General features: G+C 56.7%; 51 protein-coding genes (2 of these 51 cut by a window edge). 36 read left to right on the top strand and 15 right to left on the bottom strand.

What is annotated here, in order from left to right; all coding sequences use genetic code 11:
* From xni to queF, 5 genes are all read right to left on the bottom strand, one after another.
* Positions 1-265 carry the beginning of a flap endonuclease Xni gene (xni, locus tag FOY93_RS17860; protein WP_143345469.1) on the bottom strand. The gene continues 491 nt to the left of window position 1, outside the view, so the window shows 265 of its 756 coding nt (coding positions 1-265); its start codon is at positions 263-265; its stop codon lies off the left edge, out of view.
* 112 nt (positions 266-377) lie between these two features.
* Positions 378-1745, bottom strand: coding sequence for an L-serine ammonia-lyase (locus FOY93_RS17855; protein WP_111965429.1), 1368 nt, complete (start codon positions 1743-1745; stop codon positions 378-380).
* A 65-nt stretch (positions 1746-1810) separates the two neighbouring features.
* Positions 1811-3106, bottom strand: coding sequence for an HAAAP family serine/threonine permease (locus FOY93_RS17850; protein WP_111965430.1), 1296 nt, complete (start codon positions 3104-3106; stop codon positions 1811-1813).
* A 515-nt stretch (positions 3107-3621) separates the two neighbouring features.
* Positions 3622-4986 (bottom strand): nucleotide 5'-monophosphate nucleosidase PpnN, encoded by a 1365-nt coding sequence (gene ppnN, locus FOY93_RS17845; RefSeq protein ID WP_023309027.1) that lies wholly within the window; start codon positions 4984-4986, stop codon positions 3622-3624.
* A 116-nt stretch (positions 4987-5102) separates the two neighbouring features.
* On the bottom strand, positions 5103-5945 hold the full coding sequence (gene queF, locus FOY93_RS17840) for an NADPH-dependent 7-cyano-7-deazaguanine reductase QueF (RefSeq protein WP_021241894.1): 843 nt from the start codon (positions 5943-5945) through the stop codon (positions 5103-5105).
* 69 nt (positions 5946-6014) lie between these two features.
* Between queF and syd the strand changes: the two genes are divergently transcribed.
* From syd to FOY93_RS17795, 8 genes are all read left to right on the top strand, one after another.
* Complete coding sequence (syd, locus tag FOY93_RS17835; protein ID WP_143345468.1) at positions 6015-6560, top strand: SecY-interacting protein; 546 nt, start codon at positions 6015-6017, stop codon at positions 6558-6560.
* A gap of 631 nt (positions 6561-7191) precedes the next feature.
* Positions 7192-7521, top strand: a complete 330-nt coding sequence (locus tag FOY93_RS17830) for a YqcC family protein (RefSeq protein WP_047173524.1) — start codon at positions 7192-7194, stop codon at positions 7519-7521.
* Positions 7518-8294 carry a tRNA pseudouridine(65) synthase TruC gene (gene truC / locus FOY93_RS17825; RefSeq protein WP_047173523.1) on the top strand — a complete coding sequence of 259 codons (777 nt, stop codon included), beginning with the start codon at positions 7518-7520 and terminating at the stop codon, positions 8292-8294. Before FOY93_RS17830 ends, truC begins: the two co-directional genes overlap by 4 nt.
* Positions 8295-8318: 24 nt before the next feature.
* Positions 8319-8768 (top strand): flavodoxin, encoded by a 450-nt coding sequence (locus FOY93_RS17820; protein ID WP_029741558.1) that lies wholly within the window; start codon positions 8319-8321, stop codon positions 8766-8768.
* A 294-nt stretch (positions 8769-9062) separates the two neighbouring features.
* Entirely contained in the window at positions 9063-10421 is a 1359-nt protein-coding gene (gene gudP / locus FOY93_RS17810) for a galactarate/glucarate/glycerate transporter GudP (RefSeq protein ID WP_143345467.1), read from the top strand.
* Entirely contained in the window at positions 10418-11758 is a 1341-nt protein-coding gene (locus tag FOY93_RS17805) for an enolase C-terminal domain-like protein (RefSeq protein WP_143345466.1), read from the top strand. The genes gudP and FOY93_RS17805 overlap by 4 nt, the downstream gene beginning before the upstream one ends.
* A gap of 15 nt (positions 11759-11773) precedes the next feature.
* Positions 11774-13111: a glucarate dehydratase gene (gene gudD, locus FOY93_RS17800; RefSeq protein ID WP_143345465.1), complete on the top strand. Its 1338-nt coding sequence runs from the start codon at positions 11774-11776 to the stop codon at positions 13109-13111.
* A gap of 77 nt (positions 13112-13188) precedes the next feature.
* Positions 13189-14328 carry a glycerate kinase gene (locus tag FOY93_RS17795; RefSeq protein ID WP_133295067.1) on the top strand — a complete coding sequence of 380 codons (1140 nt, stop codon included), beginning with the start codon at positions 13189-13191 and terminating at the stop codon, positions 14326-14328.
* An 89-nt stretch (positions 14329-14417) separates the two neighbouring features.
* Here FOY93_RS17795 and barA read toward each other — a convergent pair whose 3' ends face one another.
* Positions 14418-17177, bottom strand: a complete 2760-nt coding sequence (barA, locus tag FOY93_RS17790; protein ID WP_143345464.1) for a two-component sensor histidine kinase BarA — start codon at positions 17175-17177, stop codon at positions 14418-14420.
* 57 nt (positions 17178-17234) lie between these two features.
* Here barA and rlmD point away from each other — a divergent pair, with 57 nt between their 5' ends.
* The 5 genes from rlmD (at position 17235) to eno (ending at position 24916) form a co-directional block, all read left to right on the top strand.
* Positions 17235-18533: a 23S rRNA (uracil(1939)-C(5))-methyltransferase RlmD gene (gene rlmD, locus FOY93_RS17785; RefSeq protein WP_143345463.1), complete on the top strand. Its 1299-nt coding sequence runs from the start codon at positions 17235-17237 to the stop codon at positions 18531-18533.
* Positions 18534-18584: 51 nt separating this feature from the next.
* The gene (relA, locus tag FOY93_RS17780) at positions 18585-20816 is read left to right on the top strand and encodes a GTP diphosphokinase (protein ID WP_008499628.1); all 2232 of its coding nucleotides are present in this window, start codon (positions 18585-18587) and stop codon (positions 20814-20816) included.
* Positions 20817-20882: 66 nt separating this feature from the next.
* A complete protein-coding gene (gene mazG, locus FOY93_RS17775; RefSeq protein ID WP_143345462.1) occupies positions 20883-21674 on the top strand; it encodes a nucleoside triphosphate pyrophosphohydrolase in 792 nt (263 codons plus the stop codon).
* A gap of 223 nt (positions 21675-21897) precedes the next feature.
* Positions 21898-23535 carry a glutamine hydrolyzing CTP synthase gene (pyrG, locus tag FOY93_RS17770; RefSeq protein ID WP_032648095.1) on the top strand — a complete coding sequence of 546 codons (1638 nt, stop codon included), beginning with the start codon at positions 21898-21900 and terminating at the stop codon, positions 23533-23535.
* An 82-nt stretch (positions 23536-23617) separates the two neighbouring features.
* Positions 23618-24916, top strand: coding sequence for a phosphopyruvate hydratase (gene eno, locus FOY93_RS17765; RefSeq protein WP_024909267.1), 1299 nt, complete (start codon positions 23618-23620; stop codon positions 24914-24916).
* Between the two features lie 53 nt (positions 24917-24969).
* On the opposite strand, the gene FOY93_RS17760 is transcribed toward eno, so the two are convergent.
* Both FOY93_RS17760 and FOY93_RS17755 read right to left on the bottom strand, forming a co-directional pair.
* Complete coding sequence (locus tag FOY93_RS17760; protein WP_115876180.1) at positions 24970-26079, bottom strand: SDR family oxidoreductase; 1110 nt, start codon at positions 26077-26079, stop codon at positions 24970-24972.
* A 358-nt stretch (positions 26080-26437) separates the two neighbouring features.
* A complete protein-coding gene (locus tag FOY93_RS17755) occupies positions 26438-27262 on the bottom strand; it encodes a MurR/RpiR family transcriptional regulator (protein WP_024909265.1) in 825 nt (274 codons plus the stop codon).
* Positions 27263-27427: 165 nt separating this feature from the next.
* Between FOY93_RS17755 and FOY93_RS17750 the strand changes: the two genes are divergently transcribed.
* The 3 genes from FOY93_RS17750 to queE are packed head-to-tail and all read left to right on the top strand — an operon-like array spanning position 27428 to position 30420.
* Positions 27428-28987 (top strand): PTS transporter subunit EIIC, encoded by a 1560-nt coding sequence (locus FOY93_RS17750; RefSeq protein WP_143345461.1) that lies wholly within the window; start codon positions 27428-27430, stop codon positions 28985-28987.
* A complete protein-coding gene (locus FOY93_RS17745; protein ID WP_115876178.1) occupies positions 28987-29694 on the top strand; it encodes an N-acetylmannosamine-6-phosphate 2-epimerase in 708 nt (235 codons plus the stop codon). The genes FOY93_RS17750 and FOY93_RS17745 overlap by 1 nt, the downstream gene beginning before the upstream one ends.
* Positions 29695-29748: 54 nt before the next feature.
* Positions 29749-30420: a 7-carboxy-7-deazaguanine synthase QueE gene (gene queE / locus FOY93_RS17740; RefSeq protein WP_023333236.1), complete on the top strand. Its 672-nt coding sequence runs from the start codon at positions 29749-29751 to the stop codon at positions 30418-30420.
* Positions 30421-30437: 17 nt separating this feature from the next.
* Here queE and FOY93_RS17735 read toward each other — a convergent pair whose 3' ends face one another.
* Both FOY93_RS17735 and FOY93_RS17730 read right to left on the bottom strand, forming a co-directional pair.
* Complete coding sequence (locus FOY93_RS17735) at positions 30438-31835, bottom strand: MFS transporter (RefSeq protein ID WP_136195128.1); 1398 nt, start codon at positions 31833-31835, stop codon at positions 30438-30440.
* Positions 31836-31862: 27 nt separating this feature from the next.
* On the bottom strand, positions 31863-33032 hold the full coding sequence (locus FOY93_RS17730) for a M20 aminoacylase family protein (protein ID WP_143345460.1): 1170 nt from the start codon (positions 33030-33032) through the stop codon (positions 31863-31865).
* A 171-nt stretch (positions 33033-33203) separates the two neighbouring features.
* Here FOY93_RS17730 and FOY93_RS17725 point away from each other — a divergent pair, with 171 nt between their 5' ends.
* Positions 33204-35552 carry a helix-turn-helix domain-containing protein gene (locus FOY93_RS17725; protein ID WP_143345459.1) on the top strand — a complete coding sequence of 783 codons (2349 nt, stop codon included), beginning with the start codon at positions 33204-33206 and terminating at the stop codon, positions 35550-35552.
* Here the strand turns inward: FOY93_RS17725 and queD are convergent.
* Entirely contained in the window at positions 35537-35899 is a 363-nt protein-coding gene (gene queD / locus FOY93_RS17720; protein ID WP_111965448.1) for a 6-carboxytetrahydropterin synthase QueD, read from the bottom strand. The two genes, FOY93_RS17725 and queD, sit on opposite strands and share 16 nt — an antisense overlap.
* Positions 35900-36205: 306 nt before the next feature.
* On the opposite strand from queD, the gene cysJ reads away from it, so the two are divergent.
* From cysJ to cysH, 3 genes are read left to right on the top strand one after another with little or no spacing between them, the layout of a single operon-like run.
* Complete coding sequence (cysJ, locus tag FOY93_RS17715) at positions 36206-38011, top strand: NADPH-dependent assimilatory sulfite reductase flavoprotein subunit (RefSeq protein ID WP_143345458.1); 1806 nt, start codon at positions 36206-36208, stop codon at positions 38009-38011.
* Positions 38011-39723 (top strand): assimilatory sulfite reductase (NADPH) hemoprotein subunit, encoded by a 1713-nt coding sequence (gene cysI / locus FOY93_RS17710; protein ID WP_008499617.1) that lies wholly within the window; start codon positions 38011-38013, stop codon positions 39721-39723. The genes cysJ and cysI overlap by 1 nt, the downstream gene beginning before the upstream one ends.
* A gap of 15 nt (positions 39724-39738) precedes the next feature.
* Positions 39739-40473, top strand: a complete 735-nt coding sequence (gene cysH / locus FOY93_RS17705; protein ID WP_111965450.1) for a phosphoadenosine phosphosulfate reductase — start codon at positions 39739-39741, stop codon at positions 40471-40473.
* A 47-nt stretch (positions 40474-40520) separates the two neighbouring features.
* On the opposite strand, the gene FOY93_RS17700 is transcribed toward cysH, so the two are convergent.
* Positions 40521-41564, bottom strand: coding sequence for an aminopeptidase (locus FOY93_RS17700; protein ID WP_133295059.1), 1044 nt, complete (start codon positions 41562-41564; stop codon positions 40521-40523).
* 246 nt (positions 41565-41810) lie between these two features.
* Here FOY93_RS17700 and cysG point away from each other — a divergent pair, with 246 nt between their 5' ends.
* From cysG to rpoS, 13 genes are all read left to right on the top strand, one after another.
* A complete protein-coding gene (gene cysG, locus FOY93_RS17695; protein WP_172621938.1) occupies positions 41811-43160 on the top strand; it encodes a siroheme synthase CysG in 1350 nt (449 codons plus the stop codon).
* A 9-nt stretch (positions 43161-43169) separates the two neighbouring features.
* On the top strand, positions 43170-44078 hold the full coding sequence (cysD, locus tag FOY93_RS17690) for a sulfate adenylyltransferase subunit CysD (protein WP_006811770.1): 909 nt from the start codon (positions 43170-43172) through the stop codon (positions 44076-44078).
* Between the two features lie 9 nt (positions 44079-44087).
* Entirely contained in the window at positions 44088-45512 is a 1425-nt protein-coding gene (gene cysN, locus FOY93_RS17685; protein WP_143345456.1) for a sulfate adenylyltransferase subunit CysN, read from the top strand.
* On the top strand, positions 45512-46117 hold the full coding sequence (gene cysC / locus FOY93_RS17680) for an adenylyl-sulfate kinase (protein ID WP_021241908.1): 606 nt from the start codon (positions 45512-45514) through the stop codon (positions 46115-46117). The genes cysN and cysC overlap by 1 nt, the downstream gene beginning before the upstream one ends.
* Positions 46118-46175: 58 nt before the next feature.
* A complete protein-coding gene (locus FOY93_RS17675; RefSeq protein ID WP_008499610.1) occupies positions 46176-46502 on the top strand; it encodes a DUF3561 family protein in 327 nt (108 codons plus the stop codon).
* Between the two features lie 166 nt (positions 46503-46668).
* The gene (ftsB, locus tag FOY93_RS17670) at positions 46669-46980 is read left to right on the top strand and encodes a cell division protein FtsB (RefSeq protein WP_008499609.1); all 312 of its coding nucleotides are present in this window, start codon (positions 46669-46671) and stop codon (positions 46978-46980) included.
* A gap of 19 nt (positions 46981-46999) precedes the next feature.
* Entirely contained in the window at positions 47000-47710 is a 711-nt protein-coding gene (ispD, locus tag FOY93_RS17665; RefSeq protein ID WP_045404179.1) for a 2-C-methyl-D-erythritol 4-phosphate cytidylyltransferase, read from the top strand.
* On the top strand, positions 47710-48189 hold the full coding sequence (ispF, locus tag FOY93_RS17660) for a 2-C-methyl-D-erythritol 2,4-cyclodiphosphate synthase (protein ID WP_008499607.1): 480 nt from the start codon (positions 47710-47712) through the stop codon (positions 48187-48189). Before ispD ends, ispF begins: the two co-directional genes overlap by 1 nt.
* The gene (gene truD, locus FOY93_RS17655) at positions 48186-49235 is read left to right on the top strand and encodes a tRNA pseudouridine(13) synthase TruD (RefSeq protein ID WP_133295057.1); all 1050 of its coding nucleotides are present in this window, start codon (positions 48186-48188) and stop codon (positions 49233-49235) included. Before ispF ends, truD begins: the two co-directional genes overlap by 4 nt.
* Positions 49216-49977 carry a 5'/3'-nucleotidase SurE gene (gene surE, locus FOY93_RS17650; RefSeq protein ID WP_115876168.1) on the top strand — a complete coding sequence of 254 codons (762 nt, stop codon included), beginning with the start codon at positions 49216-49218 and terminating at the stop codon, positions 49975-49977. Before truD ends, surE begins: the two co-directional genes overlap by 20 nt.
* Positions 49971-50597 (top strand): protein-L-isoaspartate(D-aspartate) O-methyltransferase, encoded by a 627-nt coding sequence (locus FOY93_RS17645; protein WP_008499604.1) that lies wholly within the window; start codon positions 49971-49973, stop codon positions 50595-50597. Before surE ends, FOY93_RS17645 begins: the two co-directional genes overlap by 7 nt.
* 116 nt (positions 50598-50713) lie before the next feature.
* The gene (gene nlpD, locus FOY93_RS17640; protein ID WP_039024138.1) at positions 50714-51838 is read left to right on the top strand and encodes a murein hydrolase activator NlpD; all 1125 of its coding nucleotides are present in this window, start codon (positions 50714-50716) and stop codon (positions 51836-51838) included.
* Positions 51839-51897: 59 nt separating this feature from the next.
* Positions 51898-52890, top strand: coding sequence for an RNA polymerase sigma factor RpoS (gene rpoS, locus FOY93_RS17635; protein ID WP_008499600.1), 993 nt, complete (start codon positions 51898-51900; stop codon positions 52888-52890).
* Between the two features lie 52 nt (positions 52891-52942).
* Here rpoS and FOY93_RS17630 read toward each other — a convergent pair whose 3' ends face one another.
* Both FOY93_RS17630 and FOY93_RS17625 read right to left on the bottom strand, forming a co-directional pair.
* Entirely contained in the window at positions 52943-53320 is a 378-nt protein-coding gene (locus FOY93_RS17630) for a DUF4440 domain-containing protein (RefSeq protein ID WP_133295056.1), read from the bottom strand.
* On the bottom strand, positions 53317-54519 hold the full coding sequence (locus FOY93_RS17625) for an MFS transporter (protein WP_143345455.1): 1203 nt from the start codon (positions 54517-54519) through the stop codon (positions 53317-53319). Before FOY93_RS17625 ends, FOY93_RS17630 begins: the two co-directional genes overlap by 4 nt.
* A 108-nt stretch (positions 54520-54627) precedes the next feature.
* Between FOY93_RS17625 and FOY93_RS17620 the strand changes: the two genes are divergently transcribed.
* Positions 54628-55515, top strand: coding sequence for a LysR family transcriptional regulator (locus FOY93_RS17620; RefSeq protein WP_143345454.1), 888 nt, complete (start codon positions 54628-54630; stop codon positions 55513-55515).
* Here the strand turns inward: FOY93_RS17620 and FOY93_RS17615 are convergent.
* A complete protein-coding gene (locus tag FOY93_RS17615; protein ID WP_133295053.1) occupies positions 55512-55919 on the bottom strand; it encodes a MarR family winged helix-turn-helix transcriptional regulator in 408 nt (135 codons plus the stop codon). The genes FOY93_RS17620 and FOY93_RS17615 overlap by 4 nt on opposite strands.
* 172 nt (positions 55920-56091) lie before the next feature.
* Here FOY93_RS17615 and FOY93_RS17610 point away from each other — a divergent pair, with 172 nt between their 5' ends.
* Both FOY93_RS17610 and FOY93_RS17605 read left to right on the top strand, forming a co-directional pair.
* Positions 56092-56694: a non-oxidative hydroxyarylic acid decarboxylases subunit B gene (locus FOY93_RS17610; RefSeq protein ID WP_008499595.1), complete on the top strand. Its 603-nt coding sequence runs from the start codon at positions 56092-56094 to the stop codon at positions 56692-56694.
* Positions 56684-57671, top strand: partial view of a non-oxidative hydroxyarylic acid decarboxylases subunit C gene (locus FOY93_RS17605; protein WP_111965466.1) — the 5' portion only. It continues 440 nt past the right edge of the window; the window shows 988 of its 1428 coding nt (coding positions 1-988); the start codon lies at positions 56684-56686; its stop codon lies off the right edge, out of view. The genes FOY93_RS17610 and FOY93_RS17605 overlap by 11 nt, the downstream gene beginning before the upstream one ends.

Genomic DNA, 57671 nt, shown 5'->3' with positions numbered 1-57671 from the left:
CAAATGCAGCGCGCAGCATGGGCAATTCAGCGTGAAGATCGTCCGGCATCGGTGCGCGTCCGGCTTTGTAGTCGGGCAAACGCTGGTGTCGCCAGCCCGTGTTGCGGTCTTCGTCATCAAAAACCGCGACCGCATGGGTGGGCTCGCTGTGGCGGATAAGCTGTTCCAGCGCGTGCAGGCAGGTGTCTTTACAAGGCGTCCCCTGTACCGCATGGATACGGCGAATCAGGTTTAGTGCATCGACGATAAGTAAATGAACGGCCACAGATAATCTCCCTTCTATCTCATATGTGAAGGGTAACACTGTCAGCAGCGTGAAACTATGAATGGTGGGGAAAACAGGAAGAAGCCTCGCAAAACGAGGCTTCCTGAGAGGCTTAATCGCAGGTTACGATCTTCATCGCCAGGCCGCCGCGAGAGGTTTCGCGGTATTTGGCGTTCATATCTTTACCGGTTTCGTACATGGTTTCGATAACCTTATCGAGACAGACGCGCGGCTCGCTGGTGCGGCGCAGCGCCATACGTGCCGCGTTAACCGCCTTCACGGAGGCAATCGCGTTACGCTCGATGCACGGAACCTGTACCTGGCCGGCAACCGGGTCGCAGGTCAGCCCCAGGTTGTGTTCCATGCCGATTTCCGCTGCGATGCACACCTGCGCCGGGCTTGCGCCCAAGAGTTCCGCCAGACCCGCCGCCGCCATAGAGCACGCCACGCCGACTTCACCCTGACAGCCCACTTCCGCACCGGAAATAGACGCGTTCATCTTATACAGAGAACCAATCGCACTGGCCACCAGCAGGTAGCGCGCCAGCGAGTTCGCGTTCACTTCACGGATAAACTTGTCGTAGTACGCCAGCACCGCCGGAACGATACCGCAGGCGCCGTTAGTCGGCGCGGTGACCACGCGGCCTCCTGCGGCGTTCTCTTCGTTTACCGCCAGGGCGAACATGTTGATCCAGTCCACCACGGCCATCGGGTCCGTTGTCGTTTTGTCGGTGCTCACCAGCATACGGCGCAGCGCAGCAGCACGACGCGGCACGCGAAGCTTGCCCGGCAGAACGCCTTCGGTGGTGATCCCGCGCTCAATACCGCCGCGCATCACTTCCCAAACGTTTGTGAAGTGCTGTTCGAGCTCCTCTTTGCTGTGAAGTGCCAGCTCGTTTTTCATCATCAGGCCGGAGAGGGAAAGGCCCGTCTCCTGGCAGTGGCGCTGGAGGTCTGCCGCCGTTTTGTACGGATACGGCACCTCGACAGAGGAAGTACTGGTTTGACCAAAGTGGTCTTCGTCGACGATAAAGCCGCCGCCGATAGAGTAATAAGTCTGGCTGTATACCGCTTTTTCGCCGGCCAGCGCGGTAATGCGCATGCCGTTTTCGTGCAGCGACAGGTTGTCCGCATGGAAATTCATGCAATGGTCAACCGGGAATTCAACCTCGTGCTCGCCGTTCGCCAGCAGCAGGCGACCGTGGGTATTAACGTCCTGGATGAAACCAGGGATCGCATCAATATCAACGGTATCCGGCAGGTTTCCCGCCAGGCCCATGATAATCGCGATATCGGTATGGTGGCCTTTCCCGGTCAGGGAAAGCGAGCCGTACACATCTACAACCACGCGCGTAATGTCGTGCAAGATGCCGCGTGCAATCAAGTCATCCGTGAACTGCTTACCGGCTTTCATCGGTCCGACGGTATGAGAGCTGGAAGGACCAATACCGATTTTGAAGATATCGAATACGCTAATCATGATGCGTCCATTGCTTTCAGTCAGAGAGGGAGGAGTGCGCCGTCCGAAAACGGCGCGGGTGGTAATCAGAACATGGTGTACAGGGAGTAGAAGATCGCAGAGATTGCGATAAGACCCATGATAACCACAAACACGTTGCTCACATGACCGCTGTACTTACGCATAGCAGGGACTTTCTGAATCGCGTACATCGGCATCAGGAATAGAATCATCGCGATGACCGGGCCGCCCAGGGTTTCAATCATGCCCAGGATGCTTGGGTTCAGGGTCGCTACTGCCCAGGTGGTGAGCAGCATGAACAGCGCGGTGATTTTGTTCAGCTTGTTGATTTCAATGCTCTTGCCTTTACCGCGCAGAGATTTAATCACCATACCGTTGAAGCCTTCACGTGCGCCGAGGTAGTGGCCCAGGAAGGATTTGGTGATGGCGATAATCGCGATGATCGGTGCCATCCACGCAATCAGCGGTGCGTTAAAGTGGTTCGCCAGGTAAGACAGGATAGAGATGTTCTGCTCTTTCGCTGCAGCCAGATCCGCCGGGGAAAGGCTCAGTACGCAGCTGAAGACGAAGAACATAACGGTCAGAACCATCATGATGTGAGCGCGTGCCAGGATGCTGGAGCACTTCTTCTCTGCGCCGTTACCGTACTCTTCACGTTTCGCAACGGCGAAGGAAGAGATGATTGGAGAGTGGTTGAAGGAGAAGACCATTACCGGAATCGCCAGCCAGAGGGTCATCAGCAGGCCGTTACCGGTCGCCGATGCGCTGCTCAGGGACAGGGTTTCCAGCGCTGCACCGTTCCACTGTGGGATCAGGTAGCAGGCCAGCAACATCAGTGCAGCCACAAACGGGAACACCAGCACGCTCATCGCCTTCACAATCATCTGCTCACCGAAGCGCACGATGGTCATCATGCCGACAATCAGGATCAGAGACAGGATGGCACGCGGAGGCGGCGTCATGTGCAGCTGGTGCAGCATGAAGCTTTCAACGGTGTTGGTAATCGCCACGCTGTAAACCAGCAGGATAGGGTAAATCGCGAAGAAGTAGAGCAGGGTAATCAGCTTACCTGCGCCCACGCCGAAATGCTCTTCAACCACTTCAGTGATGTCTTCGCCCGGGTTTTTACCGGACAGCACGAAGCGGGTCAAACCGCGGTGTGCAAAGAAGGTCATCGGGAAAGCAATGATAGCCATAATGATCAGCGGAATCAGACCGCCGACGCCTGCGTTGATAGGAAGGAACAGTACACCAGCGCCGATTGCCGTGCCGTAAAGGCCAAGCATCCACATGGTATCCGTTTTGCGCCAACCACTTCGGGATTCAATCGAAGCAACGGTGCTGGTTTGAGTGGTTTCCATCTGTATCTCCTGGAGGAAGCGAATTGTCAGGTTTTTAGTCAAATCCGATGAAAAAGTGCCTGACGGTAATATGAAATTCGTTCAGTGACGGTTTTTTAATAATTTTTGCCCGTAACTATTGGCGGGCGGAAAGATACATTCTAGTTATGAATCTATCAGTGATCCTGATCCCAAATGCAATAATCCACTTATGATGTGGGCATCTTTAGACCATTTATCTGTTAAAAAAACACCAAAGAGAATTTACGGGCGCGAAGGCTACCACCAACGACACGTGAGCTGAAAGACTGGCCCGTGATATAGGTGTCTTTAGCTGTAAAGAAAGGGGTTTTTAGTATTTTCTGACGGGTAATTTAGATTAAGGCTGATAATTTACGGTTGAGAAAACAAGGTAATCGTTTGCGTTTGGGCATAGTTTGTTAAAGACATAAGTGATTCGTATGAATTACATCAGGAATAAAAAAAGCCGGGACGCGCAACAGGGCGACCCGGCTTTGATGAGATATCGCTAAGCGTTATGTGCAGATTTCGTAGCAAGGAATATAGGCTGAGCCTGGCAGCTTCATGCGGTGCTGGGCGACAAAGCCCTGCAGCATGTCGTCCATGCGGCGCATCATCTCCGGGTCGCCGTGGATCTTGTACGGACCGTATTGTTCAATGGCGCGGATGCCCATCTCTTTCACGTTGCCCGCGACAATACCGGAGAAGGCGCGACGCAGATCCGCAGCCAGCACTTCCACCGGCTGGTCCGGGTAGAGTTTCAGGTTCGCCATATTTTCGTGCGTTGGCTCGAACGGGATCTGCAGGTCTGGCGCAATACGGATTGACCAGTTAAAGCTGTACGCATCGCCGGTATCGCGACGGTTCTCCTTCACCAGCGGCATCGCTTTTTTCATCTGGCGCGCCACTTCCGCGGCATCGTCAATGATGATGCGATAGTGGCGACGGGCGGCTTCACCCAGCGTGTGCACGATAAACTCGTCCAGCACGCGGAAGTAGTCGGCGCTCTCTTTTGGCCCGGTCAGGATCAGCGGCAGAACCTGATCCTTGTTGGCCGGGTTCATCAGAATACCCAGCAGATAGAGCAGCTCTTCCGCTGTCCCCACGCCGCCCGGGAAGATGATAATGCCGTGGGCGATACGGACAAACGCTTCAAGACGCTTCTCAATATCCGGCATGATAATCAGCTCATTAACCAGCGGGTTAGGTGGCTCAGCGGCGATGATGGACGGTTCGGTCATGCCGATAAACCGTCCCTCTTTATAACGCTGTTGCGCATGCCCAACCGCCGCTCCTTTCATTGGTGCTTCCATCGCACCCGGACCGCAGCCGGTACAGATATTCAGCTCACGCAGGCCGAGTTGCGTTCCAACCCGACGGGCATAAAGGTATTCGGTTTCGTTAATGGAGTGGCCGCCCCAGCAGACAACCATGTTCGGCGCTTCGCCAACGTGCAGGGCACGGGCGTTACGCAATATGGAGAACACCAGGTTGGTGATATGGACCGAGCTTTCCAGATCGAGATGCTGGAAACGACCTGCGTTGTGGATCTGCCCGTTAACAAACAGGATGTCACGCAGCACGGCAAACAGGTTAGCCTGAAGTGAACGAATGATACGCCCGTCAACAAAGGCTTCTTCCGGCGGGTTGATGACTTCAAGCTTCACGCCACGCTCGCGGCGCAGCACGTTGATATCAAAGCTTTCGAAGCGGGACAGCAGTTCTTTACTGTTATCTGTCAGGCTTCCGGAGTTCAGTACGGCAAGTGAACAGTTACGAAACAGTTGATAAAGATCGCTGCTGGCCGTGCGCTTAAGCATGTCCACTTCCAGCTGCGACAACATATCCATTGAGCCAAGCGGGCTAATATGTGTAATCAAGTGAGCTCCTTACGGGACGATTATCGTCTTTCCCTGTTGATTACAATAGCCCTGGCGCGTGACGTTTCACAACCTAAAGCGCGGAAGATACCGCGCATATTGTGAAAATATTTATATTATTGACGCACCAGCCGTCCGGTCGCCGGCACAAAATCGGTGTTGGTGCGCCACGGGTTGATGTCCAGACCGCCGCGGCGGGTATAGCGCGCGTAAACGCTCAGTTTTTCTGGCTGGCAGAAGCGCTGAATATCGCTAAAGATGCGCTCCACGCACTGCTCGTGGAATTCGTTGTGATGTCGGAATGACACCAGGTAGCGCAGCAATTTTTCCCGGTCGATTTTCGGGCCGCGGTACTGGATCTGCACTGAGCCCCAGTCCGGCTGGTGGGTGATCAGGCAGTTGGATTTCAGCAGATGGCTGACCAGCGTCTCTTCGACCACCTTGCCACTCGCCGCGTTTTCGAGGTAATCGGCGCTGAATTCATAATTTTCCACCTCAATATCCTGATCGTCGATGCAGGTCCCGTTGAAGTGGGCGACTGGCTGCCCTTCCAGCTCGTGCAGGCGATACAGTGAAACGCTCACCTTTCCCTGCGCGCAGGCGCTTAAATCACGTTCCAGCGTGTGCTGAACGTCGTCCCAGCTGTTAAATTTTGTCTGGTTAAAGCTGTTGAGATAGAGCTTAAAGCTTTTAGACTCGACGAGATTCACGCTGGCATAGTCCAGCTCAACGTGGCCCACCGCCACCTGCGGCAGGCCGCGTGCGTTGAGCCACGAGAGTTCGTACAGCGTCCAGATATCGCCACCCACGAACGGCAGCGCGTCTGCGTGCAGACCCAGAGGATCGCGGTTCAGGCTGCGCGGCACGCCCTGCAGCAGGCTTGCATCGTAGGTATCGCGGTAATCGGTCGATTTACCCAGCGTTAAGCCGGTTAACGCCTGATGATTTTCGTAAGACATGTTTCATAGCCACTTTACAGGTACACTTATGGCCTGAGTTTATCCTGTCTGACAAGAAGAGAGAAATCGGTGGACATCGAAACTGCAAATGCCCTCACTACCTTTACGACCCGCTACTGCGACGCATGGCATGAAAAGCAGGGCACGTGGCCGCAAAGTTCTGATTTATACGGCGTACCTTCACCGTGTATTATCTCTTCGCTCGACGATTACGTTATCTGGCAACCAAAACCTTTTGACGGCGAGCAAAATGTAAATGCGGTTGAGCGGGCAATGGACATTGTGGTACAACCAGCGGTTCACGCATTTTATACCGCGCAGTTCGCAGGGGATATGCCCGCGCGCTTTGCCGATATCACGCTGACGCTGTTGCAGACCTGGAGCGAAGACGATCTGCAGCGTGTTCAGGAAAACCTGATTGGTCATCTTGTCACGCAAAAACGCCTTAAGCTTTCTCCGACGCTCTTTATTGCCACGCTGGACAGCGAACTGGATGTGTTATCCGTCTGTAACCTGTCAGGTGAAGTGATTAAAGAGACTATCGGTACCCGCAATCGCGAGACTCTCGCCCCCTCTCTTGCGGATTTCCTCACCCGCCTTGAGCCACTTCTGTAATCCCTGATGCTATAACGCGTGTGAGAGATCTCTTACAACGTTTGTGAGAGATCGCTGGAACATTCAGTATTACCTCATTAAATTCAGATTAATATCACTCTATTTTTCAATGAATTAGTTGTTCTGCCTATTATTTTTAGGGAGTCCTCGCGTCTTACAACGCTGGCTGAGTGGGTTGTAAGACGAAGCGGAATAGCGGATTCTATCTCCGTCGACAGGAAGCCGACACGAGAAACGAACATCAGGATGATGGCGTTTCACACTCAGGACTCGTCAGGATGGCGTTGCAGGAAGGCTTCAGGATGAAGCGAAGCGGATAACGCAAGATGCGTAAGGGACACCTCCAGGAAGGAGAACGAGAGCCGGTCAGGATGGTCGGTGGGTCAGGAAGGCCAGGACGTTTCAGGATGAAACAAACACGTCAGGAAGATGTGTGAAGGATGCAAAAGGTAGACGGATGACCAAGCCTTCGGGCTTCAGGAAAAGTTGTCACGGATGAGCAGGGAGCACGAATTGTAGCTGGATTGCTGCGGAACGAACCGGGAGCACTGTTTTTACAGTGCTCCCTTTTTTATTTCTGCCTTCCGCAATGCTATGCTGCGCGCCGTTCACTTTTTCAGTTGAGGTTACTATGACGCAACACGATAGCGTTCGTGCTCAGTTGCACGCCATCGAAGCCCTTTTGCGCCAACATCAGCTGTGGCAGGAGACCGCGCCGCAGCCAGAAGCGTTCGCGAGCACCCAGCCTTTCTGCCTGGATACGCTGGCCCCGTTTGAGTGGCTGCAGTGGGTGTTAATTCCGCGCATGCACGCCCTGCTTGAGGGCGGTCATCCGCTGCCGCAGGCGTTTGCTGTCTCTCCCTATTATGAAATGGCGCTCGAAGCGACGCATCCTGCGCGCGACGTCATGCTGGTCGAACTGGAAAAACTGGATTCCCTGTTTGCCGGTGAAGATGCATGACGCTTGAGATCCTCTATCAGGACGAGTGGCTGGTGGCGGTGAATAAACCGTCCGGCTGGCTGGTACACCGCAGCTGGCTCGATCGTGATGAGAAAGTGGTGGTGATGCAGACCGTTCGCGATCAGATTGGTCAGCATGTTTTTACCGCCCATCGTCTCGACCGGCCGACCTCCGGCGTGCTGCTGATGGGGCTTTCCAGCGAGGCGGGGCGTCTGCTGGCGCAGCAGTTTGAACAACATCAGATCCAGAAGCGCTACCACGCGATCGTGCGGGGCTGGTTGACCGAGTCCGCCACGCTGGACTACCCGCTGGTGGAGGAGCTGGACAAAATCGCCGATAAATTTGCCCGCGATGACAAAGGCCCGCAGCCCGCCGTGACTGATTATCGCGGTATGGCGACGACGGAAATGCCGGTGGCAACCAGCAAATTTCCGACCACGCGCTACAGCCTGGTTGAGCTTCTGCCCAAAACCGGGCGTAAGCACCAGCTGCGACGCCACCTTGCGCATCTGCGCCACCCGATTATTGGCGACAGCAAACACGGTGATTTACGCCAGAACCGCAGCGCGGCCGAACACTTTGGCTGCCATCGTCTGATGCTGCACGCGAGCGAGCTCAGCCTGACGCACCCGTTTACCGGCGAGCCGCTGACTATCCGTGCGCGGCTGGACGACGTCTGGATGCAGGCGCTGTCACAGTTTGGCTGGCTGGGACAACTCCCCGAAAATGAAAGGGTTGAGTTTGTATCGGGCAACGTTCAGGATGAAGAGTAAGCGCATTCAATATGGGAAAATAGCATGGCTGAAGTAGGCATTTTTGTCGGCACAATGTACGGCAACTCGCTGCTGGTAGCGGAAGAGGCTGAGGCAATACTCGCCAGCCAGGGCCATAAAGCCACGGTCTATGAAGATCCGGAGCTGGCGGACTGGGAAAAGTATAAAGATAAATACATTCTGGTGGTGACCTCCACCACCGGGCAGGGCGACCTGCCGGACAGCATCGTGCCGCTGTTCCAGGGCATTAAAGACCAGCTTGGCTATCAGCCAGATGTTCACTACGGCATCATCGCCCTCGGCGACAGCTCTTACGCCAACTTCTGCGGCGGCGGCAAGCAGTTCGATGCGCTCCTGCAGGAACAGAGCGCACAGCGCGTCGGCGAGATGCTGCTGATTGACGCGGGCGAGCACCCGGAGCCAGAAAGCGAATCAAACCCGTGGGTCGAACACTGGGCAACGCTGCTTAAATAGTTCTCCAGGCCGGGTAAGGCTTAACCGCCACCCGGCAACGAAGCCACACAAAATCCTCGATTCCGTGAAGCATCTTCCACTGCTTTGGGCTTATGCCATAAACAACCTCTCATACATCCTTTAATACTGTGTTTCTGCACGGTGAGGTGATGAGGCACTCCTTCATATACTTTTCCGGTCACTATAAAACGGCGTCAGGCCGTACCAAAACGACAAAAACCAATCTCATTCTGATTACCCTACCGGTGCTGTACAGAATGAACCAGGCGAAAGCTATGTTTCAGGAGTGCAACAATGAGTACATTAAGCCACGCAGCGAGCAGCGCTGAAAAGCGCACCAATGCCCGCTACTGGATAGTGGTGATGCTGTTTATCGTCACGTCCTTTAACTATGGTGACCGCGCCACGCTGTCGATTGCCGGTTCGGAAATGGCAAAAGATATCGGCCTTGATCCGGTGGGGATGGGTTACGTTTTCTCCGCATTCTCATGGGCCTACGTCATCGGGCAAATTCCTGGCGGCTGGCTGCTGGACCGTTTTGGCTCGAAACGCGTCTATTTCTGGTCCATCTTCATCTGGTCTGCCTTTACCCTGCTGCAGGGCTTCGTCGATATCTTCAGCGGCTTCGGCATTATCGTGGCGCTCTTCACGCTGCGCTTCCTGGTGGGGCTAGCGGAAGCACCTTCCTTCCCGGGCAACAGCCGCATTGTGGCGGCCTGGTTCCCGGCGCAGGAGAGGGGAACGGCGGTGGCGATTTTCAACTCCGCACAGTACTTCGCGACGGTGATCTTTGCGCCCATTATGGGCTGGCTGACCCATGAGGTGGGCTGGTCACACGTTTTCTTCTTTATGGGCGGACTCGGGATCGTCATCAGCTTTATCTGGCTGAAAGTGATCCACGAACCCAACCAGCATCCTGGCGTAAACAAAAAAGAGCTGGAGTACATCGCGGAAGGCGGCGCGCTGATCAACATGGATCAGAAATCCTCGACGGCGAAAGTGCCGTTCAGCCAGAAATGGGCGCAGATCAGGCAGCTCGTCGGCTCGCGCATGATGATCGGCATCTATCTGGGCCAGTACTGTATTAACGCCTTAACCTACTTTTTCATTACGTGGTTCCCGGTTTACCTGGTGCAGGCACGCGGCATGTCGATTCTGAAAGCGGGGTTTGTCGCCTCGGTCCCGGCAATCTGCGGCTTCGTGGGGGGCGTGCTCGGCGGGGTGATTTCCGACTGGCTGATGCGCCGCACCGGTTCCCTGAACATCGCACGTAAAACGCCTATCGTGCTCGGCATGCTGCTCTCCATGACAATGGTGTTTTGTAACTACGTCAATGCCGAATGGATGATTATCGGCTTTATGGCGATGGCCTTCTTCGGCAAAGGCATTGGCGCGCTGGGCTGGGCGGTGATGGCGGATACGGCACCGAAAGAGATCAGCGGCCTGAGCGGTGGTCTGTTCAACATGTTCGGCAACATCTCCGGGATTGTTACGCCCATCGCTATCGGCTACATCGTCGGCACCACCGGCTCTTTCAACGGTGCGCTGATTTACGTGGGTGTGCATGCGCTGGTGGCGGTACTGAGTTACCTGGTGCTTGTGGGGGATATCAAACGCGTCGAACTTAAACCTGTTGCGGAGCGTGGATCATGACAACGCAATCGAGCCCAACCGTCACGGAGATGAAGGTCATCCCGGTGGCCGGGCAGGACAGCATGCTGCTCAATATAGGCGGTGCACATAACGCATGGTTTACCCGTAATATCGTCGTGCTGAAAGACAGCGCAGGGAACACCGGCGTGGGCGAGGCTCCTGGCGGAGAGGTGATTTACCAGACGCTGGTTGATGCCATTCCGCAGGTCGTGGGTCAGGAGGTCGCCCGTCTGAACAAGGTGGTTCAGCGGGTGCATAAGGGCAATCAGTCGGCAGATTTTGATACGTTCGGTAAAGGTGCCTGGACGTTCGAACTGCGCGTCAACGCGGTTGCTGCCCTGGAAGCGGCTCTGCTTGATTTACTGGGGAAGGCGCTCAATGTCCCGGTCTGCGAACTGCTGGGGCCCGGCAAACAGCGCGATGCGGTTACCGTGCTGGGCTATCTGTTTTACGTTGGCGATCGCAATAAAACCGATCTCCCCTATCTGGCCCGAACCGCGGGCGACCACGACTGGTATCAGCTGCGCCATCAGGAAGCGCTCTCCAGCGACGCGGTGGTGCGGCTGGCCGAGGCGGCGCAGGATCGCTACGGCTTTAAGGATTTCAAGCTGAAGGGCGGCGTGCTGCCCGGCGAGCGGGAGATTGAAACGGCCCGGGCGCTGAAAAAGCGCTTCCCTGATGCACGGATCACCGTCGATCCCAACGGCGCATGGCTGCTGGATGAAGCCATTAGCCTGTGCAAAGGGCTGGGCGATGTCCTGACCTATGCAGAAGACCCCTGTGGCGCGGAGCAAGGATTCTCGGGTCGTGAAGTCATGGCTGAGTTCCGTCGCGCAACCGGGCTACCTGTCGCGACCAATATGATCGCCACCAACTGGCGCGAAATGGGTCACGCGGTGATGCTTAACGCCGTCGACATACCGCTGGCGGACCCGCACTTCTGGACGCTATCAGGCGCAGTCCGCGTGGCCCAGCTGTGCGATGAGTGGGGGCTCACCTGGGGCTGTCACTCGAACAATCACTTTGATATTTCGCTGGCGATGTTTACCCACGTTGGCGCGGCGGCGCCGGGTAACCCGACCGCCATCGATACCCACTGGATTTGGCAGGAAGGTGAAGCCCGACTGACGAAAAATCCGCTGGAAATCATAGATGGCAAAATTGCCGTACCGGATGCGCCGGGTCTGGGCGTGGAGCTGGACTGGGATCGGATCCATAAAGCCCATGAGGCGTATAAAAAGCTACCGGGCGGCGCGCGTAACGACGCGGGCCCGATGCAGTACCTTATCCCCGGCTGGACATTTGACCGTAAGCGCCCTGTTTTTGGACGTCACTGATAAAAGGATTACACGATGAGTACCTTTACGACCCCTGTCGTCACTTCCATGCAAATCATTCCGGTTGCGGGCCATGACAGCATGCTGATGAACCTGAGCGGCGCGCATGCGCCATTCTTTACCCGCAATATTGTCATTATCAAAGACAATTCCGGCCATACGGGCGTGGGCGAAATTCCGGGCGGGGAGAAGATCCGCCAGACGCTGGAAGATGCCATTCCGCTGGTCGTGGGCAAAACGCTGGGTGAGTACAAAAATGTCCTGAACACCGTGCGCAACACCTTTGCCGATCGCGATGCCGGGGGACGTGGCCTGCAGACCTTCGATCTGCGTACCACCATTCACGTGGTGACCGGGATTGAATCCGCGATGCTGGATCTGTTGGGTCAGCATCTGGGCGTCAACGTCGCGTCGCTGTTGGGTGAAGGACAGCAGCGCAGCGAAGTGGAAATGCTGGGCTATCTGTTCTTTGTCGGCGACCGCAGGCTGACACCGCTGCCGTATCAGAGCCAGCCGGATGAACAATGCGACTGGTACCGACTCCGTCACGACGAGGCGATGACCCCGGATGCGGTGGTGCGCCTGGCGGAAGCCGCGTACGAAAAATATGGCTTTAATGATTTCAAACTGAAGGGCGGCGTGCTGGCCGGGGAACAAGAGGCGGAAGCCGTCACCGCACTGGCAAAACGTTTTCCACAGGCGCGCGTGACGCTGGATCCTAACGGAGCATGGTCGCTTGATGAAGCGATCAAAATCGGAAAGCAGCTGAAAGGCGTGCTGGCGTATGCGGAAGATCCGTGCGGGGCAGAACAAGGCTTCTCGGGCCGTGAGGTGATGGCGGAATTCCGCCGCGCAACGGGGCTGCCAACCGCGACCAATATGATTGCTACCGACTGGCGTCAGATGGGACACACGCTGTCATTGCAATCTGTCGACATTCCGCTGGCGGACCCGCACTTCTGGACGATGCAGGGCTCGGTGCGCGTGGCGCAGATGTGTCATGAGTTTGGCCTGACCTGGGGCTCGCACTCTAACAACCACTTCGACGTGTCGCTGGCAATGTTCACGCACGTTGCCGCTGCCGCTCCGGGGACGATTACCGCTATCGACACGCACTGGATCTGGCAGGAGGGTAATCAGCGTCTGACTAAGCAGCCGTTTGAAATCAAAGGTGGCATGGTTCAGGTGCCTTCCACTCCGGGGCTGGGGGTTGAGCTGGATATGGACCAGGTGATGAAGGCCCATGAGCTGTACCAGAAACACGGTTTGGGCGCGCGCGATGACGCGATGGCGATGCAGTATCTGATCCCCGACTGGACATTCGACAATAAACGCCCGTGCATGGTACGATAAACGCATTGGGACCGCTCCCATGGGCGGTCTTTTACGTGGTGTATGCTTAACGTAACGACTATGCGTAAGGATGGCTTATGAAAATTGTTATCGCACCGGACTCGTATAAGGAAAGTTTGAGTGCGCTTGAGGTTGCGACAGCGATAGAACGTGGTTTTCGCGAGATCTTTCCCGAGGCGGTTTACGTCAAACTGCCGGTTGCGGACGGCGGCGAAGGGACGGTTGAGGCGATGATCGCGGCAACGCAGGGACGCATTGTGCATGTTCCGGTGACCGGCCCGCTGGGTGAGCGCGTGGACGGGTTTTATGGCTTATCCGGTGACGAGCAGAGCGCCTTTATTGAAATGGCGGCGGCAAGCGGCCTGGAGCTGGTCGTCCCTTCACTGCGTAATCCTCTGAAAACCACCTCCTGGGGCACGGGCGAACTGATTCGGCATGCGCTGGATGCGGGCGTTAAGCATATCATCATTGGCATTGGCGGCAGCGCCACCAATGACGGCGGAGCAGGGATGGTGCAGGCGCTGGGCGCTAAATTGCTCGACGCGAGCGAACAACCTCTTGGGCAGGGCGGAGGCGAACTGGGAAAACTCGCGCGTATCGACCTGAGCGGGCTGGACAGACGTCTGGCGGAGTGTCGGATAGAAGTCGCCTGTGATGTCACGAATCCACTCACCGGAAAGGACGGTGCGTCAGCCGTATTTGGACCGCAAAAGGGTGCCACACCCGAGATGATCGTCACCCTGGACAACGCGCTGGCGCAGTATGCGAGAGTCATTGCCCGGGATCTGGATATCGACGTGCTAAACCTTGCTGGCGGCGGAGCGGCAGGTGGCATGGGGGCGGCGCTGTACGCCTTTTGCGGCGCGCAGCTGCGCCAGGGCATTGAGATCGTGACCGATGCGCTACACCTGGCCGACCAGGTGGCCGATGCGGATTTGGTGATCACCGGGGAAGGCCGCATTGACAGCCAGACGATCCACGGCAAAGTCCCGGTGGGGGTGGCGAAGGTGGCGAAACGCTTTAACAAACCCGTTATTGGCATTGCTGGCAGCCTGACGGCGGACGTTGGCGTAGTACACGATCACGGCATTGATGCAGTGTTTAGCGTGATCTACACCATCTGCTCCCTGGAAGACGCGCTGGAAAATGCCAGCGAGAACGTCAGGATGACCGCAAGGAATATCGCTGCGGTGCTGAAAGTGGGGCAGGCATTTTAGCTGTGGTTGCCGGGTGGCGGCTTCGCTTTACCCGGCCTACGTTAGTGCACCTGTAGGCCCGGTAAGCGTAGCGCCACCGGGCATTTACCTCAGCTTCCCAACACCTTCATCGCTTCCCGCGTCACATTATCCATTTCATCCAGCAGCTCCAGGAACTCCGGTTCAAGCTCCGATTCCGGCGTACCGGCACGCAGCTGCTGCTCCAGCAGCTGGCAGAGGTTTTTCAGCCGCGGCACGCCGCTGTACCCGCAGCTGCCGTGTAGCTTGTGGATCGCGTCCAGCAGATCTTCCGGATTTTCACCCACCAGCTGCTCTTCCACCTTATTGCGGATCTCCGGCAGAAACGCGACCAGCATTTGCAGCATGTCGCGGGCGAGATCGGGTTTACCTGCCGCCTGGCGCAGCGCAAGCTGCCAGTCAAAGGTAGCGTTCTGATTAACGCTTACCTCAGCCTGCTCGCTGGAAACCGTGTACGTCCCGACGATATGACCCGGCTTGTAGCGCAGCAGCAGGCTATGAAGTTTCTCTTCATCGATGGGCTTTGCCAGGTAATCGTTCATCCCGGCGCTCAGCAGCTTCTCCTTCTGGCCCGCCATCGCATGGGCGGTGACCGCAATGACCGGCGTTTGCTGCTGATGCGGCAGCTGGTGGATCAGCTCGCAGGCCCGGATGCCGTCCATGCCCGGCATCTGAATATCCATCAGGATTAAATCGAACTGCATCTGCTTAGCCTGTTCAACCGCCTGCGCGCCGCTGGTGCACAGCTCAACATGCTGAACCTGGTCCTCAAGCAATGCGCCTATCAGCTTCAGGTTGGCCGGATTATCATCCACCGCCATCACGCTCATCGGCAATTTTTGCTCATCGTAAATCAGCGGAAGGGCATGCTGGCTAAGACGGCAATACTCCGTGAGCGCGGGCAGGAGACGGGTCGCGGTGAGCGGTTTTAGCAGACACGCGGCGGCTCCGTCATTTTTTAACTCTTCTGCATTCAGCTGAGCGTGGCAAGGCAGCGCCAGCAGCAGATAGTCGGTCATCGACGCGGCTTTCGCCAGCCGCTCCTGCTGCATGGTCAGCTCGCCGGTAAAGGTGACCGGGATCCCCATCAGCAGGATGTCGTAATGCTCAACGGCCAGGGCGGAGAAGGTTGGGCTGTAGACCACCTCCAGCGGCGTGGTGCTTAATATGTCGAGCGTACACTGCGCCGCTGCGGCGTTAGGCTCAACATAGGCCAGTCGCTTGCCCTTCAGGCAGTCCGTCATCGGACCGTCGGTCAGCACGTTCGGATTAAGGTCCAGATTAATGTGGAACCAGAAGGTTGAACCGCGGTTCGGCTGGCTGTGGAAAGAGATATCGCCGCCCATCTCGTTCACCAGACGCTGGGTGATCACCAGCCCCAAACCGGTGCCGCCATGACGGCGGGAGATACTGGCGTCCGCCTGACGGAACGCCTGGAACAGACGCGACTGGTCGCGCTCCGGAATACCGATGCCGGTATCGCGGATCTGGACTTCAATCTGAACCTTATTGCTGCTGATCGAGCGTTTCTCTACCAGGACGTCGATATTACCGCTTTCGGTGAATTTAATGGCATTCCCGACAAGGTTGGTAATGACCTGCTGCAGGCGCAGCGGATCGCCAATAACGTTATCCGGCACGTCGTTTTTAATATTAAGCGTCAGCTCCAGGCCTTTATCGTGCGACGAGTGCGCTAGCAGCGTCACCACTTCATCAAGCGTGCTGCGCAGCGGGAAGGGAATACTCTCCAGGATCAGCTTGCCCGCTTCCAGCTTGGAGAAGTCCAGCACGTCGTTGATGATCGCCAGCAGGTTGTTGGCCGAGCGTTCAATGGTGTGCAGGTGATCGCGCTGAGTGGGGTTGAGCTCGCTTTTGAGCGTCAGGCGGGTAAAGCCGATCACGCCATTGAGCGGCGTGCGCAGCTCGTGCGACATATTGGCAAGGAATTCCGACTTGATACGCGCCGCTTCCTGGGCGCGCTTTTTCGCCAGATCCAGCTCAACGTTCTGGATCTCCATCTGCTCCAGCGTTTCGCGCAGGTCGGACGTCGCCTGGTCAACGTTGTGCTGCATCTCTTCGTGATAGGCCGCCAGCGACATCGCCATCGAGTTGATGCCGTTTTTCAGCATGTCCAGCTCGCCCAGCATAAACCCTTCCACACGGCTGTCGAGCTGTCCCCGGCGGATGCGGTCAACCGTGTTAACCATGTTGCGGATGGGGCCCGTCACGTCGCGCATCAGGCGCCAGCCGAAGATCAGCGCAATGCCAATGCAGAACAGCATCATCACGCCAGAGATGAAGATTTCTTTGTACTGCTGTAGCCGTACCGACTTGAGATCCAGCTCCAGCGCCACATATCCCAGCATATTATTGCTGGATTTGGCGTCGGATTGCGCGGACTCATCGGGGGAATAGCTTTCCGACACGATCGGCGTGCGCAGGATCATGATATCGCCGCGCCGCAATACGGTGAGGTGGCGCGGGAACGGCGTACCGTCCGGGATCTTCAGGGCCGCCGGATCGAGATGAAAGTTCGAGGTGACAAACAGCCGGTTATGTTCGTCGTACACGGAAATGGCGCGTACGATGTCCGAGTGGCGGCGGTGGAGTACGCTGATTAACTGCCCAATGGATTCGCGGTTTTGCAGGTTCATGCCGTACTCGCTGGATACGGCCAGCGGTTCGATGATGCTGGCGCCTGCATCCTCCAGCTGCCGCTGCAAATCGTTATAGCGGTGCACCACAAAGAAGATACTCAGCAGCAAACCGATAAGAACGGTGGGGGCGAGGATCAAAATCATCATGCGCGCGCGCAGGCTGTAGTTGGTCATGGCGTTCCGTTATGGGACAATTAAGATAATTATGTTTATGTGAGAAAAATCTCGGCGATGGCGCAATTCTACTCTGCAAAGCGACGCGTGACGACGCGTGAAATCATTACTGTTGAAGCCACGGACCTCGATCCGTTTGGTCAGGGAGTAGCACGTCACAATGGTAAGGCTCTGTTTATAACAGGTTTACTGCCAGCAGAACGAGCAGAAATTACGCTGACGGAAGATAAACGCCAGTTCGCGCGCGGACAGGTTAAGCGTCGTCTCAACGATAGCCCGGAGCGCGTGAAGCCCCGCTGCCCGCATTTTGGCGTTTGCGGCGGCTGCCAGCAACAGCATGCGAGCACAGAATTACAGCAAAAAAGTAAAAGCCGCGCGCTGGCGCGTCTGCTCAAACATGACGTTAACGAAATTGTTGCCTATGAGCCCTGGGGCTATCGTCGTCGCGCGCGCCTGAGCCTCAGCTATCAGCCAAAAACGGATCGTCTGGAGATGGGGTTTCGCAAGGCCGGCTCCAGCGACATCGTTGACGTGAAGCAGTGCCCCATTTTGGTGCCCCATCTTGAGGCGTTGCTTCCGGAAGTGCGCATTTGCCTCTCCGGGCTGGACGGCGTACGCCATCTCGGGCACGTCGAACTGGTCATGGCAAACAATGGCCCGCTGATGGTGCTGCGCCACACCGCGCCGCTGTCGAAAAAAGATCGCGAAAAACTGGAACGCTTTTCGCATTCCCACGACCTGGCGCTTTTCCTGGCACCACAAAGCGAGATACTTGAGCAGGTTACCGGTGAGGCGCCCTGGTATGCGTCAAACGGGCTACGCTTAACGTTTAGCCCGCGGGATTTCATTCAGGTCAATGATGGCGTTAACCAGCAGATGGTGGCGAAAGCGCTGGCGTGGCTGGATGTCCAGAAAAGCGATCGGGTGCTCGATCTGTTCTGCGGAATGGGCAACTTCACGCTGCCGCTGGCGCGAGAAGCGGCCAGCGTCGTCGGCGTGGAAGGCGTTGAGGCGCTGGTGGCGAAAGGGCAGGAGAACGCGCGGCAGAACGCCTTGCAAAATGTGACATTCTTTCATCAAAATCTTGAGGAAGATGTCACCCAACAGCCATGGGCAAAGCAGGGCTTTGATAAAATTTTGCTCGACCCGGCACGTGCCGGTGCCCCGGGCGTGATGGCACATATTATTAAACTCGCGCCGAAGCGTGTGGTCTATGTTTCCTGTAACCCGGCAACGCTTGCCCGGGACAGCGAGGCATTACTCAGCGCGGGTTACCAGATTCAGCGTCTGGCAATGCTGGACATGTTCCCGCACACTGGGCATCTGGAATCGATGGTGTTGTTCGAGCACATCTAATTTGTTTGGCTTGTCGACTTCGACAGGCCCTGGTCCCTAAAGGAGAGGACAATGGTTGCGGTAAGAAGTGCACATCTCAATAAAGCTGGGGAGTTTGACCCACAAAAATGGATCGCAAGTCTGGGAATTTCCAGCCAGCAGTCGTGTGAACGCTTAACCGAAACCTGGGCCTATTGTCTGCGCACCACGCAGGGGCATCCCGACGCGGATCTTCTCCTGTGGCGCGGCGTGGAGATGGTTGAAATCCTGTCCATGCTAAACATGGACATCGAAACGCTGCAGGCCGCGCTACTCTTCCCCCTCGCGGATGCGGACGTGGTCAGCGAAGACGTGCTGCGCGACAGCGTCGGAAAATCCGTCGTCGCGCTGATCCACGGCGTGCGCGATATGGCGGCCATTCGTCAGCTTAAAGCCGCGCATACCGATTCCGTCTCCTCAGAGCAGGTCGATAACGTTCGCCGGATGCTGCTGGCCATGGTGGATGATTTCCGCTGCGTGGTCATCAAGCTGGCCGAGCGTATTGCCCACCTGCGAGAGGTAAAGGATGCGCCGGAAGACGAGCGCGTGCTGGCCGCCAAAGAGTGTACGAACATCTATGCGCCGCTGGCGAACCGCTTAGGGATTGGTCAGCTGAAGTGGGAGCTTGAAGATTACTGCTTCCGCTATCTGCACCCGGCGGAATATAAACGGATTGCCAAACTCCTGCACGAGCGCCGTATTGACCGCGAGCACTATATCGAGGAGTTTGTCGGCGGCCTGCGCCAGGCGATGAAAGAAGAGAACGTGCGCGCCGAAGTCTACGGTCGGCCTAAGCATATCTACAGCATCTGGCGCAAAATGCAGAAGAAACACCTCGCCTTTGACGAGCTGTTTGACGTGCGCGCCGTGCGCATCGTGGCGGAGCGTCTGCAGGACTGCTACGCCGCGCTGGGGATAGTACACACTCACTTCCGTCATCTGCCCGATGAGTTCGACGACTATGTCGCCAACCCAAAACCGAACGGCTACCAGTCTATCCATACCGTGGTGCTTGGCCCTGGCGGTAAAACGGTTGAGATTCAGATCCGCACCAAACAGATGCATGAAGACGCCGAGCTGGGCGTTGCCGCGCACTGGAAATACAAAGAAGGCACCTCCGGCGGTGCGCGTTCTGGCCACGAAGACCGCATTGCCTGGCTGCGCAAGCTGATTGCGTGGCAGGAAGAGATGGCTGATTCCGGCGAGATGCTCGATGAAGTGCGCAGCCAGGTCTTTGACGATCGGGTGTATGTCTTTACGCCGAAAGGGGACGTTGTCGACCTGCCGGCCGGCTCTACGCCGCTCGATTTTGCCTACCACATCCACAGCGATGTGGGACACCGATGCATCGGGGCGAAAATTGGCGGGCGTATTGTACCGTTCACCTATCAGCTGCAGATGGGTGACCAGATTGAAATCATTACCCAGAAGCAGCCCAACCCGAGCCGGGACTGGCTTAACCCGAACCTGGGGTATGTTACCACCAGCCGCGGGCGCTCGAAGATTCACGCCTGGTTCCGTAAGCAGGATCGTGACAAGAACATCCTTGCCGGTCGCCAAATCCTCGACGACGAGCTGGAGCATATCGGGATAAGCCTGAAAGAGGCGGAAAAATTCCTGCTGCCGCGCTACAACTTCAACGAGCTTGACGAGCTGTTAGCGGCCATTGGCGGTGGTGATATTCGTCTGAATCAGATGGTGAATTTCCTGCAGGCGCAGTTCAATAAGCCAAGCGCGGAAGAGCAGGATGCTGCGGCGCTGAAGCAGCTGCAGCAGAAAACCTACGCGCCGCAGCAGCGCAGTAAAGACAACGGCCGCGTGGTGGTCGAGGGTGTCGGTAACCTGATGCACCACATTGCCCGCTGCTGCCAGCCAATTCCAGGGGACGATATCGTCGGCTTTATCACCCAGGGGCGCGGAATTTCGATTCACCGTTCCGACTGCGACCAGCTTGCCGAGCTGCAGTCCCATGCGCCGGAGCGCATCGTGGAAGCGGTCTGGGGGGAAAGCTATTCCGCTGGCTACTCGCTGGTGGTGCGCGTTACCGCCAACGACCGCAGCGGCCTGCTGCGCGACATCACGACCATTCTTGCCAACGAGAAGGTCAACGTGCTGGGCGTCGCCAGCCGCAGCGATACCCGCGAGCAGCTTGCCACCATCGATATGACCATCGAAATCTACAACCTGCAGGTGCTGGGCCGCGTGCTTGGCAAGCTGAACCAGGTGCCGGATGTGATTGACGCGCGTCGTCTGCACGGCGGCTAAACATCGTCTTCCGTAGGCCGGGTTAGGCAACGCCGCCACCCGGCATTTTTTTATCAGGACATAACCATGACTCAAATCGACCGCCTGCTCGGCATCATGAAACGCCTGCGCGACCCGGAAAACGGCTGCCCGTGGGACAAAGAGCAGACTTTCGCTACCATTGCCCCGTACACCCTTGAAGAGACCTATGAGGTGCTGGACGCCATTTCCCGCGAAGACTTTGACGACCTGCGCGGCGAGCTGGGCGATCTGCTGTTCCAGGTGGTGTTCTATGCACAAATGGCGCAGGAAGAAGGGCGCTTTAACTTTGACGATATCTGCGCAGCAATCAGCGACAAGCTTGAGCGCCGTCATCCCCATATTTTCGGTGACGCTACCGCAGAAACCAGCACCGAAGTCCTGGCCCGCTGGGAGCAGATCAAAAGCGCCGAGCGGGCAGAAAAATCCCAGCACTCCGCGCTGGACGACATTCCGCTGAGCTTGCCCGCACTGATGCGTGCGCACAAAATCCAGAAACGCTGCTCCGCGGTGGGGTTTGACTGGACCTCTCTCGGCCCGGTGCTGGATAAAGTGCACGAAGAGATTGACGAGGTCATGCATGAAGCGCAGCAGGCGGTGGTGGATGAAGCAAAGCTTGAGGAAGAGATGGGCGACCTGCTGTTTGCGACCGTCAACCTTTCTCGCCACCTGGGTGTAAAAGCGGAAACGGCGCTGCAAAAAGCCAACCTGAAATTCGAACGCCGCTTCCGCGAAGTAGAGCGGATTGTCGCCTCGCGCGGCCTGGAAATGAGCGGTATTGACCTCGACGCGATGGAAGAAGTCTGGCAGGAAGTAAAGCGCCAGGAATCTGATCTCTAACGAAATTTTGCGATCAAGCGCAATTTGTGTGATTTTTTAAATGACAAGCGCTTGATTTGCGTCAAAAACATTTACCCAAAAGGGGCTATTTTCTCACTCCTTATGTTTGTCATGGCCTGGAATGGAGACGGAGAATGAAAGTTTGTGGCGCTGGCCGTGTTCGGGTATACTACTTTCCCGTCCTGGTTATTCCATCGTTTCACCCTAACTTCTCAGGTTCAGCATGACAACGAACTATATTTTTGTGACCGGCGGGGTCGTATCCTCTCTGGGTAAAGGCATTGCCGCAGCCTCCCTCGCAGCCATTCTTGAAGCCCGTGGCCTTAATGTGACCATGATGAAACTGGATCCGTACATCAACGTCGATCCGGGCACCATGAGCCCAATCCAACACGGGGAAGTGTTCGTTACTGAAGACGGCGCTGAAACCGATCTGGATCTTGGCCACTACGAGCGTTTCATCCGCACCAAAATGACCCGTCGTAACAACTTCACGACCGGCCGCATCTACTCCGACGTTCTGCGTAAAGAGCGCCGTGGTGACTACCTGGGTGCAACCGTTCAGGTTATCCCGCACATTACTAACGCCATCAAAGAACGCATTGTTGCGGGTGGCGAAGGCCACGACGTGGTGCTGGTTGAAATCGGCGGTACCGTGGGTGATATCGAATCCCTGCCATTCCTGGAAGCGATTCGTCAGCTGGCGGTAGACATTGGCCGTGAACACGCGCTGTTCATGCACCTGACGCTGGTGCCGTACATGGCCGCTGCAGGTGAAGTGAAAACCAAACCGACTCAGCACTCTGTTAAAGAGCTGCTTTCTATTGGTATTCAGCCAGACATCCTGGTTTGCCGCTCCGATCGCGCGGTTCCGGCGAACGAACGTGCGAAAATTGCATTGTTCTGTAACGTGCCTGAAAAAGCCGTTATTTCAATGAAAGATGTCGATTCCATTTATAAAATCCCGGGCCTGTTGAAATCTCAGGGCCTGGACGATTATATTTGTAAACGATTCAGCTTGAACTGTCCGGAAGCTAACCTGTCTGAATGGGAACAGGTTATTTACGAAGAAGCCAATCCGGCAGGCGAAGTGACTATCGGTATGGTCGGCAAGTACATCGAGCTGCCGGATGCCTATAAGTCAGTGATCGAAGCGCTGAAACACGGTGGTCTGAAGAACCGTGTCTCCGTGAACATCAAGCTGATTGATTCGCAGGATGTTGAAACGCGTGGCGTTGAAATCCTGAAAGATCTGGATGCTATCCTTATCCCTGGCGGCTTCGGCTACCGTGGTGTAGAAGGCAAGATCGCCACCGCGCGCTATGCGCGTGAAAACAATATTCCATACCTCGGCATCTGTCTGGGTATGCAGGTTGCGCTGATCGAATTTGCGCGCAACGTAGCGGGAATGGAAAACGCGAACTCTACGGAATTTGTGCCAGACTGTAAGTACCCTGTTGTGGCGCTTATCACCGAATGGCGTGACGAAGAAGGTAACGTCGAAGTCCGTACCGAGAAGAGCGATCTGGGTGGCACCATGCGTCTTGGCGCACAGGCCTGCCAGCTGACTGACGATAGCGTGGTTCGCAAGCTGTATGGCGAGCCGGTCATCACCGAGCGCCATCGTCACCGCTATGAAGTCAACAACATGTTGTTGAAACCTATTGAAGCCGCGGGCCTGCGTGTTGCGGGACGCTCCGGGGATGATCAGTTAGTCGAGATCATTGAAGTGCCAAACCATCCGTGGTTTGTCGCCTGCCAGTTCCACCCGGAATTTACTTCAACGCCACGTGACGGGCATCCGCTGTTTGCAGGCTTCGTTAAAGCCGCCAGCGACTACCAGAAGCGTCAGGCGAAGTAAAAAAAGTTAGAACGGCAACGCGTACCTTTGGTACGCGTTGTTTGTCTGGAGTTTTAGTTTAACTTGTACTGAGGAAAATCTAATGTCCAAAATCGTTAAAGTCATCGGTCGTGAAATCATCGACTCCCGTGGTAACCCGACCGTTGAAGCCGAAGTTCACCTGGAAGGTGGTTTCGTTGGTATGGCTGCTGCTCCATCAGGTGCTTCTACCGGTTCTCGCGAAGCGCTGGAACTGCGCGATGGCGACAAATCTCGCTTCCTGGGTAAAGGCGTACTGAAAGCGGTTGGCGCTGTAAACGGTCCTATTGCTCAGGCAATCATTGGCAAAGACGCTAAAGACCAGGCTGGCATCGACAAGATCATGATCGATCTGGACGGTACTGAAAACAAATCTAACTTCGGTGCGAACGCAATCCTGGCTGTTTCCCTGGCGAACGCCAAAGCGGCTGCGGCTGCTAAAGGTATGCCACTGTTCGAGCACATCGCTGAACTGAACGGCACCCCAGGCAAATACTCCATGCCTGTACCAATGATGAACATCATCAACGGTGGTGAGCACGCAGATAACAACGTTGATATTCAGGAATTCATGATTCAGCCAGTTGGCGCGAAATCCCTGAAAGAAGCGGTACGTATGGGTTCTGAAGTGTTCCACAACCTGGCTAAAGTTCTGAAAGCTAAAGGCATGAACACTGCTGTTGGTGACGAAGGTGGCTATGCGCCAAACCTGGGTTCTAACGCAGAAGCACTGGCTGTTATCGCAGAAGCAGTTAAAGCTGCTGGCTACGAGCTGGGCAAAGACATCACCCTGGCGATGGACTGTGCAGCATCTGAATTCTACAAAGACGGTAAATACGTTCTGGCTGGCGAAGGCAACAAAGCGTTCACCTCCGAAGAGTTCACTCACTTCCTGGAAGACCTGACCAAACAGTACCCAATCGTGTCTATCGAAGACGGTCTGGACGAGTCTGACTGGGCTGGCTTCGCATACCAGACTAAAGTACTGGGCGACAAAATCCAGCTGGTTGGTGACGACCTGTTCGTAACCAACACCAAGATCCTGAAAGAAGGCATCGAGAAAGGCATCGTTAACTCCATCCTGATCAAATTCAACCAGATCGGTTCTCTGACCGAAACTCTGGCTGCGATCAAAATGGCGAAAGACGCTGGCTACACCGCGGTTATCTCTCACCGTTCTGGCGAAACTGAAGACGCTACCATTGCCGACCTGGCTGTGGGTACCGCTGCAGGCCAGATCAAAACCGGTTCTATGAGCCGTTCTGACCGTGTTGCTAAATACAACCAGCTGATTCGTATCGAAGAAGCGCTGGGTGAAAAAGCACCATACAACGGTCGTAAAGAGATCAAAGGCCAGGCATAATTGCTTAAGCCTTAAAATGAAAATGCCAGTCGAATGACTGGCATTTTTTTTGGCTATTTAAAATCGACCGCCATTTGCTCCGGAATGGTCAGTCCCTGAGTGGTTTGCACGCAGCGGGCGATATAATCCGTAAACCGGGGTGGCTTTGGCATTCCCATGCTCAGCAGCTTATCGTTGCTGAAGCGCACGTTAAGCGTGGCAAACGCGCCGTATAACCGCATGGCTTTCAGCATCAGACGTTCGTTGCACGGGCCAAAAATATGTTTCAACTCGCGGCGCATTCGGACCAGCGTTTCGTAGCTGACCTGGGCATATTTATCCCCGACGGGGGCTTTCTCCAGCGCCTGCGCCATCGCCTGATCGATATCCGCAAAGCGAACGCTGTTCTCTTCACCCGCAGAAATGTGCACCACTTCCCCCGGACGCGCGTTGCTGTTAAGCAACATTAACAGCGCGTCGGCGCAGTAATCCACCGGCACAACGTCAATCCGGTCTTCCATGGAGCACATGAACTTCTGCAGCATCAGGCCCATGCTAAAGACCCAGAAAATGCTGCTCGACGGCGTGCAGCCGTGACGGGTATGGCCAACGACGATGGACGGACGGGCGATGAGCAGGGGAAGGTTAGGGCACTCCTGGCGCATCAGCTGTTCGATGGTTGACTTCGAAAACGTGTATTCCACCAGGTGTTCAGCATTCTCTCTGAATTCGGCGCTTTCGGCGACCAGGGAATCCTGCTCCGGCGTGCATGACATCGCAGTGCCGACGTGGAGGAAACGCTGCAGTCCTGTGACCTGCTCCATACGACGCGCCAGCGCGAGCGTACCTTCAACGTTGACCTTCCAGATCAGCGGGTTGTTACCAAATGAGGCGACGGCCGCACAGTTCACGACATGCGTGACCCGATCCAGACGGGGATCGTTCAGGAAGGCTTCTGGCTGGCTGAGGTCGCCAATCAGGATATTGTCCACATTCAGGGAGGCCAGTTTGTCCTCAGGAACGTTGAACTTGCGCATATTCTCCAGTACGCGCTCCAGCCCGCTCTGCGGATCGCTGGCGCGCGCAAGCAAAAGGAGTTCTATGGATTGATCGTTGGTCAGAATTTTTTCAAGAACTGCACCGCCCAGAAATCCGGTCACGCCTGTAATCAATAACATCTTCATTAATACCGTCTCATTATGATTGATGAGGCGGATTGTAGGCGGGCAAAAGTAAACGGCATTTAAATAATAAAACGCCGAAATCAGTGGCGTCTTAAGCTTATTTTAAGGAAAGGAAATCAGGTGAAGATATTGGACATTATCGCAATGGTAAAAATTCAATCTATTAAAATTTAAATTTTAACTCGTTGAATTTAATTGATTATATAAGGTCTGTGCCGAATGGTGGACTTAATTCAAAATGTAATAAATATAATACTTTGTTACACCAAACATTTGCCGGATAAATGATGAAAACCCCACTTAACGAAAATCAGACAATATAAGGCGCAGGCCGATTTATTTAGCCTGCGAATGATTTTCAGAGCAAAAGGGGAAGCGTGGCGCTGGCTGTTTGCTGGCTAACGTCGCCGTAATGACCATCCAGCGCAATCATGGACGTGGTCAGCAGCTCGACCAGCAGCATCACCCCAACCTTAGCATTGAGTGCGCCCGCGCTCAGGGGACCCTCTGGTTTGGCCGCAACCAGCAGCATGTCGCTCAGGGATGCCAGCGGGCTGCGTGGCGTATTGCTGAGTGCCAGAACCTTAACGCCGCGCTTGCGGGCAAGCTTCACCACGTGGAGTAAATCCCGCGTTGAACCCGAACTGGAGATAGCCACGACCAGGGTCTCTTTTGAAAGCGTTGTCGCATTCATGGCCGCGCGGTGCATATCGCTGAACAGCTGCGCGGGTTTGCCCAACCGCAACAGCTTGTAGTGGAGATACTCCCCAAGGATCGCGCTGGCCGCAACGCCATAAATCTGCACGGACTGCGCCTGGTGCAGCGCCAGTGCGGCCTTTTCAAGCAGCGTGCGGTCAAGGAGCCGGGCGGTATCCTGCAAAGCCTGCACCGACTCATCCACGACGTTATCAATCTCATCGCCCGCCTGACGCGCGGGCTGGCCCTGCTGAATATCCAGCGCAAGCGCCATTTTAAATTCGTTATAGCCCTTGCAGCCCAGCGTCCGGCAAAGACGCGTGACGCTGGCCTCGCTGGTGTGGCTCTCGCGCGCCAGCTCGGTGATCGTCAGGTAGAGCACCCGGGCTGGATCGCTGAGGACAAACTCACCGAGTTTTTGTTGTGTTGGGCTGTACCCGGAAGCCTCCTGGCGTAGCTTCAGCAGCAGGTTTTCATGGTCTGACATGCTCGATCCTTAATGCGTTTCTCTGCGACTAGTGTGGCGGAAAGCGGGGGAAAGATGCCAGTCATTTTGAAAAAGTATGATCGTCGTCCTGGTTTGTGATGGTAATTTTCACTATTAAATATTTATATGGTAAAAATTTTCATCGTTTAATAAGGGGATGAAAAAATGATGCAAATATTCAGTGGGGCTTCTTCAGGAGGATGGTTTGAAAAAGCGCAGCGCTTTGGCAAATCCTTTATGTTGCCGATTGCCGTGTTGCCTGCGGCGGGTCTGCTGCTGGGGATAGGCGGCGCGCTATCGAATCCCAACACGCTGGCAGCCTATCCGTTTTTAGACGTGAGCTGGCTGCAGGCCATTTTCACCATCATGAGCAGCGCTGGATCCATCGTGTTTGCGAACCTCTCGGTGCTGTTTGCCGTTGGGGTGGCCGTCGGGCTGGCAAAAAGCGATAAGGGCACGGCCGGGCTGGCGGCATTACTCGCGTTTCTGGTGATGAATGCCACCATCAACGCGCTGCTGATCCTCACCGGCAAACTGGCGCATGAGAACCCGGGGGCCGTGGGGCAGGGCATGACGCTGGGTATTCAGACGCTGGAAACCGGCGTGTTTGGCGGCGTGGTGATTGGACTGGTGACCTGCGCGCTCCATCATCGGTTTAATAAAATTGCGCTTCCGCAGTTCCTGGGCTTTTTTGGCGGCTCGCGCTTTGTCCCCATTATCAGCTCCCTGGCGGCGATACTCGTCGGTGCGCTCATGACCGTGGTCTGGCCGCATTTCCAGAAGCTGATTTTTGGTCTGGGCGGGCTGGTGGATGCTACGGGTTATCTGGGCACCCTGCTGTACGGCTTTATTCTCCGCATGCTGGGCCCGTTTGGTTTGCACCACATCTTCTATCTGCCTTTCTGGACTACCGCGCTTGGCGGGAGTGAAATCGTCAACGGCCATCTGGTTGAAGGCACACAGCGGATCTTCTTCGCCCAGCTGGCCGACCCGAACACGCAGCATTTCTATGAGGGCACGTCGCGTTTCATGTCCGGGCGCTTTATTACGATGATGTTTGGCCTGCTCGGCGCGTGTCTGGCGATGTACCACACGGCAAAACCCGAGAACAAAAAGCGCGTTGCCGGGCTGCTGCTCTCTGCGGCGTTAACCTCGTTCCTTACCGGGATTACCGAGCCTATTGAGTTCTCCTTCCTGTTTATTGCGCCGGTGCTTTACGTCATCCATGCGCTGTTTGACGGGCTGGCATTCATGCTCGCGCACATGCTGCATATCACCATCGGGCAAACCTTCTCCGGCGGCTTCATCGACTTCGTGCTGTTCGGCATTTTACAGGGAGAGACCAAAACCAACTGGATGTTCGTACCGCTGGTCGGCGTACCGTGGTTCTTCCTTTACTACTTTACCTTCCGCTATCTGATTAACCGTTTTGATTTTGCCACGCCGGGTCGGGAAAAGGAGGCGATGGCTGACGAGGTCAGCCTGCCGCAAAACGAACGCGCCGCTGCGGTGATCGCCGGATTAGGCGGAAAAGACAATCTGGAAGAGGTGGACTGCTGCGCCACGCGTCTTCGCGTTACGGTCAAGGACGGCAGCAAAGTGAATGACTCGGCGCTGAAAGCCACCGGGGCGCGCGGCGTTATCGTGCGCGGCAACGGTGTTCAGGTCATCTATGGCCCGCACGTCACGATTATCAAAAACGAAGTGGAAGAGATCTTATCGTAATGAAAACTGTACTGGATACCCTGAAGGGAAAACTGGTCGTCTCCTGTCAGGCGCTGGAAAATGAACCGCTGCATAGCCCGTTTATTATGTCGCGAATGGCGCTGGCAGCGGCACAGGGCGGGGCCGCCGCAATTCGTGCCAACAGCGTGGTGGATATCGAGGCCATTAAGCAGCAGGTCTCTTTGCCTGTTATCGGCATCATCAAACGGGATTACCCGGAAAGTGAGGTATTTATCACCGCGACAATGAAAGAGGTGGATGAGCTCATGGCCGTCTCTCCGGAAATCATTGCGCTTGATGCGACGGCGCGGGAGCGTCCTGGTGGGGAATTACTGGAAACGCTGGTCACGCGCATCCGCTCACGCTATCCCGCGGTGCTGCTGATGGCGGATATCTCCTCCGTGGACGAAGCCGTGACGGCGCAGGCGCTGGGCTTCGACTGCGTCGGCACCACGCTTTACGGCTACACGGCGGAAACGGTGGGCCATTCGCTTCCGGAGAACGACTGCGCGTTCCTGAAGGCCGTGCTGGCCGCCGTGACGGTTCCCGTGGTTGCCGAAGGCAACGTGGATACGCCTGAACGCGCGGCCAGATGCCTGGCGCTGGGCGCGCATACTGTCGTTGTCGGCGGTGCGATCACCCGTCCACAGCAAATTACCGAGCGTTTTATGGCGGCGATTGGCGCGCAAAGCACCGATGGAGCATGACCATCCGGCGGGGATCTGCGATACTTATCGTTTATCCCCTTTACTGAGATGACTATGCAGTACCCGATTAACGAGATGTTCCAGACCCTGCAAGGCGAGGGTTACTTTACCGGCGTTCCCGCTATTTTCATTCGTTTACAGGGATGCCCGGTTGGCTGTGCCTGGTGTGATACCAAACATACGTGGGATAAGCTCGCAGATCGGGAAGTGTCGCTGTTTAGCATTCTGGCGAAAACCAAAGAGAGCGATAAGTGGGGCGCGGGCAGTTCAGAAGATCTGCTGGCCATTATTGGTCGTCAGGGCTGGACGGCGCGTCACGTGGTGATCACCGGCGGTGAACCCTGCATCCACGATCTGACGCCGCTGACCGAGCTGCTCGAAAAGAACGGCTACAGCTGCCAGATTGAAACCAGCGGCACCCATGAAGTGCGCTGTTCACACACCACCTGGGTGACGGTATCGCCAAAAGTGAATATGCGCGGCGGGTATGACGTGCTGTCTCAGGCGCTGGAACGCGCGGATGAGATTAAGCACCCGGTTGGGCGCGTGCGTGATATCGAAGCGCTGGATGAACTGCTGGCAACGCTGACGGATGAAAAGCAGCGCGTCATTGCGCTACAGCCGATTAGCCAGAAAGACGACGCGACGCGCCTGTGCATTGAAACCTGTATTGCGCGCAACTGGCGCCTGTCGATGCAGACGCACAAGTACCTGAATATTGCCTGACCCTTTCGTGGCCCCCCCTATCGCGGGGCCCGACCTGAAGGGAGTAACGCCCAGGTCACTCCCACCGAAGCGAGACACATCGCGCTGTTGAAAAGGAGGGCATACTGTGCGGCGCTGGCCATGCCCAGCGGCAGCAGCAGCGCATAGAGCGACGCGGTAACCGCGATCCCCATCGCTCCCCCCAGCGAGCTGCCCATTTTGTACACCCCCGAGGCCACCCCGACTTTGTTTTCTGGCGCGTTCATCACCGCCGTATCTGTTGACGGCGTGGCGTAACATCCCAGCCCCAGACCAAATAAAATGTTACTGAGAAAGACGGTGACGATGTAGATCTCCTTGCTTAAAAACGTGCAGGAGATGAGCGTGATGCCCGTTGCGGTCAGCAGCGGCCCGGTCATCATCGGCAGGCGCGCGCCGTAGCGCTGAAGCAGCTTTTCCCCTACCCGGATCATCGCCAGCACGGTAATCAGATACCCCAGCGTCATCATGCCGGTTTGCAATGGCGACAGACGGTGGCCCTGCTGCAGCCAGATGCTGGCGATCATCATGGTGCCAATGCAGCCGTTGAGCAAAAAGTTAGAGAATACCGAGGCGCTGTAGGCCCGGTTTTTAAACAGGGCAAAATCAATCAGCGCCGCGTCACCCTTGCGTCGCCCTGTGAGCACAAAGCAGGCCGCTGCCAGCGTGGAGCCCCCCAGCACCAGCAGCGACAGGCTGCTGCTCCAGCCCCAGCCGTGGCCTTTGCTGATAAACAGGTTCAGCAGCACCAGCATAAGGACAAAACTCACCAGGCCGCCAATATCCAGCTTATGGCGACGTGCGCCGTCGCTTCGGCTTTCCGGCGTGCCGCGGATCAGCAGGAGTGCCATCGCCGCCACCAGCATGGAAAAAATAAAGATCCATCGCCAGCCGAGCGTGGTGGCGATGGCGCCGCCGACAAACGAGCTCAGCCCGCTGCCGCCCCATGAACCAATCACCCAAAAGCTGATTGCCCGCTGGCGAGCGTTGCCTTGATACCAGGTTTTAATCAGCGCCAGGGTGGCGGGCATGATGCAGGCCGCTGACAGCCCCTGTATCGCTCTCCCCAGCAGAAACAGAACCGGCTCCCACGAGAAAAAAAGCAGGGCGCTGCCGATGATGCTCAGCGCGAGGCCAATGTAGGTCATACGCACGCGGCCAAACTTATCGGCAAAGCCGCCGCAGGCAACGACAAAACAGCCGCTGAACAAGGCGCTAAGGCTGACCGCCAGCGTGAGGGTTTCAAGGGAGATAGCGAGGCTGTTTTTCATTGCCGGCACAACGTTAATCACCGACTGCGCAAATAACCAGAAGGTCAGAACGCTCATCACAATACCGGCCAGCAGCCGATCGTTACCGGCGTAGGACGGTGTGCCTGTCAGGGGTACGGTACTCATCGTGCGGCCCTCCGGGGTTGGTGCGAATCAGCGCAGATAGTGCTCGGTCAACGCACTCCAGAGTGCCGCGCCGGTAAGCAGAAGCTTGTCGTTAAAGTCGTAGCCTGGGTTATGCACCATGCAGCGGTCCGGCTCATCGCCAGCGCCGAGGGTGAAGTAACAGCCGTTGGGGTTTTTCTCGAGCATGAACGCAAAATCTTCGCTTCCCATAAAGGCATTCACCGACGCGACGGCATCCTGACCGAACAGGTCGGTCGCCACCGTGCGCACCATGTCATTGGCCTGCGGGCTATTGCGCAGCACCGGGCTGCCGTTGACGTGACGGATCGTGGCCGTGGCGTTGAAGCTTTCAGCCTGTGCCACGGCAATGTCGTGGATTCGCTGCAGGACGGTTTGACGCACCGCTTCGTCCAGCGTGCGCACGGTCAGCTTCATTAATACCTTATCGTTGATAATATTCGGGGCATGTCCCGCCTGGATGCTGCCCACGGTTACGACGACCGGCTGGAATGGGGTGATATTCCTCGACACAATCGACTGCAGGGCGAGGGTGATATGGCAGGCAACCAGCGTGGCATCAACGGTGTGTTCCGGAACGGCGCCGTGACCCCCTACGCCGTTCACCTCAATATGAACGGTGTCAGAGGAGGCCATCATGGCGCCATCGCGCAGGCCAATTTTCCCAAGCGGCTGGGAGGGCATGTTGTGCAGGCCAAAAATATGGTCGCAGGGGAATTGTTCAAACAGGCCATCTTCAACCATGACGCGCCCGCCATACAGCAGCTCTTCGGCTGGCTGAAAAATCAGATGCAGCGTGCCGCTAAAGTTGCGGGTTCGGGCCAGATACTCTGCGGCATAAAGCAGGGTAGTGGTGTGGCCATCGTGCCCGCAGCCGTGAAATTTACCTTCAACCGTGCTGCTCCACGCTTTGCCGCTATTTTCCTGCATCGGCAGCGCATCCATATCGGCGCGCAGACCCAGACGTTTGCTGCCGTTTCCTACCTTAAGGGTGCCGACCACCCCGGTTTTGGCCATTCCCCGGTGGACCTCATAGCCCCACTGCCCCAGGAGTGACGCGACGCGGTCGCTGGTTTTGTGCTCCTCGAAGCCTGTTTCGGGATATCGGTGAAACTCTCGGCGTAATTCAGTGAACTGAGCCTCGGAGCCTCGCAGCGCGTCAACAATTGGATGTGTCATTTTTGTTATCCTTTTCCTGCCAAATGGTGTTAGTTTCGAGTTTATGTCGATCGCATTGCCGGAAAATGTCCTTTTTTGTTGTAAATCGACGCCTTTTTTCTGATTGTTTTTCATACGATTCGGTTATGACAAAAAAGAGTGCGTCATTTTTTGTCTTCGTGGAGGGGGCGAATGGAACATCGTGGAAATGAGTTTGCGATAGCCGTTGAGGACATTCGCCTGTTCGCGCAGGATGAAGGCGATTTGCTGACGATACTGTGGGTGCTGGAAGGGCAAGCTGAACTGCAAACCGAGGCGGGACTAGAAAGGGTTCCGACAAATGGCCTTGTAGTGATAAACCGCCATCAGCGATGGAGGCTTATCAGCCAGAACGCGAATGTGACTCTGCGTGTCGTTCTATCCGGACGCTGGGTAATCCAGCTGTACAATGATTTTTTTGCCCATGATTACGCGGTTCCGGAGGAGTCAGGCGGGCGCTGGCCGCAGTGTGACGAGCTTCGGCACCTGCTGCGCCAGCTGCTGGTGGTGACGCTCGTCAACGATCCGCATCGCTACCGGCTGGAGGCGAATCGCTGGCTGAGCGAGATCCTGCTGCTGCTGATTGGTCGCTTTCAGCAGCCCGTCCGCCAGAAACCCCGGAACCAGCACGCCAACGTAAGCAAGCGCATCGCCCGTGTACTGGAGCGGATCGACGCCAGCTACACCCGCCGCATTACGTTGGCCGAAATCGCAGAGAGTGAGTTCGTCTCAGAAGCGTGGCTCTCTCGTCTCTTTAGAAAAGAGACGAGAGCTAGTTTTATGCAGTACATCACTGCCCTGCGGCTGGAGAAAGCGGCTGACGCCCTGTGTCTCACCAGCCGCCCTCTGCATCAGATTGCGCTGGAGAATGGATTTGCCAGCACACGTATGATGACCGATAGTTTCCAGCGCTATCACAATATGTCTCCAGGTGAGTTTCGTAAGGCCGGGCGTCATCGTCCCCTTGCGTTCCGCCCGCGCACGACCGTGGATGAACAGCGTTTCCCTGTTGCGGTAGATACGTTATTTAGCCTGCTTAACGACGCTGAGACCCGCGGTTGGGAACCCTCGCCGCTAACCTACTCCCCGTGTCAGGAGCGGATACTGGATGTGCAGCAGCTTTATCCGCTCTCTTCCGCGCTGCGCCGCACGCGGCTGGTCATCACCCTGCGCGAGCTAGACGATTTGCTGCGAGAGGATGTTCGTCGGCATCTGGAGGCGCTACACGAGGCGATCCCGATTGAGGGTATTGATATCGCCGAACCTTTTCTCAGCAGCCGTCTGTTCGCTACGGGATGGGACGATCCCCAAATGGCGGGCTATGCCTGTTGGTATCATCTGCAGCAATTGTTTACCTGGGTGGCGAAAAAAGGCTGGACGGTCCTGCTGCACACGGGGGTCACTACCCGATGCGATCTCCTGACGCGCTTTTTGCAGCTTTCGGTTAACCGATTTTTGCCCGACATTACCGCTGGCTGGCACGTCGTCATGCACTGGTCTCCCCAGGCTAACGCGGAAACCCAGGAGCACGCCTGGCGGGCGCAGCGGGCGGCGCTGAGGGCCTACCTTCCGCAGGCAAAATTGGGGGTGTGGCATCGCTTCTCTCCCGTTGGTAGCGAGCTGAGCGGTGACGCGCTGTTCCGTTCTGACATTCTGGACGAGGCTGATTTCCTCGCATGTCCGGCAGATGCCAACGAGCTGCTCGATCTGGCGCAGCTGGATCCCGCGCATCTTTCCTCTTCTGAAAATTACCCGGTGCTAAAGGTCCGCCAGATCCTCGCCGCCCTTCGCCAGCGGCAGCGGACGCTGCCGGTATGGTTACTCTCATGGAACACTCTTACGGGGAATACGCGGGCGACCAACGGCTGGTTTTTTCGCGGTGCGCTGTTGATGCAGAATCTGCTCGGGCTTTCAGAACAGGTATGGCTGGCGGGATTCTGGCTTAATTCTGGTTTACAGGGGGAAGCGAGGGCGAACAACACCCTCGATACATCAAGCCTTGCGCTTCAATATAATCACGGCCTTCCACGGCCCATCTACTGGGTACTCTGGCTGTGGCAGCGTCTGCGGGGAGAGGTGCTCGTTAACGACAAGAGCGTGCTGCTGCTCCGCCATCAGGGGCGATATCAACTGCTGTTGCGTAACGTGGTGGTCTTCAATCCTCTGCTCTCCAGCGAGGAGGCCTTTATTCAGCGTTTTCGCCAGCAGTATCATCTTGAGCTACGAGGAATGCGCGGTCACTGGCGCATTAAGAGCCATTTGTTCGATCGGCACAACGGTGCGCTCTATCCGTTGCTGGAAGGAGTACACAGCGACAGCGGGCCTGATGAGGAGATGTGGCGCTGGATTGCGCACAAAGCGCGCCCAACGCTTTCCTTACGCGATGAACGGCTTTATGACGGCTGGCAAATTACAGAATCGCTGGAAAGTAACGCGCTTGTGCTCTATGAGTTCACGCCGCTAAACGTGCGTGGGGAAGAGGAGAATCACTCCCCGCGATAGATGCAGCCCGCGGTGCAGGTCTCTTTGATCATCACCGCGCTCAGCAGCGGTACCAGCGGCTTCATCTGATCCCAAATCCATTTTGCCAGCACTTCGCTGGTCGGGTTTTCAAGGCCCGGGATCTCATTCAGGTAATAGTGATCCAGACGATCGTAGGTCGGCTTAAACGCCGCCTTCAGCTCGGCAAAATCCATGATCCAACCGGTATGCGGATCAACTTCACCGGTGATCTCAAGACGCACCATGAACGAATGCCCGTGCAGACGGCCACATTTATGTCCTTCAGGGACATGCGGAAGGTGGTGGGCGGCTTCGAAGGTGAAATCTTTAAACAGTGTGGTGGACATGATCGCTCTCAGTAATGCGGAAAAAACCGCCGCATAGTACCGGAAAGCACAATTTTTAGCATTAACTAAAACGGCTCTGAGCGTCCACCGCCTCGTATTCGGGGTGTTTATCGCTATTTGTTCTTATATTTCAAATAATTATTTAATCGGTTTTATCGCTAAGCATGACAACCAAAACAGGTTAGTCCATTTGGTTATTTATTATTTCCATCCCTTCTTTAATTGTTATTATCCTCGCCGTTAACCTTATCTTCAGTTTGGATTTATTCGCTTAAAGTCCGCTTGGCTACTGGAACATAACGACGCATGACAACACAGGCCCCACCTTCAAATTTGCTTCCCCTGAACCCGGAGCAACTGGCGCGCCTTCAGGCTGCCACCTCTGATTTTTCTCCCACTCAGCTTGCCTGGGTCTCCGGTTATTTCTGGGGAATGCTCAATCAGCAGCCTGGCGCTGTGGCGGGTGCACCGGCTACGGCCGTTGAGATTCCGGCCATTACCCTGATTTCCGCCTCGCAGACGGGCAACGCCCGCCGCGTGGCCGAAGCGCTGCGCGACGACCTGCTGGCCGCTAAACTGAACGTGAACCTGGTCAACGCCGGGGATTATAAATTCAAGCAAATCGCGTCGGAAAAACTGCTGGTGGTGGTCGCCTCTACGCAAGGTGAAGGTGAACCTGCTGAAGAAGCGGTGGCGCTGCATAAGTTCCTGTTCTCGAAAAAAGCGCCGAAGCTGGATGGGACGGCGTTTGCCGTCTTTGGCCTGGGCGATACCTCCTATGAATTCTTCTGCCAGTCCGGCAAAGACTTCGACAGCAGGCTGGCGGAGCTGGGCGCGGAGCGTCTGCTGGACCGCGTTGATGCGGATGTCGAATACCAGACCGCCGCCGCTGAATGGCGCGCCCGCATCGTTGAAGTGCTAAAAGCGCGCGTGCCGAAAGAGACCTCGACGCAGGCCGCGTTCACCGCGACGGGTGCTGTCAACGACATCCACACCAGCCCGTACACCAAAGAGGCGCCGCTGACGGCGAGCCTGTCGGTGAACCAGAAAATTACCGGCCGCGACTCAGAAAAAGACGTGCGTCATATCGAAATCGATTTAGGCGACTCGGGGCTGCGCTATCAGCCTGGCGATGCGCTGGGCGTCTGGTATCAGAACGATCCGGCGCTGGTGAAAGAGCTGGTTGAGCTGCTGTGGCTGAAAGGCGACGAGCCTGTCACCGTTGACGGCAAATCGCTGCCGTTATCCGAGGCGTTGCAGTGGCATTTCGAACTGACGGTGAATACCCCGAATATCGTCGAAAATTATGCCACCTTAACGCGCAGCGAATCCCTGCTGCCGCTTGTGGGCGACAAGGCGAAGCTGCAGCATTACGCCGCGACGACGCCGATTGTCGATATGGTGCGTTTCTCTCCGGCTCAGCTGGATGCCGATGCGCTGATCGGCCTGCTGCGTCCGCTAACCCCGCGCCTGTACTCCATCGCCTCTTCGCAGGCCGAAGTGGAGAGTGAAGTGCATGTTACCGTCGGCGTGGTGCGCTACGACATCGAAGGCCGCGCGCGCGCGGGTGGGGCGTCGAGCTTCCTGGCCGATCGCGTGGAAGAAGAGGGCGAAGTGCGCGTTTTTATCGAGCACAACGACAACTTCCGCCTGCCGGCAAACCCGGAAACACCGGTCATCATGATTGGCCCGGGCACCGGCATTGCGCCGTTCCGCGCCTTCATGCAGCAGCGCGCGGCAGACGGCGCGTCGGGTAAGAACTGGCTGTTCTTCGGCAATCCGCACTTTACCGAAGATTTCCTCTACCAGGTTGAGTGGCAGCGCTATGTGAAAGAAGGCGTACTGACCCGCATCGATCTGGCCTGGTCCCGCGACCAGAAAGAAAAAGTATACGTACAAGACAAACTGCGCGAACAGGGCGCAGAGCTGTGGCGCTGGATCAATGACGGTGCCCACATTTATGTCTGCGGCGACGCCAATCGCATGGCGAAAGACGTTGAGCAGGCACTGCTGGAAGTGATTGCCGAATTCGGCGGTATGGATGCCGAAACGGCAGATGAATTTTTAAGTGAGCTGCGCGTTGAGCGCCGTTATCAGCGAGATGTCTACTAATGAGCGAAAAACATCCAGGGCCACTGGTGGTCGAAGGTAAACTGACAGACGCCGAGCGCATGAAGCTGGAAAGCAACTATCTGCGCGGCACCATTGCTGAAGATCTGAATGACGGTCTCACCGGCGGTTTCAAAGGCGACAACTTCCTGCTGATCCGCTTCCACGGCATGTACCAGCAGGACGACCGCGACATCCGTGCCGAGCGTGCCGAGCAGAAGCTGGAGCCGCGTCACGCGATGCTGCTGCGCTGCCGTCTGCCGGGTGGGGTGATTACCACCAAACAGTGGCAGGCGATCGACAAGTTTGCCGGTGAAAACACGATTTATGGCAGCATTCGTCTGACCAACCGTCAGACCTTCCAGTTCCACGGCATTCTGAAGAAGAACGTCAAGCCGGTGCACCAGATGCTGCACTCGGTCGGGCTGGACGCGCTGGCGACCGCCAACGACATGAACCGTAACGTGCTCTGCACCTCGAACCCGTATGAGTCCGAGCTGCACGCCGAAGCCTACGAGTGGGCGAAGAAGATCTCTGAGCACCTGCTGCCGCGTACGCGCGCCTATGCCGAGATTTGGCTCGATCAGGAAAAAGTCGCGACCACTGACGAAGAGCCGATCCTTGGCCAGACCTACCTGCCGCGCAAGTTTAAAACCACGGTAGTGATCCCGCCGCAGAACGATATCGACCTGCACGCCAACGACATGAACTTCGTGGCGATAGCCGAAAACGGCAAGCTGGTGGGCTTTAACCTGCTGGTGGGCGGCGGCCTGTCCATCGAACACGGTAACAAGAAAACCTACGCCCGCACCGCGAGCGAGTTCGGCTTCCTGCCGCTGGAGCATACGCTGGCCGTGGCGGAAGCGGTGGTGACGACCCAGCGCGACTGGGGTAACCGTACCGACCGTAAAAACGCGAAAACCAAATACACCCTGGAGCGCGTGGGCGTGGAGACGTTCAAAGCGGAAGTGGAGCGTCGCGCGGGCATCAAGTTTGAGCCGATCCGCCCTTACGAATTCACCGGTCGCGGCGATCGCATTGGCTGGGTGAAGGGTATCGACAATAAATGGCACCTGACGCTGTTTATCGAAAACGGCCGTATTCTGGATTATCCGGGGCGTCCGCTGAAAACCGGCCTGCTGGAAATTGCGAAGATCCATAAGGGCGAGTTCCGCATTACGGCTAACCAGAACCTGATCATTGCCGGCGTGCCGGAAAGCCAGAAGGCGAAGATCGAGAAGCTGGCGCGCGAACATGGATTGATGGATGCGGTGAAGCCGCAGCGTGAAAACTCAATGGCCTGCGTGTCGTTCCCGACCTGTCCGCTGGCGATGGCCGAAGCGGAACGTTTCCTGCCGTCGTTTACCGACAAAGTGGAAGCGATTCTGGAAAAACACGGCATTCCGGACGAGCATATTGTTATGCGCGTCACCGGTTGTCCGAACGGCTGCGGTCGCGCGATGCTGGCCGAGCTCGGTCTGGTGGGGAAAGCGCCGGGGCGCTATAACCTGCATCTGGGCGGTAACCGTATCGGCACGCGCATTCCGCGCATGTTCCGCGAGAACATCACCGAGCCGGAAATTCTTGATTCCATCGACGAGCTTGTCGGGCGCTGGGCGAAAGAGCGCGAAGCGGGTGAAGGCTTCGGCGACTTTACGGTGCGTGCGGGCATCATTCGCCCGGTGCTCGATCCCGCAAGGGATTTCTGGGAGTAACCACGAGAGGTAACTATGTCCGAACTCGATCTAAACGCCCTTAATGACCTGCCAAAAGTCGAACGTATTCTGGCGCTGGCAGAAACCAATGCCCACCTTGAAAAGCTGGACGCCGAAGGGCGCGTGGCGTGGGCGCTGGAAAACCTGCCGGGAGAATATGTGCTCTCGTCGAGCTTTGGTATTCAGGCGGCGGTCAGCCTGCATCTGGTGAATCAGATCCGTCCGGACATTCCGGTGATCCTCACCGATACCGGCTACCTGTTCCCGGAAACCTATCAGTTTATTGACGAGCTGACGGACAAGCTCAAGCTGAACCTCAAGGTCTACCGCGCGACGGAAAGCGCGGCCTGGCAGGAGGCGCGCTACGGTAAGCTGTGGGAACAGGGCGTTGAGGGCATTGAGAAATACAATGAGATCAACAAGGTCGAGCCGATGAACCGGGCGCTGAAAGAGCTTAATGCGCAGACGTGGTTTGCGGGCCTGCGCCGCGAGCAGTCCGGCAGCCGGGCAACCTTACCGGTGCTGGCGGTGCAGCGCGGGGTGTTTAAAGTGCTGCCGATTATCGACTGGGATAACCGGACGGTGTACCAGTATCTGCAAAAACACGGGCTGAAGTACCATCCGCTGTGGGATCAGGGCTATCTGTCAGTGGGGGATACCCACACCACGCGTAAGTGGGAACCGGGAATGGCGGAAGAAGAGACGCGATTCTTCGGGCTGAAGCGCGAGTGCGGGTTGCACGAAGGGTGATAACCTTTTTGCCCGGTAAGGCGTAGCCGCCACCGGGCTTAACGGCCTCAGGCTTTCCCCGCTTTCGCCAGCTCCTTCACCAGCGGCAACATCACCTTCACTACATCACGGCTGCGGTGTTCAATCCGCTGCGGCAGCGCGCGATCGATGTGCTGCTGATTATCCAGCATCACGTTGTGCCAGCTTGTCCCGTCCGGGAAGGCTTTCGATTTAGCCCGCTGCTGGTAGCCATCTTTTTTGCCCAGTGTCCAGTTTGTGGCTTCCACGTACAGCACCGGAATGCCCGCCTTATCGAACACTTCCCCGTCGTTGCAGCAGCCTGTGCCTCGCGGATAATCCGGGTTACCGCCGGGATTGCTGGTGGCATAAACGCCATGGCTGCGGGCAATGGCCAGCGCACGGTCGCGCGTCAGTTTTCGCACGGTACCCGGCGTACTCTGCCCGCTGTTGAAATAGAGCTTGTCGCCGACGATCAGGTTGTCGAGGTTGATCACCAGCAGCGTATTTTTCTTCTCCTCGGCGCTCATGCGTTTAAGGAGATTCTCAGCGCCGAGTTTGCCCTCTTCTTCACCGCTGGTGGCAACAAAACGAATGCCATACTGGGTTGGAATATCTTTCATCCGCTCGGCCAGTTCGAGCATCACGCCCAGGCCTGCAGCGTTGTCGTCCATGCCCTGCAGCGTCAGCCCGCCGAGGTTGTTATCCGTGTCGGCATCGCTCATCGGAGCGTAGGTATCAAGGTGCGCCATAATAATAATTTGCTCTTTTGCGCTTCCTTCGTGGGCCGCAATCACCGTACTGCCGGTCACGTTATGCCAGTTTTTCGTTTTATTTCGCGAGGTATAGACGTAGCGGCTGTGAAACGACCGGATGTCGCTCTGGTAACCCATCTCAGCAAACTGCTGGCGAAGATAGTCCGCGGAGAGCATTTCCGCAGGCGAGCCGGTCATGCGGCCAGGGAAAACGGTGGCAATATGCCGCGCCTGCATATTGGCGATTTCACCATAAGGTTGGTTTTTTGCCTGAGCAGGAAGAATAAAGCAAACGCCGAGCGCCAGGGCAGCAATACGGTGGCGCGTTGCGGAAAACATAGTGAGTCCTTAAAAACAGAGCAAAATAATAACCCGCCTAGTATGAAACTGTGATCGTCCATACACAATTTGAATTGCTCTTAAATGCCCGAAATTTCGCGCGTTAAGCACTTTTTGGTATTAGCATTTTTACGGCGTTATTCCATTGAGTAACTACTCATTCCAATTCGTAATTTCATTCGGTCTAAGCCGCCCCCTATAGTCCCTCTATTCCTCGTTGTTAGTGAGTTGTTGCCTGTGGACTATCTGCCCTTATTTGCTGCGATTAAAGAGAAACCGGTGCTGGTTGTTGGCACGGGTGAAATCGCCGATCGCAAAATCGCGTTTCTGCAGCGCGCAGGGGCCCAGGTGCAGGTCGTTGCAGAGGCGGATTTCGACGAGTCACAAATCGACAGCGTGGTGCTGGTAATTGCGGCGACCGAAGATCGTGAACTGAACCAGCGGATCTCCGACGCCGCGCAGGCCCGTTACCGCCTGGTGAACGTGGTGGACGACCAGCCTTTATGCTCGTTTATTTTCCCGTCGATCGTTGACCGCTCGCCGCTGCTGGTGGCGATCTCCTCCGGCGGTACCGCACCGGTGCTGGCGCGTGTGCTGCGTGAAAAAATCGAAGCGCTGCTGCCGACCAGCCTCGGGCGCATGGCGGAGAAAGCCAGCTACTGGCGTAGCCACCTGAAAACCCGCCTGACCAGCGTGACGGAACGCCGTCGCTTCTGGGAACGCGTGTTTCGCGGCCGCTTCGCCAGCCTGATGCATGCCGGCAATGAAACGGCTGCGCAAAAAATCCTCGAGGATGAACTGGATAACCCCGGCAGCACGGGCGGGGAGATCATCCTGGTGGGCGCGGGGCCTGGCGATGCCGGGCTCCTGACGCTGCGCGGCCTGCAGGTGCTGCAGGACGCGGACGTCGTGTTCTACGACCATCTGGTCACCGACGGCGTGCGCGAACTGATCCGTCGCGACGCGGAGCAAATCTGCGTGGGCAAACGGGCTGGCGAGCACTCGGTGCCGCAGCACGACACCAACCAGATGCTGGTTGACGCCGCCAAAGCGGGCAAAACCGTGGTGCGCCTGAAGGGGGGCGATCCGTTTATCTTTGGCCGCGGCGGCGAAGAGCTGCAGGCGGCAGCCGAAGCGGGCATACCGTTCCAGGTGGTGCCCGGCATTACGGCGGCCTCTGCGGTGACGGCCTACGCCGGTATTCCTCTGACCCATCGCGATTACGCCCAGAGCGTCACCTTTGTGACCGGCCACTACAAGGCGGACAGCACGCCGTTCGACTGGTCGCATCTCGCCCAGAGCCGCCAGACGCTGGCGATATACATGGGCACGATGAAGGCGGCGGACATCAGCGAACAGCTTATTCAGCACGGTCGCGAGGCGACGACGCCCGTTGCCGTCATTTCTCGCGGCACGCGCGTCGATCAGCACGTTGCGACGGGCACGCTGGAACATCTTGCAACCCTGGCGAAAGACGCCCCTATGCCCGCCCTGATCGTGGTGGGTGAAGTGGTGCAGCTGCACAGCACGCTCGCCTGGTTCCAACACACAACCGATACAGAAGGCTTTGGTTCTTCTGTTGTAAATTTGGCTTAAGGAACGGTTATGGACCAAAAACGTCTTACACACCTGCGGCAGCTCGAAGCGGAAAGTATCCATATCATCCGCGAAGTGGCCGCCGAGTTTTCTAACCCGGTGATGATGTACTCCATCGGTAAAGATTCCAGCGTCATGCTGCATCTGGCGCGTAAAGCGTTTTATCCGGGCACGCTGCCGTTCCCGCTGCTGCACGTGGATACCGGCTGGAAATTCCGCGAAATGTACGAGTTCCGCGACCGTACCGCGAAAGCCTACGGCTGCGAGCTGCTGGTGCACAAAAACCCGGAAGGGGTGGCGATGGGGATTAACCCGTTCGTGCACGGCAGCGCCAAACATACCGATATCATGAAGACCGAAGGGCTGAAGCAGGCGCTGAACAAATATGGTTTTGACGCGGCCTTCGGCGGCGCGCGCCGTGACGAAGAGAAATCCCGCGCCAAAGAGCGTATCTACTCCTTCCGCGACCGCTTCCACCGCTGGGACCCAAAAAACCAGCGCCCGGAGCTGTGGCACAACTACAACGGCCAGATCAACAAGGGCGAAAGCATCCGCGTCTTCCCGCTCTCCAACTGGACTGAGCTGGATATCTGGCAGTACATCTATCTGGAAAACATCGAGATCGTTCCGCTGTATCTGGCCGCCGAGCGCCCGGTGCTGGAGCGCGACGGCATGCTGATGATGATCGACGACGATCGCATCGACCTGCAGCCGGGAGAAGTGATTAAAAAACAGATGGTGCGTTTCCGCACCCTTGGCTGCTGGCCGCTGACCGGCGCGGTGGAATCCAGCGCGCAGACGCTGCCGGAGATCATCGAAGAGATGCTGGTGTCGACCACCAGCGAGCGACAGGGCCGCGTGATTGACCGCGACCAGGCAGGCTCCATGGAGCTGAAGAAACGTCAGGGTTATTTCTAAGGAGCCGCCATGAACACCACTATTGCTCAACAAATTGCCAAAGAAGGCGGCGTGGAAGCGTATCTGCACGCGCAACAACACAAAAGCCTGCTGCGTTTTCTGACCTGCGGCAGCGTGGATGACGGGAAAAGTACCCTGATTGGCCGCCTGCTGCACGATACGCGCCAGATTTACGAAGATCAGCTCTCTTCCCTGCATAACGACAGTAAACGTCACGGCACCCAGGGTGAAAAACTCGACCTGGCGCTGCTGGTGGATGGCCTGCAGGCGGAGCGCGAGCAGGGCATCACGATTGACGTGGCCTACCGCTACTTCTCTACCGAGAAGCGCAAATTTATTATCGCCGACACCCCGGGGCACGAACAGTACACCCGCAATATGGCGACCGGCGCGTCGACCTGCGACCTGGCGATCCTGCTGATGGACGCGCGTAAAGGCGTGCTGGATCAGACCCGTCGCCACAGCTTTATCTCGACGCTGCTGGGGATCAAACACCTGGTGGTGGCGGTCAACAAGATGGATCTGGTGAACTTCAGCGAAGAAAAATTCGAGGAGATCCGCCAGAGCTATCTGACCTTTGCTGAACAGCTGCCGGGCAACCTGGATATCCGCTTTGTGCCGCTCTCGGCGCTGGAAGGGGATAACGTCGCGTCCCAAAGCGCGAACATGCCTTGGTACAGCGGCCCGACGCTGCTGGAGGTGCTGGAAACGGTTGAAATTCAGCGCGTGGTCGACACCCAGCCGATGCGCTTCCCGGTGCAGTACGTGAACCGTCCAAATCTCGATTTCCGTGGTTTCTCCGGCACCCTAGCGTCAGGCTCTGTACAGGTTGGCCAGCGCGTCAAGGTGCTGCCATCCGGTGTGGAATCGACCATCGCCCGCATCGTCACCTTTGACGGTGACCTGCAGGACGCGGGGGCCGGTGAAGCCGTAACGCTGGTGCTGAAAGACGAAATTGATATCAGCCGGGGCGATCTTCTGGTAGACGCGCAGGAAACGCTGGCGGCGGTACAGGGCGCGTCCGTGGATGTGGTGTGGATGGCCGAACAGCCGCTGACCGCTGGCCAGAGCTATGACATCAAAATTGCCGGCAAGAAAACCCGCGCCCGCGTGGACGGCATTCAGTTCCAGGTGGATATCAACAACCTGACCCAGCGTGACGTCACCGAGCTGCCGCTGAACGGCATTGGTCTGGTCGATCTGACCTTTGACGAACCGCTGGTGCTGGATCCGTATCAGCAGAACCCGGTGACGGGAGGTCTTATCTTTATCGACAGGCTGACCAACGTTACCGTCGGGGCCGGTATGGTACGCGAACCGATTAAACAGGCTGCCGTGGCCTCTGAATTCAGCGCCTTTGAGCTGGAACTGAACGCGCTGGTGCGTAAACACTTCCCGCACTGGCGCGCGCGCGATCTGCTGGGAGGCAAGTAATGGCCGCCCATGATGAGAACGTCGTCTGGCATCCTCATCCGGTCACCGTTGCCCAGCGTGAACAGCTCCACGGTCACCGTGGGGTTGTGCTGTGGTTTACCGGGCTGTCCGGCTCGGGTAAATCGACGGTGGCGGGCGCGCTGGAAGAGGCATTGCATCAGCAGGGCGTAAGCACCTACCTGCTGGATGGCGACAACGTGCGCCATGGCCTGTGCAGCGATTTAGGGTTCAGCGACGACGACCGCAAAGAGAACATCCGCCGGGTCGGGGAAGTCGCCAGCCTGATGGCCGACGCCGGGCTGGTGGTGCTGACCGCGTTTATCTCTCCGCACCGCGCCGAGCGCCAGATGGTGCGCGAACGCGTCGGTCAGGATCGCTTTATCGAGGTGTTTGTGGATACACCGCTGGAGGTCTGCGAAGCGCGCGACCCGAAAGGGCTATACAAAAAAGCGCGTGCCGGAGAATTGCGCAACTTCACCGGAATTGACGCTGTATACGAAGCGCCTGAATCGCCTGAAATTCACCTGGAAGGTCAACAATTGGTAACAAATTTAGTAAGCCAATTATTAGACCTGCTCAGACGGGACGATATTATCAGATCCTGAGACGGTATCGTTCGGGAGCTGTCTTCCCGAACGATGAGTCACGGTCACAGGACTAGCTATGCGCAACAGTGAACATTACATCACCACCACCGGGTCGGAGCCGCTTGCGACCGACGACGAAACGACCTGGTCATTTCCTGGGGCCATCATTGGCTTCGTCTCATGGCTGCTGGCGCTGGGTATTCCGTTTCTCATCTACGGCGGCAACACGCTGTTCTTCTTTCTCTACACCTGGCCTTTCTTTCTGGCGTTGATGCCCGTGGCGGTTGTCGTCGGCATTGCGCTGCACTCGCTGCTCAACGGTAAGCTCCTCTACAGCACTGTGGTCACGATTGTGACGGTGGTTCTGATGTTTGGTCTGTTATTTTTGTGGCTCATGGGCTAACTTCAGCCACAATTCAAACCGTAACCAACTGTGTAACGATATTGTGCAGGACGATTCTGCGGAAAAAATGTGGTACATTTGCCCGCGATGTTGCGGCATCTCTGTTACCCCGGCGTAGTGCTCTGGGGAAGTCTTGGGATGATGATGCCGTTTTTCAGGGGGCAGGATGGGTAAACTAACGCTGCTGTTGCTGGCTTTGCTAATCTGGCTGCAATACTCGCTGTGGTTCGGTAAGAACGGACTGCACGACTATAGCCGGGTAAGCGATGACGTCGCGGCTCAGCAGGCAACAAACGCCAAACTTAAGGCGCGAAACGATCAACTCTTTGCTGAAATTGATGACCTCAATGGCGGGCAAGAGGCGATTGAGGAACGCGCACGCAATGAACTCAGTATGACTAAGCCGGGCGAAACCTTTTATCGTCTGGTTCCGGATGCGTCTAAACGCAATCAGGGCTCAGCACAAAATAATCGATAATCAGGCCCAGGATTACGACATGGCAGTAACTTTTTCGGACGTATGCGCCGTGGTGCCGGCCGCAGGTTTTGGCCGGCGCATGCAGACAGAATGTCCCAAGCAGTACCTCTCTATTGGCGATAAAACGATCCTCGAGCACGCCGTGGCGGCGCTGCTGGCGCACCCGCGGGTGACGCGGGTGATCATCGCTATCAGCCCGGGTGATGCGCGCTTCGCGCAGCTCCCGCTGGCAAATCATCCACAGATTACCGTTGTCGATGGCGGTGCCGAGCGCGCCGATTCCGTGCTGGCAGGCATTCAGGCGGCCGGTAACGCGCCGTGGGTGCTGGTCCATGACGCGGCCCGTCCGTGCCTGCACCAGGACGACCTTGCGCGCCTGCTGTCGCTGAGCGAAACCAGCAAAGTGGGTGGCATTCTGGCCGCCCCCGTGCGCGACACCATGAAGCGCGCCGAGCCGGGCAAACGGGCTATCGCCCACACCGTCGATCGCGTCGATCTATGGCACGCGCTGACGCCGCAATTTTTCCCCCGCGAATTACTCCACGACTGCTTAACGCGCGCGCTTAACGAAGGTGCGACCATTACGGACGAAGCCTCTGCGCTGGAGTACTGCGGTTTCCATCCTGAGCTTGTTGAAGGACGTGCTGATAATATTAAAGTGACGCGTCCGGAAGATTTACAGCTCGCGGAATTTTATCTTACCCGTTCGACCCATCAGGAGAAGGCATAATGCGAATTGGACACGGTTTTGATGTACACGCCTTTGGCGGCGAAGGCCCAATTATCATTGGCGGCGTGCGCATTCCTTATGAAAAAGGGCTGCTGGCGCATTCTGATGGCGACGTGGCGCTGCATGCGCTGACCGACGCGCTGCTGGGCGCGGCCGCACTGGGTGATATCGGCAAGCTGTTCCCGGACACCGACCCGGCGTTTAAAGGGGCGGACAGCCGTGAACTGCTGCGCGAAGCGTGGCGCCGCATCCAGGCGAAAGGCTACACCCTTGGCAACGTCGACGTGACGATTATCGCTCAGGCCCCGAAAATGCTGCCGCACATTCCGCAGATGCGCGTGTTTATTGCGGAAGATCTGGGTTGCCATATGGACGACGTGAACGTCAAAGCGACGACGACCGAGAAGCTGGGCTTCACCGGTCGTGGCGAAGGGATTGCCTGTGAAGCCGTGGCGCTGCTGGTGAAGGCGAGCAAATGACAGACTTCGACAACCTGACATACCTGCACGGTAAACCGCAGGGGAACGGGGTGCTGAAAGCCAGCCCGGAAGATTTCCTCGTGGTCGAGGATCTGGGCTTTGAGCCGGATGGCGAAGGCGAACATATCCTGGTGCGTATTCTGAAAAATGGCTGCAATACCCGCTTTGTGGCCGACGCGCTGGCAAAATTCCTCAAAATTCATGCCCGCGAAGTGAGCTTTGCCGGGCAGAAAGATAAACACGCCGTTACGGAACAGTGGCTCTGCGCGCGCGTTCCCGGCAATGCGATGCCTGATTTAAGCAAATTTGAGCTTGAGGGCTGTAAGGTACTGGAATATGCCCGCCACAAGCGCAAACTGCGTCTGGGGGCGTTGAAAGGCAACGCGTTTACGCTGGTGCTGCGCGAAGTGACTGACCGAGAAGACGTTGAAAAACGCCTGAACGCCATCAGCGACCGCGGCGTACCGAACTACTTTGGCGCGCAGCGCTTTGGCATCGGCGGCAGCAACCTGCAGGGCGCGCTGCGCTGGGCGCAAAGCGATGCACCGGTGCGTGACAGGAATAAACGCAGTTTTTGGTTGTCGGCGGCCCGCAGCGCGTTGTTTAATCAGATTGTGAGCGAAAGGCTGAAAAAACCGGACGCGAATCAAGTTGTTGTTGGCGATGCGCTACAATTAGCGGGACGCGGAAGCTGGTTTGTGGCAACGGCCGAAGAGATGGCTGATGTGCAGTCGCGCGTGGACGCAAAAGCGCTGATGATTACCGCCGCGTTGCCCGGTACGGGCGACTGGGGAACCCAGGGGGAGGCCCTGGCCGCCGAGCAGTCAGCCGTGGCGGATGCGCCAGAATTGCAGTCCTTGCTGGTGCGGGAAAAAGTCGACGCGGCACGCCGCGCGATGCTGCTCTATCCGCAGCAGTTAAGCTGGAACTGGTGGGATGACGTGACCGTCGAGTTACGCTTCTGGCTGCCGGCAGGCAGCTTTGCCACCAGTGTTGTCAGGGAACTTATCAACACCTCGGGTGATTATGCGAATATTGCTGAGTAACGATGACGGGATCCACGCGCCAGGCATTCAGACCCTGGCGAAACACCTCCGCGAATTTGCGGACGTGCAGGTCGTGGCGCCCGATCGTAACCGCAGTGGAGCGTCTAACTCTCTGACGCTGGAGTCGTCGCTTCGCACCTTTACGTTTGATAATGGCGATATTGCCGTGCAGATGGGCACGCCAACCGACTGCGTTTTTCTGGGCGTGAACGCGCTGATGCGGCCGCGTCCGGATATCGTCGTCTCCGGCATCAACGCCGGGCCTAACCTCGGCGATGACGTGATTTACTCCGGCACCGTGGCGGCCGCAATGGAAGGGCGCCATCTGGGGTTCCCGGCGCTGGCGGTCTCGTTAAATGGCCACACGCATTACGACACCGCCGCCGCGGTAACCTGTTCGATCCTGCGGGCGCTTGGTCGTGAGCCGCTGCGTACCGGGCGCATTCTTAATATCAACGTGCCGGATCTTCCTCTTGATGAAATTAAAGGCATCCGCGTCACCCGTTGCGGGAGCCGACATCCTGCCGATCAGGTGATCCCGCAGCAGGATCCTCGCGGCAACACGCTTTACTGGATTGGCCCTCCCGGCGACAAGTGCGATGCGGGTCCGGATACCGACTTTGCCGCCGTGGATGAAGGCTATGTTTCGGTTACTCCGCTGCACGTAGATTTAACCGCGTATAGCGCGCATGATGTGGTGTCGGGCTGGCTGGATCGCGCAGGAGTGAACGCGCAATGGTAAACAAACGTGTACAAACTCTTCTGGAACAACTCCGCGCGCAGGGGATCCGCGACGAGCACGTGCTCGAAGCGCTCGCCCTGGTTCCGCGTGAAAAATTTGTAGACGAGGCGTTTGAACACAAAGCGTGGGAAAACGTGGCGCTGCCCATCGGACAGGGCCAGACGATTTCGCAGCCTTACATGGTGGCTCGCATGACGGAGCTGCTGGAGCTGACGCCCGACTCCCGCGTGCTGGAGATTGGCACCGGGTCGGGGTATCAGACCGCGATCCTGGCGCATCTGGTTCATCATGTATGCTCCGTTGAGCGGATCAAAGGTTTACAGTGGCAGGCGCGTCGTCGCCTGAAACAACTTGATTTACATAATGTTTCGACACGACACGGTGATGGATGGCAGGGTTGGAAGGCGCGCGCCCCGTTTGACGCGATCATCGTGACGGCGGCCCCGCCTGAAATTCCTGCAGCCCTGTTGTCGCAGCTGGATGAGGGGGGCATTCTGGTTCTGCCTGTCGGGGACGAGCAGCAGTTGTTGAAGCGCGTTCGTCGGCGCGGCGGCGAGTTTATTATCGACACCGTGGAAGCCGTGCGCTTTGTGCCTCTGGTGAAGGGGGAGTTGGCCTGAGACTCGGAATTATCCAGGGTTATTAAGGCAAATTCAGCGTATGGTGTGGCGCGAAAGATTCGTGCCATCACGGTAAATTTTAAGTCACTGGTAGTTAACACATTCCTGGGGGATAAATGAGCGCGGGAAGCCCTAAATTCACCATCAGCCGTGTTGCGGCATTATCACTGGTTTCGCTCTGGCTGGCAGGCTGTACAAGTTCAAACAACGCGCCTGCGCCCGTGAGTTCCGTCGGCGGAAACAGCGGCTCCGGTAACACGTCCAGCGGAATGTTAATCACGCCGCCACCTAAAATGGGGACGGCTGCACCGCAGCAAACACCACAAATTCAGCCTGTGCAACATCCTGTTACACAGCCAGTACAGGTTCAGCCAGTTGAACAACCTGTTCAGACCCAAAATGGCCGCATAGTCTATAACCGCCAGTATGGGAACATTCCGAAAGGCAGCTACACCGGTGGCAGCACCTATACCGTGAAACGCGGCGATACGCTGTTCTACATTGCGTGGATCACCGGGAACGATTTCCGTGACCTCGCGCAGCGCAATAACGTCCAGGCCCCATATGGTCTGGAAGTCGGGCAAACGCTCCAGGTGGGCAACGCGACGGGCACGCCGCTTACGCCTGGCAACACCGTTTCAGCGGCCGATGTAACAGCTCAAAATAACAGCGTTAAGCCTGCACAAAAATCCACCACGGTGGTTGCTTCACAACCTGTAATTACGTATTCTGAGGATTCAGGTGATCAGACTGCTAACAAAATGTTGCCGAATAATAAAGGGACTGCGACTGCTGTCACAGCACCGGTTACGGCACCTGTGGTTAGCTCTACTGAACCGACTGCCAGCAGTATGACCTCCAGTTCGCCGATTTCTGCATGGCGCTGGCCGACTGACGGCAAGGTTATCGAGAACTTCTCTTCCTCCGAAGGGGGAAATAAAGGGATCGATATCGCAGGGAGTAAAGGACAGGCTATCATCGCGACCGCAGATGGACGCGTTGTGTATGCCGGTAACGCTCTGCGCGGTTACGGTAATCTTATTATCATCAAACATAACGATGATTACCTGAGTGCCTACGCCCATAACGACACAATGCTGGTCCGGGAACAACAAGAAGTTAAGGCGGGGCAAAAAATCGCTACCATGGGTAGCACCGGAACCAGTTCTACACGCTTGCATTTTGAAATTCGTTACAAGGGGAAATCCGTAAACCCGCTGCAGTACTTGCCGCAGCGATAATTTGACGGGGCATGCCAGCCAGGGTGTCTCGTTCAGGGATCACGGGTAGGAGCCACCTTATGAGTCAGAATACGCTGAAAGTTCATGATTTAAATGAAGACGCGGAATTTGATGAGAACGGAGTAGAGGCTTTTGACGAAAAAGCCTTAGTAGAAGAGGAACCCAGTGATAACGATTTGGCTGAAGAAGAGCTGTTATCGCAGGGTGCCACACAGCGTGTACTGGACGCGACTCAGCTTTACCTTGGGGAGATTGGTTACTCCCCACTGCTAACGGCCGAAGAAGAAGTCTATTTCGCACGTCGTGCTTTGCGTGGTGATGTTGCCTCGCGTCGTCGCATGATTGAAAGTAACCTGCGACTGGTCGTGAAAATTGCCCGCCGTTACGGCAATCGTGGTCTGGCTCTGCTGGATCTGATTGAAGAGGGCAACTTAGGTCTCATCCGCGCAGTTGAGAAGTTTGACCCGGAACGCGGGTTCCGTTTCTCAACCTACGCGACCTGGTGGATTCGTCAGACCATCGAACGGGCTATTATGAACCAGACCCGTACGATCCGCCTGCCGATTCACATCGTCAAAGAGTTGAACGTTTATCTGCGCACCGCGCGCGAGTTGTCCCATAAGCTGGACCACGAGCCAAGCGCAGAAGAGATTGCCGAACAACTCGATAAACCGGTTGATGACGTAAGCCGTATGCTGCGTCTCAACGAGCGCATTACCTCCGTTGACACCCCGCTGGGTGGCGACTCCGAAAAAGCGCTGCTGGACATCCTGGCCGATGAAAAAGATAACGGTCCGGAAGACACCACGCAGGACGATGACATGAAACAAAGCATCGTCAAATGGCTGTTCGAACTGAACGCCAAACAGCGTGAAGTGCTGGCACGTCGTTTCGGTTTACTGGGGTATGAAGCTGCGACACTGGAAGACGTCGGCCGCGAAATTGGCCTGACCCGTGAACGTGTTCGTCAGATTCAGGTTGAAGGTCTGCGCCGCCTGCGTGAAATCCTGCAGGGGCAAGGTCTGAACATCGAAGCGCTGTTCCGCGAATAAGCAACCTTTCGTCAAAAAAGGCCCGTCGTGAGACGGGCCTTTTTCTTTTGCGCTACGGCTTAGCCGTTTCGTGCAGCAGACGCCACACTATCCGATCGCCTTCCTGATTAAGCACCGCAGTTGACCAGCGCACGTTGACGGGCAGGTCCGGCCGGGTTTGCGTCTCCCGGTAGTGAAGCACTGCACCCCGTTCGCCGCTCTGGATCGTGGTTAATTCGTCAATGACGATCTTCAGTCCGGGACGACTTCCACGCTGGTTTTCCAGAAAACTGGCCAGGCCGATATAGTCGATCTGAACACCGCCCGGTGGGAGCATCAGAAAATCGCGACGGAAACGAGCGAGCAGGGCGTCGGGATCGCCTTCACCTTTGCCTAACCAGTCTTCAAGCGCAATGTGGAGGTCGATAATGTCGTGTTCGAAAGGCGTCATGAATTCTCCTGTCGCAGCTGATTTAGCACCTGCGTATTGTTAAGACGAAAAACGTACGGTACAGGCAGCAAGGTCATGCCTGCAGCAAAAATAAACATCCCGTGCCAGGCGGCGAGTGGTGTCAGCCACGCCTGCGCCAGGTTCAGCACCTGCGCAAGCAGAAGGGCACTGGCAAAAAAACTCAGCTGACGATTGAGATTCCACAGCGCGCTGGCATCCGGCATCTCGTCCCGGCGCGTTGTCAGAAACGCGCTGCTCTGAGCCGTACTGCTGCACAGGCTTCCCCCCGCGCCCATCAGGGTAAACGCGACGGCAAGCAACAGCGTTGACGAGCTAACGTCAATCAAAAGCAGAATACCCGCCGCCTGCAACAGGCAGCCGATGACGATCGGCGGTCGGGGGCCGATACGGTTAAAATAACGTCCCGTCGCCGTGATGGCGAGAAACGATGCCACAGACCACGGCAGCATGAGCATTCCCGTTGCGGCTGGGCTCATGTTCGCCTCGTGCTGAAGATAAAACATGGCCGTGACGTTCACCCCAATAAATATGCCGGGGACGCATAAATAGACAAGCATGGAAAAACGCAAAAGCGGGTTCGCAAGCAAGGGCAGGTTTAGCAGTCTGGCCGTGTTCATCGTGGGTTTTTCGTGTTTAAGCCACAGACAGGCCAGAACAAAGGTCACGATAGCCACCGGGAGCGTGGCGAAAAAGATCCATCGCCAGCCCAGCGTCTGCACCAGCACGCCGCCGATAGCCGGGGAGCAGGCCGGGGCAAGCAACGCAACCAGCATCACTACCGAGGAGAGTCGGGCCCGCTCGTGAGGCCTGAACTGTTGCCAGGTCAGCGCCTGTCCAACGGGGATCAGTAAGCCTCCTCCCACGCCCTGAAGCACTCGCCAGGCAATCAGAGTTTCCAGCGTTGCAGACAGGCCCGCTGTAGCTGAGGCTGCGCTGAACAGAAAAAGCGAAAGCAGGATGACGCGCTTTGGCCCGATGCGGCGCGTGAGCACGCTGCTGAACGGGATCGCCATCGTCAGACCGGCAATATACCCGTTACTGACCCAGGCAAGGGCAGAAGGCGTGGTGTTAAAGGCGTGAGCCATCGCCGGAAAGGCGACGCTGGCAATAAACATGTTGATCAAATCAAGAAAAAAGCCCAGCAGATAGACAACGGCAACTTTGCTGCGATACGTCATGGTGGATCCTCCGGTGAGGTGGCGTATCGTATCGGCTGGGGAATCACGGATAAACCTGACAAAGCGCGATATACTGTCAAAAATATTTTGACAGTATAAGGCGTAATAATGGTTAACCTACAGCGGACGCAGATGTTTATCGCAGTGGCCGACACCGGCAGTTTTACGGCGGCCGCCGAGGCGATGGGGCTGACAAAAGCGGTGGTTAGCTTCAATATCCGCCAGCTTGAAGATGAGCTGGGCGTTACGCTGCTGCTGCGCTCCACCCGCCGCCTGACGCTAACCGAGGCGGGCGCGCTTTTTCATCAGCGCAGCGTGGCGCTTCTGAAGGAGGCCGAACGGCTGCAGGATGATGTCCGCGCGAATCATGCGGGACTTACCGGTGAACTGCGGATCACGACCACGCCTGAATATGGCTCCCGGGTCGTGGTGCCGCTGCTGGCCAGGTTTAGCCAGCAGCACACGGATCTTCGCGTCCGACATGTTTCGTCGTCACTGCACGCAGACCTTATCTCGGAGCGCTTTGACGTGGCCATCCGGCTGGGGACGCTTGCCGATTCGCGCAACCACGCCGCACTGATTTCTCACTTTTCTATTCTCCCCGTCGCGACGCCCGAGTGGCTTGTGAGAAACCCGATCGAATCTCTTGCGCAGCTGGCGCAGGCCGGCTGGATTATCCACGAGCGCCTGGCCTCACCGCTCCGCTGGCAGGTGAAAAATGCCAGCGGCGCGCCTGAAACGCTCGAGATAAAAAAAGCGCCGCGCCTGTTTGCCGACAGCGCTCAGGCCCTTATGGCTTTTGCGCTCGCAGGCGGTGGGGTGGCGTTACTGCCGGAATGGCTGGTACGCTGTGCGCTTGATGCGGGAGAACTGGTCCAGTTGTTACCGGAATATACCTTTGCGCGGCAGGGCATCTATGCGGTCTATCCAGATGCCCGGCATGTCTCAGCGAAAGTGCGCACCTTTATCGATTTTATGCGCACCAGCGTGAATTAATCGTGCATCATCTTTTTGATGAGAGCCGAGAACTGTTCTCGCTCGGCCTTGTTAAGACGGCCTAAAAAGGCCTCATCAACCTCATTGCCTACCGGCTTACACTCTGCAAGCAGGGCCTCACCTTCTGGCGTGAGGAAGACAAAGCGACGGCGCTTATCCGCAGGGTCGTGCTCGCGTTTGACCAGCCCACGCGCCTCCATGCGGCTGAGCATTTCCGCCAGGGTCGCTTTGGTGCTGACCGCGACCTCGGTCAATGCCACCTGTTCAATGCCCGGATGCTCGGCAATGGAGCGCATCACCGCATACTGCGGCTTGGTCAGCTCCGGCAATGCATGTTGCCACCGTGCAGTATGCTGTTGAAAAAGCTGACGTAACAGGTGGAACGCCTCTTGTCTTAGTTCCATGAACACTCCGACAGAAAAAATCACCCCCTATGATAGCTGCTAAAGCCCGGGATGATAATGCGGCATTTTTTAGCATTTAGTGTGATCGTATGCGAACGATATTGTCAGAAAAAGAATTCGGGAGTAGTTTACTCATTTTGTTCGTACACGAACAAAATGATTGAGGTGATGAATGAGATTGATCGTGGGAATGACGGGGGCGACGGGTGCTCCGCTGGGAGTGGCGCTGCTGCAGGCGCTGCGGGAAATGCCGGAAGTAGAGACGCATCTGGTGATGTCGAAGTGGGCAAAAACCACCATTGAACTGGAAACCCCTTACACCGCCCAGGACGTTGCTGCGCTGGCTGACGTTGTCCATAGCCCGGCTGACCAGGCCGCCACCATCTCCTCCGGTTCGTTTCGTACCGACGGCATGATCGTCATTCCCTGCAGCATGAAAACGCTGGCCGGGATCCGCGCGGGCTATGCCGAAGGGCTGGTGGGCCGTGCGGCGGATGTGGTGCTGAAAGAGGGGCGTAAGCTGGTGCTGGTGCCCCGTGAAACGCCGCTCAGCACCATTCATCTGGAGAATATGCTTGCGCTCTCCCGCATGGGCGTGGCGATGGTGCCGCCTATGCCTGCGTATTACAACCATCCGCAAACCGCCGATGACATCACCCAGCATATTGTGACCCGCGTGCTTGACCAGTTTGGCCTGGAGCATAAAAAGGCGCGCCGCTGGAACGGGTTGCGGGAGGCGAAACATTTTTCACAGGAGAATAAAGATGGCATTTGATGATTTGAGAAGCTTCCTGCAGGCGCTCGATGAGCAAGGGCAACTGCTGAAAATTGAGGAAGAGGTTAACGCCGAGCCCGATCTGGCGGCGGCAGCCAACGCGACCGGCCGCATCGGTGACGGCGCCCCCGCGCTGTGGTTCGACAATATTCGCGGGTTTACCGATGCCCGCGTGGTGATGAACACCATCGGCTCCTGGCAGAACCATGCCATTTCGATGGGGCTGCCGGCGAACACGCCGGTGAAAAAGCAGATCGACGAGTTTATCCGTCGCTGGGATAAATTTCCTATTGCGCCAGAGCGCCGCCCCAACCCGGCCTGGGCGCAGAATACGGTGGACGGTGAAGACATTAACCTGTTCGATATTCTACCTCTGTTCCGTCTGAACGACGGCGACGGGGGTTTTTATCTCGATAAAGCGTGCGTCGTCTCGCGCGATCCGCTTGACCCGGATAACTTCGGCAAGCAGAACGTTGGCATCTACCGCATGGAAGTGAAGGGCAAGCGCAAGCTCGGCCTGCAGCCGGTACCGATGCACGATATTGCTCTGCATCTGCACAAAGCCGAAGAGCGCGGCGAAGACCTGCCGATTGCCATTACCCTCGGTAACGATCCGATCATTACGCTGATGGGCGCGACGCCGCTGAAATACGATCAGTCAGAGTATGAAATGGCCGGCGCGCTGCGTGAAAGCCCATATCCGATTGCCACCGCGCCGCTGACCGGCTTCGACGTGCCGTGGGGTTCTGAAGTGATCCTGGAAGGGGTGATTGAAGGCCGTAAGCGCGAAATTGAAGGGCCGTTCGGCGAGTTTACTGGGCACTACTCCGGTGGTCGTAACATGACGGTTGTGCGTATCGACAAAGTTTCTTACCGCACCAAACCGATTTTCGAATCCCTTTATCTCGGTATGCCGTGGACCGAGATTGATTATCTGATGGGGCCAGCCACCTGCGTGCCGCTCTACCAGCAGCTGA

Origin of the sequence: Enterobacter sp. 18A13 (assembly GCF_007035975.1) — a bacterium.
Classification (GTDB): domain Bacteria; phylum Pseudomonadota; class Gammaproteobacteria; order Enterobacterales; family Enterobacteriaceae; genus Enterobacter; species Enterobacter vonholyi.
This window is presented reverse-complemented; position numbering and strand designations above follow the sequence as displayed.

Bases quoted from the DNA above. Each gene is read 5' to 3' on its own strand.
- FOY93_RS17855 (WP_111965429.1), bottom strand. From the start codon at position 1,745: ATGATTAGCGTATTCGATATCTTCAAAATCGGTATTGGTCCTTCCAGC.
- FOY93_RS17850 (WP_111965430.1), bottom strand. From the start codon at position 3,106: ATGGAAACCACTCAAACCAGCACCGTTGCTTCGATTGAATCCCGAAGT.
- queF (WP_021241894.1), bottom strand. From the start codon at position 5,945: ATGTCTTACGAAAATCATCAGGCGTTAACCGGCTTAACGCTGGGTAAA.
- FOY93_RS17830 (WP_047173524.1), top strand. From the start codon at position 7,192: ATGACGCAACACGATAGCGTTCGTGCTCAGTTGCACGCCATCGAAGCC.
- truC (WP_047173523.1), top strand. From the start codon at position 7,518: ATGACGCTTGAGATCCTCTATCAGGACGAGTGGCTGGTGGCGGTGAAT.
- FOY93_RS17820 (WP_029741558.1), top strand. From the start codon at position 8,319: ATGGCTGAAGTAGGCATTTTTGTCGGCACAATGTACGGCAACTCGCTG.
- gudP (WP_143345467.1), top strand. From the start codon at position 9,063: ATGAGTACATTAAGCCACGCAGCGAGCAGCGCTGAAAAGCGCACCAAT.
- FOY93_RS17805 (WP_143345466.1), top strand. From the start codon at position 10,418: ATGACAACGCAATCGAGCCCAACCGTCACGGAGATGAAGGTCATCCCG.
- gudD (WP_143345465.1), top strand. From the start codon at position 11,774: ATGAGTACCTTTACGACCCCTGTCGTCACTTCCATGCAAATCATTCCG.
- FOY93_RS17795 (WP_133295067.1), top strand. From the start codon at position 13,189: ATGAAAATTGTTATCGCACCGGACTCGTATAAGGAAAGTTTGAGTGCG.
- barA (WP_143345464.1), bottom strand. From the start codon at position 17,177: ATGACCAACTACAGCCTGCGCGCGCGCATGATGATTTTGATCCTCGCC.
- rlmD (WP_143345463.1), top strand. From the start codon at position 17,235: ATGGCGCAATTCTACTCTGCAAAGCGACGCGTGACGACGCGTGAAATC.
- relA (WP_008499628.1), top strand. From the start codon at position 18,585: ATGGTTGCGGTAAGAAGTGCACATCTCAATAAAGCTGGGGAGTTTGAC.
- mazG (WP_143345462.1), top strand. From the start codon at position 20,883: ATGACTCAAATCGACCGCCTGCTCGGCATCATGAAACGCCTGCGCGAC.
- pyrG (WP_032648095.1), top strand. From the start codon at position 21,898: ATGACAACGAACTATATTTTTGTGACCGGCGGGGTCGTATCCTCTCTG.
- eno (WP_024909267.1), top strand. From the start codon at position 23,618: ATGTCCAAAATCGTTAAAGTCATCGGTCGTGAAATCATCGACTCCCGT.
- FOY93_RS17760 (WP_115876180.1), bottom strand. From the start codon at position 26,079: ATGAAGATGTTATTGATTACAGGCGTGACCGGATTTCTGGGCGGTGCA.
- FOY93_RS17755 (WP_024909265.1), bottom strand. From the start codon at position 27,262: ATGTCAGACCATGAAAACCTGCTGCTGAAGCTACGCCAGGAGGCTTCC.
- FOY93_RS17750 (WP_143345461.1), top strand. From the start codon at position 27,428: ATGATGCAAATATTCAGTGGGGCTTCTTCAGGAGGATGGTTTGAAAAA.
- FOY93_RS17745 (WP_115876178.1), top strand. From the start codon at position 28,987: ATGAAAACTGTACTGGATACCCTGAAGGGAAAACTGGTCGTCTCCTGT.
- queE (WP_023333236.1), top strand. From the start codon at position 29,749: ATGCAGTACCCGATTAACGAGATGTTCCAGACCCTGCAAGGCGAGGGT.
- FOY93_RS17735 (WP_136195128.1), bottom strand. From the start codon at position 31,835: ATGAGTACCGTACCCCTGACAGGCACACCGTCCTACGCCGGTAACGAT.
- FOY93_RS17730 (WP_143345460.1), bottom strand. From the start codon at position 33,032: ATGACACATCCAATTGTTGACGCGCTGCGAGGCTCCGAGGCTCAGTTC.
- FOY93_RS17725 (WP_143345459.1), top strand. From the start codon at position 33,204: ATGGAACATCGTGGAAATGAGTTTGCGATAGCCGTTGAGGACATTCGC.
- queD (WP_111965448.1), bottom strand. From the start codon at position 35,899: ATGTCCACCACACTGTTTAAAGATTTCACCTTCGAAGCCGCCCACCAC.
- cysJ (WP_143345458.1), top strand. From the start codon at position 36,206: ATGACAACACAGGCCCCACCTTCAAATTTGCTTCCCCTGAACCCGGAG.
- cysI (WP_008499617.1), top strand. From the start codon at position 38,011: ATGAGCGAAAAACATCCAGGGCCACTGGTGGTCGAAGGTAAACTGACA.
- cysH (WP_111965450.1), top strand. From the start codon at position 39,739: ATGTCCGAACTCGATCTAAACGCCCTTAATGACCTGCCAAAAGTCGAA.
- FOY93_RS17700 (WP_133295059.1), bottom strand. From the start codon at position 41,564: ATGTTTTCCGCAACGCGCCACCGTATTGCTGCCCTGGCGCTCGGCGTT.
- cysD (WP_006811770.1), top strand. From the start codon at position 43,170: ATGGACCAAAAACGTCTTACACACCTGCGGCAGCTCGAAGCGGAAAGT.
- cysN (WP_143345456.1), top strand. From the start codon at position 44,088: ATGAACACCACTATTGCTCAACAAATTGCCAAAGAAGGCGGCGTGGAA.
- cysC (WP_021241908.1), top strand. From the start codon at position 45,512: ATGGCCGCCCATGATGAGAACGTCGTCTGGCATCCTCATCCGGTCACC.
- FOY93_RS17675 (WP_008499610.1), top strand. From the start codon at position 46,176: ATGCGCAACAGTGAACATTACATCACCACCACCGGGTCGGAGCCGCTT.
- ftsB (WP_008499609.1), top strand. From the start codon at position 46,669: ATGGGTAAACTAACGCTGCTGTTGCTGGCTTTGCTAATCTGGCTGCAA.
- ispD (WP_045404179.1), top strand. From the start codon at position 47,000: ATGGCAGTAACTTTTTCGGACGTATGCGCCGTGGTGCCGGCCGCAGGT.
- ispF (WP_008499607.1), top strand. From the start codon at position 47,710: ATGCGAATTGGACACGGTTTTGATGTACACGCCTTTGGCGGCGAAGGC.
- truD (WP_133295057.1), top strand. From the start codon at position 48,186: ATGACAGACTTCGACAACCTGACATACCTGCACGGTAAACCGCAGGGG.
- surE (WP_115876168.1), top strand. From the start codon at position 49,216: ATGCGAATATTGCTGAGTAACGATGACGGGATCCACGCGCCAGGCATT.
- FOY93_RS17645 (WP_008499604.1), top strand. From the start codon at position 49,971: ATGGTAAACAAACGTGTACAAACTCTTCTGGAACAACTCCGCGCGCAG.
- nlpD (WP_039024138.1), top strand. From the start codon at position 50,714: ATGAGCGCGGGAAGCCCTAAATTCACCATCAGCCGTGTTGCGGCATTA.
- rpoS (WP_008499600.1), top strand. From the start codon at position 51,898: ATGAGTCAGAATACGCTGAAAGTTCATGATTTAAATGAAGACGCGGAA.
- FOY93_RS17630 (WP_133295056.1), bottom strand. From the start codon at position 53,320: ATGACGCCTTTCGAACACGACATTATCGACCTCCACATTGCGCTTGAA.
- FOY93_RS17625 (WP_143345455.1), bottom strand. From the start codon at position 54,519: ATGACGTATCGCAGCAAAGTTGCCGTTGTCTATCTGCTGGGCTTTTTT.
- FOY93_RS17620 (WP_143345454.1), top strand. From the start codon at position 54,628: ATGGTTAACCTACAGCGGACGCAGATGTTTATCGCAGTGGCCGACACC.
- FOY93_RS17615 (WP_133295053.1), bottom strand. From the start codon at position 55,919: ATGGAACTAAGACAAGAGGCGTTCCACCTGTTACGTCAGCTTTTTCAA.
- FOY93_RS17610 (WP_008499595.1), top strand. From the start codon at position 56,092: ATGAGATTGATCGTGGGAATGACGGGGGCGACGGGTGCTCCGCTGGGA.